Here is a 57,257-nt window from a genome sequence, read left to right as displayed (position 1 = left end):
AGGTCGGGGGGTCTGGGCCGGTCGGGGGGTCTGGGCAGGTCCGGGTGCCTGGCGCGATCCGTAGGGAGGCTGCTGGCGGGGGAGCGGCCCCGCGTCGGCGAGGTCGATCGAGTCGTTGTAGCGGTAGAGCCGGGGAGGCCGGTGGCGCGTCCCCGTCAGGTAGTCGCCGGTCGGGACGACGGCGCCGGAGGCCTCGATGGTCCGCCGGAAGTTCGCCGGGTCGAGCGGCCGGCCGAGCACGGCCTCGTGCACTTCGCGCAGCTGCGCCAGCGTGAAGCGCTCGCCGAGGAAGGCGTGGGCGATGCGGGAGTACTCCATCTTCGTGCGCAGCCGCCAGAGCGCGTACTCGACGATGACGTTGTGGTCGAAGGCCAGCCGGGGGAGGTCGTCGGCGGCGAACCAGCCGACGTTCTCGCCCGCGGTCGCCTGCTCGGCTTCCGCGCTGCCGACCAGTGCCCAGTAGACGATCGACACGACTCGCTCGACGCTGTCGGCGGCGTCGGGGGAGCGCACGGCGTCGCCGAACGTGTACAGCTGCTCCAGGTACCTCGGAGTCAGCCCGGTCGTGTCGCCCAGCGTCCGGGCGGCCGCGTAGGCCAGGTCTTCGCCGACTCGGAGCGGACCGCCCGGGAGCGCCCAGCATCCTTCGTACGGGTCGCGGATGCGGCGCACGAGCGGCAGCCAGACCTGGGGCTCGCCGCCGGTCTGCTCGTCCGAGCGCAGCGCGAAGATGACCGTCGACACGGCGAGCATCGCGCTCGCGTGTTCGTGTGCGGCCATCTCCGGCCTCCCGTCCGACTAAAGGTCATCGTGACCATAAGTTGTCGGCCATCTTAGTGTCACTCTGACCCGAACACCAAACCGGCCGCGTCGCACGCGGGCGCGCGCGGAGAGGGCGAGGATGCGGATATGCTGGCCGGGTCAACTGAATACCGGGCCAATCAGGTCGATGCGGGAGAGCCGCGCCCCGTGCGCGGCACCGAAGGAGCAATCCTCCCCGACAATCTCTCAGGTACGTGTACCGCATCGGACTGGCCACTCTGAAAAGCAGGGTCGCCGGCAGGCGCCCCTCGCCCACGGTGAAAGCCGCCGCACGCTCGCGCGGGCGCGGTGAAACTCTCAGGCCGGATGACAGAGGGGGAGTTCTTCACACGGGAGCGCGCTGCGCTTCCCGTCATCCCTCCGGCACGGCCGGCGAACGGAGAACTCATGAGCTCGCAGGACAGTCAGACCAACGCAACGGAGCGCACCTCGCCCCTCCATGACGCCCACACGGCGGCGGGCGCGTCCTTCACCGACTTCGCAGGCTGGCAGATGCCGGTGCGCTACTCCAGCGATCTCGCGGAGCACCACGCCGTCCGCACAGCGGCGGGCCTGTTCGACCTGTCGCACATGGGCGAGATCGTGCTCATCGGCCTGGAGGCCGGGCAGGCGCTCGACTACGCCCTCGCCGGCAAGCTGTCGTCGCTCGCGCTCGACCAGGCGAAGTACAGCATGCTGCTGTCGCGCTCGGGCGGCATCCTCGACGATCTCGTCGTCTACCGCACCGGCGACGACCGCTACATGGTCGTCGCGAACGCGTCCAACCGGGAGGCCGTGGCCGAGGAGCTGCGCGACCGCACGGCCCCGTTCGACGTGGAGGTCTACGACGAGAGCGACGACATCGCGCTGATCGCCGTGCAAGGCCCCGCCTCGCTGAGCATCCTGCTGGCCACCCCCGGCTTCCACCTCGAGGGCGACGACTTCGCGCAGCGCGTCACGGAGCTGAAGTACTACTGGAGCGTCCCCGCCGAGTTCGAGACGCATCCGGTGCTGGTCGCCCGCACCGGGTACACCGGCGAGGACGGCTTCGAGCTCTACACGGCGCCCGACAACGCCCGCGCGCTCTGGGACGCCCTGATGGAGGCCGGCGCCGCGCAGGGGCTGGTGCCCGCCGGGCTCGCCAGCCGCGACACGCTCCGGCTCGAGGCGGGGATGCCGCTCTACGGCCACGAGCTCGGCCGCGACACGATGCCCGCCCAGGCCGGCCTCGGTCGCGTGGTCAACCTCGCCAAAGACAGCGACTTCGTCGGCCGCGCCGCCAGCGAAGAGGGTCCCGACGCCGAGGCCCGCGTGCTCGTCGGGCTGATGGGCCAGGGCAAGCGCGCCGCGCGGGCCGGCTACCCGGTGCTCGCCCCCGCCGCGGACGGCGCGGCCGAGGCGGTCGGTGTCGTGACCTCCGGCGCCCTCTCGCCCACGATCGGCGTCCCGATCGCCATGGCGTATGTCTCCCCGCGATTCGCGCGCCCCGGCACCGAGCTTCACGTCGACGTGCGCGGCACCACGCTTCCGTTCACCGTCACCGCCCTCCCCTTCTACAGCAGAAAGAAGCACTGACCATGGCCGCAGAGCAGGACCTCAAGTACACCGCAGAGCACGAGTGGCTCCTGGTCGACGGCGACACCGCGACCGTCGGCATCACGAGCTACGCCGCCGAGAAGCTGGGCGACGTGGTCTTCGTCGAGCTGCCCGCGGAGGGCAGCGACGTCGCGGTCGGCCGCGTGGTCGGCGAGATCGAGTCGACCAAGTCGGTCGGCGAGCTCTTCGCCCCGGTCGACGGCACCGTCGCCGAGGCCAACCAGGCCGTCGTCGACGCGCCGGAGCTGGTCAACAGCGACCCGTTCGGCGAGGGCTGGCTCATCAAGGTGACCTTCAACGCCCTCCCCGACGGTCTCCTCTCCTACGACGAGTACAAGGCCCTCACGGGCGAGTAAGGCTTCCGCGACACATGAGCGACCTGTTCCAGACGCGCCACATCGGCACCGACGGGGACGCGCAGCAGTCGATGCTGTCGGTCCTCGGCTACGAATCCGTGGAGGCGCTCGTCTCCGCCGCAGTGCCGGACTCCATCCGCGTGGACGCCGATCGCGTGTCCACGCTGCCCGCCCCGATCGGGGAGCGCGCCGCCCTGCGCGAGCTGCGCGCGCTCGCCGCGCGCAACACGGTGAACCGCAGCCTGATCGGCCTCGGCTACTACGGCACCATCACGCCGGCCGTGATCAAGCGCAACGTGCTCGAGAACCCGGGTTGGTACACCGCGTACACGCCGTACCAGCCGGAGATCTCGCAGGGCCGCCTGGAGGCGCTCATCAACTTCCAGACGATGGTCTCCGACCTCACCGGTCTGGACACCGCCAACGCCTCGATGCTCGACGAGGGCACCGCCGTCGTCGAGGGGATGCTGCTGGCGCGTCGCGCCTCGAAGGCCGCGGGCTCGACCTTCGTGGTCGACGCGGACACGTTCCCGCAGACGTTGGCGCTGCTGCGCAACCGCGCGGAGGCCGTCGGCATCGAGCTCGTCGTGCTCGACCTCGCCTCGACGCCCGCCGACGCACCGGAGCTGCACGCGGCGTTCGGTCTGTTCGTGCAGTACCCCGGCGCCTCCGGCCGGGTCTGGGACCCGTCCGCCGTGATCGCCGCGGCCAAGGCCGCGGGCGCGGTCGTCGTGGCAGCCGCCGACCTGCTCGCCCTCACGCAGCTGACCTCGCCGGGCGAGCTCGGCGCCGACGTCGCCGTCGGCACCAGCCAGCGGTTCGGCGTGCCGATGGGCTTCGGCGGCCCGCACGCGGGCTACATGGCCGTGCGGAAGGGCCTGGAGCGGCAGCTCCCCGGCCGCCTGGTGGGCGTCTCGCAGGACGCGATCGGCAAGCCGGCATATCGGCTCACCCTGCAGACGCGTGAGCAGCACATCCGCCGCGAAAAGGCTACTTCCAACATCTGCACCGCCCAGGTGCTGCTCGCGGTGATGGCTGCGATGTACGCGGTCTACCACGGCCCGACAGGTCTCCGGGCGATCGGTCGGCACGTGCACCTGTCCGCCGTCGCCGTCGCCGGGGCGCTCCGCGCGGCCGGTGTCGAGGTCCGATCGCGGTCCTACTTCGACACGCTCGTGGTCGAGGTGGACGACGCGGCGACGGTGGTCGAGCGTGCGCACGAGCGCGGCCTCCTGCTGCACGCGATCGACTCCGGTCTCGTCTCGCTGAGCCTCGACGAGGAGTCGGCTGCCGACCTGCGCGACGGCGTCTTCCCGCTCGCCGACCTGATCGTGGCGCTCGGCGGCACCGTCGACGGCGAGCCCGCGCTGGAGGTCGGCTCCGAGCCGTCCTTCGAGCCCGCGCTCGCCCGCACGTCCGACTTCCTCACGCACCCGGTGTTCTCCACGCATCACTCCGAGACGGCGCTGATGCGGTACCTCCGCCAGCTGCAGGACCGCGACTATGCACTCGACCGCGGCATGATCCCGCTGGGCTCCTGCACGATGAAGCTCAACGCCGCCACCGAGATGGAGGCCGTCACCTGGCCGGAGTTCGCGGCCCTCCACCCGTTCGCGCCCGCGGCCGACGTCGCGGGCTCGTTGGAGCTGATCGACCAGCTCGAGGGCTGGCTTGCCGACGTCACCGGCTACGACACCGTCTCCCTGCAGCCGAACGCGGGCAGCCAGGGCGAGCTCGCCGGCCTCCTCGCGATCCGCGGCTACCACCGCTCGCGCGGCGACGATCAGCGCACGGTGTGCCTCATCCCGCAGTCGGCGCACGGCACGAACGCCGCGTCGGCGGTCCTCGCCGGGATGAGCGTCGTGGTCGTCGCGACCGATGAGCTCGGCAACGTCGACCTGGACGACCTGCGCGCGAAGATCGCGGCGAACGCCGACACGCTCGCCGCCCTGATGATCACCTACCCATCGACGCACGGTGTCTACGAGCACGAGGTGGTCGCCATCACCGCGGCCGTGCACGAGGCCGGTGGCCAGGTCTACGTCGACGGCGCCAACCTCAACGCCCTGCTGGGCTACGCCCGGTTCGGCGACTTCGGCGGCGACGTCAGCCACCTCAACCTGCACAAGACGTTCTGCATCCCGCACGGCGGGGGCGGCCCCGGGGTCGGTCCGGTGGCCGCGAAGGCTCACCTCGCGCCGTTCCTGCCCGGGCACCCGCTCGCGCAGGACGCGACGCACGTGCTCGCCGGCTCCGCGGAGCGGATCGTCCATGGCGGCGGCCCGGTCTCCGCGGCGCCGTACGGCAGCCCGAGCATTCTCCCGATCAGCTGGGCCTACGTCCGCATGATGGGCGCCACGGGTCTCACCGACGCCACCGGTGCCGCCGTGCTCGCGGCGAACTACGTCGCCGCCCGGCTGCGGGAGCACTTCCCCGTGCTCTACGCGGGTGACGACGGTCTGGTCGCGCACGAGTGCATCCTCGACGTCCGCCCGCTCACCGAGCGCACGGGCGTCACGGTCGACGACGTCGCCAAGCGCTTGATCGACTTCGGCTTCCACGCCCCGACGATGTCGTTCCCGGTGGCCGGCACGCTCATGGTCGAGCCGACCGAGAGCGAGGACCTCGCTGAGCTCGACCGCTTCGTGACGGCCATGATCGCCATCAAGGCGGAGGCCGACGCCGTGGCGGCAGGGGAGTGGCCGGCCGACGACAACCCGCTGCGGGGCGCCCCGCACACCGCGGAGTCCGTCGTGTCGTCGACCTGGGATCACGCCTACTCGCGCGAGCAGGCCGTCTACCCCGTGCCGGCCCTGGTGCGGAACAAGTACTGGCCTCCGGTGCGGCGCATCGACCAGGCCTACGGCGACCGCAACCTGTTCTGCGCCTGCCCGCCTCCCGAGGCCTTCGCGTAGGTCTCCCGCGGCCCCCAGGGCCTCTGAACCGCCTCCGGTCATTCCGATCGGAGGCGGTTCCTGTTTCGGGAGGCGTCCCTCAGCTCTCGGGGTTGGCCACTCAAAGTGGACCCCGCTGCCACTCAGTTGCCAGTTAGGGGTCAATGCTAGGTGGGACATTCCAGAGCCTGACCCGGTCGGGAATGCATCCCCCTTTCCCACCTGCCTCTGAGGAGCGTCATGAACCCGCAGCCCGAAACCCAGACCCGCTCGATCTCCCGGCGAACCATCGTCGGCGCGGCCGCCTGGACCACCCCTGCGATCATCCTGTCGGTCGCCTCGCCCGCTCACGCCGTTTCGACTCCGGGGAACCCGGTGACGCCGACCATCGAGTTCCTCTCGACGCCCCCCGCGGTCCGCTCCGGCGAAACCTTCAGCGATGTCGTGATCTCCGTGACGTCGAACGGTGCAACCCCGGTACCGGCCGGGACCCTCATCTCGGTCAGTGTCAGCCCTCTGAAGTTCTCGGACGGATCGGAGTACCAGGAGTTTGCTGCGTCCGGCACCCTCGAGAGCGTCAGTATCTCCGGCATCAGCAGCGCCGGCGTGGCCGGAGGCATAGCGGTGCCGGTGGTCGCCCGATACTCGACCACCATCGCACACGCGTTCCTGAACGTCGACGAGGTCAGGGCTGGTGGAGTCTACGCGTGGGGTTACAACTACTCGGGTGAGGTCGGCGATGGTCGACTGGGCACCCGTACCGTGCCGAGCCGTTGGCTGGGGAACGAGAAGTACACCGCGATCACCGGCGCCCACGGCACGTTCCACGCCATCACCACGAGCGGAACGATCTTCGCAACCGGGTACAACGCCTACGGCGTCCTCGCCGACAACGGCACGGCGAATTCGGGCACCAAGGGTCCGCAGGGCCCCGCCAAGACCATCGACGGGCGCACGTTCCTCGCTAGCCGCTTCGGCCAGGCGAACTCCTGTCTCGACTCGACGATCTTTACTTTCGACGCCGATGGCCGCCTCCACGGCGTCGGCAACAACCCCGGCGGCAACTTCTCGATCAACGACGGAAGCACCGCAGGGACGCAGAAGGGCTACAACGGCTACATTCCGGTGGGAACGGAGATCCTCGCCCGCAACCCGGGCAAGACCATCGTCTCGGTCAGCGATGCCGGCTGGTGGCGCGCGCTCTACCTCCTGAGCGACGGAACCGTCTGGAACGCGGGATCGAACCAGCGGCGTGCAATGGGGAACAACGGTTCGGAGAACCAGCAGTACCTCGCGGCGCAGACGATCACGGCGAGCGGTGCGCCCCTGACGAACATCGTCGAGGCCCACGCCACCCAGGACTCCTCGGTCTACCTGGACGGCGAGGGCAACCTGTGGGGCGCGGGGAAGAACACCTACGGTCAGCTCCCCGGCCTCGGCGCGAAGGGTGCAGTCGCCGGGGTGGCCGTGCCGCTGACGCGGCCCGAGGGCAAGCGCGTGGTGAAGATCTGGGTCAACGCCTCCGACCTGGAGTCGGTGTTCGCCAAGACGGAGGACGGCGTGATCTACATGGCCGGCAACAACACGACCGGCTACGGGAGCATCGGAACGAACAAGCCGAGTGTGAACGTGTGGACCCGGGTCATCGTTCCGGACGGCAAGACGATCAAGCACATCGAGTTCGGCGGCGAAGGCGGCCTCTATCTGATGACCGACGGTACGGTGTACTTCGCCGGACAGAACGACACCGGTGGCCCCGGCACGGGCGTGACCGCGGGCAACACCGTGACCATGACCCAGGTCCCGCTCCCCGGCCCCGCGGTCGACATCGCGGGAACGTACATGGACAGCTATGCGGTGATCGTCGAAGACTGACCCGCGACACGTCGTACCGGCCCCACTCGCCTCGCGCGGGCGGGGCCGTGCCGTTCACGCGAAGATGTGGGGCCAGAGCGCGACGGCGAGGGGGTAGCCGACGAACGAGACGATGTCGATGACGACGTGTGCGACTACGAGCGGCATCACCCGCCCCCAGCGGGTGTAGCACCAGCCGAAGACCACCCCCATGATCGCGTTGCCGACGAACGGGCCGAAGCCCTGGTAGAGGTGGTAGCTGCCGCGCAGCACGGCCGCCGAGAGGATGATCGTCCACTTCGACCAACCCAGCTGGCGCAGACGGGTGAAGAGGTAGCCGACGACGATCACCTCCTCCTGCAGGCCGGCGCGGAGCGCGGCGAAGACGAGGATCGGCACCGTCCACCAGTACGTGTCGAGCGGTGAGGCCTGCACCTGCACGGTCAGCCCGAGCACCCGGCCGAGCGCGTAGAAGAGGATGCCGGGGATGCCGATGGCCAGGAAGAGCAGCACTCCGCCGCCGAGGTCCCGTCCCGGCCTGCTCAGGTCGAAGCCGATCCGGCGGAACCCACTGCGCCCGGGCTGCCAGAGGAGGAAGATCACCAGCGCGACCGCGAACAGCGGGAACGCGTTGCCGAGGAACTGGTAGACGAAGTCGAAGACCTGCCGGCTCGACTGGGACGGGTTCACCTGCGCCGTCTGGTCGGCCAGCGGAGTGCTCTGCGTGGAACGATCGATGATCGAGACGATCGAATACACCGCGGACTGGCCGAGCGAGAGGCCGAGGACGATCGCGACCTCCCACCAGAGGCGGGGGCGACCGCTGCGCTCGACGGGGACTTCGCCGCTCCAGGTGGCGGTGGCGCCACCCGCTGGGGCGGCTGCGGCGGGCTCACTGCTCATATGTGCATCCTGCCAGGCCCCGAGCGCGCGCGGCGACACGTTGTACATTCGTGAATTCCACCCCGTGAATGCGCGATGCGCGCGATTTCTTGCGTTTCACGCTCGCGGATCACCGTTTTCAGGGGTGTCGCGCAACGATCCGCCGACTGAGTTACCACTGTGTAACGTTTTCGAGCCTCATTTTGCATTCCCACTCAACGGTACCTAGGTTGTTCTTATCCCGCGGGGTTCGGGTGCTCTCGCATGCCCGTGCCGTCGCACACTTCGCACAGGAGGAACATTGCACATCAAGGGAAGAAAGGTCAGGTACGCGGTCAGCGCCGTCGCCGTCGCCGGCGTTGCCGCGCTCGCGCTGTCGGCCTGCACCACGTCCGGCAGCACGGGCACCTCGTCCGCAGCCAAGGGCGGCACCGTGACGGTCGCTGTCGTGAACGACTTCACCTCGTTCAACTCGCAGACCCCGCAGGGCAACCTGGACACCAACGGCCAGGTCGGCTACCTCGACGGGTCGTACGGTACTGGCTTCCAGTACATCGACAACAACTACAAGATCGTTCACGACGACAAGTTCGGCAAGTTCGAGAAGATCTCGGACAGCCCGCTGACCGTCAAGTACACCCTGAACAAGAACGACAAGTGGTCCGATGGACAGCCTGTCACCGCTGACGACATGATCCTCGGCTGGGCCATCGCCTCCGGTTACTACGACTCGGCGAAGTTCGACGACCAGGGCAACGTGACCAGCGGCACCCAGTACTTCTCCATTGCGGGTTCGACGGCGGGCATCGACTCGACCGCCTTCCCGACCGTGGGCGACAACAACACGTCGATCACCTTGAAGTACTCCACGCCGTACGTGGACTGGGAGCTCGTCAACCCGATCGCGCAGCCCGCGCACATCGTGGCCAAGAAGGCGGGCCTCTCGTCGGCCGCCGACCTGACCAAGCTGCTGAAGACGCTGCCGAAGGGCAACCCGGACGCGCCTGTCGCCCCCAACGCGACCCTGAAGAAGGCCGCCGACTTCGTCAACACCGGCTACGACGTGACCGCGTTCCCGACCGACAAGGACCTGCTGGTCTCCTCCGGCCCGTTCGTCGTCTCGTCGTGGACCCCCGGCCAGTCGCTCACGATGACGCAGAACAAGTACTACGACGGCGGGCTCAAGCCGAGCGTGGACAAGATCGTGTTCCGCATCATCCCGGACGCCAACGCCCAGGTCACCGCTCTCCAGAACGGTGAGGTCGACATCATCAACCCGCAGGCCTCGGCTGACACGCTCAATGCTCTCAAGCAGACGACCGCGAAGGTCCTGACCGGCGACCAGGCGTCGTACGACCACCTCGACCTGAACTTCGGTTCGCAGGTCTTCGCCGACCCGAAGGTCCGCGAGGCGTTCCTCAAGACGATCCCGCGTCAGCAGATCCTCGACTCGATCGTCACCCCGGTGAACCCGAAGGCCAAGGTCCTCAACTCGCAGATCTGGCTGCCGAACCAGCAGCCCGAGTACGGCGACTCCGTGAAGAACAACGGTTCGAGCAACTTCGACAAGGTCGACATCGAGGGCGCCAAGGCGCTCCTCGCCGGTGCGACCCCGACCGTTCGAATCCTGTACAACACGAACAACCCGAACCGTGTCGACGAGTTCCAGGCGATCTCGACGTCCGCCGCCAAGGCCGGCTTCAAGGTCGTCGACGCCGGTTCGCCCGACTGGAGCAAGCTCCTCCCGGGTGGCAACTACGACGCGTCGCTCTTCGGCTGGATCAGCCCGGGTGCCGGCACCTCGCAGATCCCGCAGCTGTTCACCACCAACGGCGGCGGTAACTACAACCGCTTCTCCGCGGCGAACGACGATGCTCTGGCCACCCAGACGACGCTCGACACCAGCAAGCTCGTCTCGCTCGAGAAGAACATCGACAAGACCGCGTTCTCGCAGTTCTACGGCCTGCCGCTGTTCCAGCTGCCCGGCGTGTTCGGTGTCAACGCCCGCGTCGACGGCGTGAAGTACATGGGCAACCAGAACGGCCCGTTCTGGAACTTCTGGGAGTGGACCGTCAAGTCCTCGACCGCGAAGTAACGCTCGACAGTGAGAGTGCCCGGGGGACCCCCGGGCACTCTCCTGCGACGGGGCGTCGGCTTCGAGTCGACGCCCCGTTATCATGTAGTCGGCGGTCGTAACCCGATCGTTACCTCGAATTCGCGCCAGGCGAGCCCCCGCTCCGCCGCCCAACCCGTTTCACGGCGCGCCCTGTCAGTAAAGGTTTTGAACCTATGGCGAGTTTCATCCTGAGACGCCTTCTTGTCTCAGTGCTCATCATCGTCGCCGCTTCGTTCCTGATGTACATGCTGGTCGCGTACAGCGCCGACCCGCTGGCGGATCTGCGAAGCAGCAACAGCCCGAATAAGACGCAGCTCATCAATGCGCGCATCCAGCTCCTCCAGCTCGACATCGCCCCGCCGCTGCGGTGGCTCCTCTGGCTGGGAGGCGCGGCCAAGTGCCTCATCCCGTTCGCCAACTCGTGCGACCTGGGATCGACCATCTCGAACGCGAAGGTGGTGGACATCCTCCCGCAGGCGCTCACCTCCACCGTTCAGCTGGTCACCGTCGCGCTCATCCTCGCGATCCTCCTCGGTGTCACCATCGGCATCGTGACCGCCCTGCGGCAGTACAGCGGACTCGACAACGTCGTCACGTTCCTCAGCTTCTTCCTGTACTCGCTCCCGGCGTTCCTCGTGGCGGTCCTCCTCAAGGAGTTCGTCGCCATCGGCTTCAACAACTTCCTGGCGACTCCGGCGATCCCCTGGTGGGTCGCCATCCTGATCGGAGTTGTCGCCGGGCTCATCTGGCAGTCGCTCATCGGCGGCGACATGCGTCGCCGAGGCATCACCTTCGGTGTGTCCGGCGTGGCGACGGCGGGCGTGCTGCTGCTGATGAGCGCGACCAACTGGTTCCTGCACCCCGGCCTCGGCCCGGTGGTGATGATCGTCCTGGTCGCCGGCACCGTGATCGGCGCGACCGCGCTGACCGCGGGACTGCAGAACCGACGCGCGCTCATCTCCGCTGGCATCGCCGGAGCGATCTCGCTGGTGTGCTACTTCGGGTTGCAGTGGCTGTTCAACATCTCGACCCCTGCGACGATCGCGATCCTCGCGATCATCGCGGTCCTCGTCAGCCTCGCGATCGGCTGGTTCGTGGGAGGGTACGACCGCGGCCAGAACATGCGCGTCGCGGTGCTCGTGACCATCGTGTCGGGCTTCCTGATCCTCGTCGACCGCTTCATGCAGGCCTGGCCGACGTACTTCCAGGAGACCAACGGCCGTCCGATCGCCACCGTCGGGTCGTCCACGCCCGGTCTGACCGGCGACATGTGGGTGACCGGGCTCGACACCTTCACGCACTTGGCGCTGCCGACGGTGGCCCTGCTGCTGATCTCGTTCGCGTCGTACACGCGCTACTCGCGCGCCGGCATGCTGGAGGTGCTCGGCCAGGACTTCATCCGCACCGCGCGCGCCAAGGGCCTCCCGGAGCGGACGGTCGTCGTCCGTCACGCGTTCCGCAACATGCTCATCCCGATCACCACCCTCGTCGCCTTCGATGTCGGCGCGCTGCTCGGTGGTGCGATCATCACCGAGAAGGTGTTCGCGATCCCGGGCATGGGGTCCCTGTTCAATGCGGGGCTTCAGCGCGGTGACCTGAACCCCGTGATGGCGTACTTCCTCGTCATCGCAGTCATGGCGATCCTGTTCAACTTCCTCGCCGACTTGTCCTACGCCGCACTCGACCCGAGAGTGAGGGTCCGCTGATGTCCACGACCGAACCGATGATCGCCGACGAGCTCCGGGAGCCGAGTTCCCCGCCCGTCAGCCAGGGAAAGCTCATCTGGAAGCGTTTCCTCTCCAACAAGGTCGCCGTCGGCAGTGCGATCCTGTTCATCCTGATCCTGCTGTTCTCGATCTCCGCGATCGGCATCGGCCCGATCCACGGCTGGTGGAAGTACAACTACGTCGAGCTGAACGACCAGGTCGCCCAGGGCTCGCCGAGCCCGGAGCACCCGTTCGGGCAGGACCGCATCGGCAAGGACTACTTCGCCCTCACGATGCGCGGCATCCAGAACTCGATTCTGGTGATGGTCGTGCTCGGGCTGATCGCGAGCGTCGTCGGCGTCGTCGTCGGAGCCATCGCGGGGTATTTCCGCGGCGTGGTCGACGCGATCCTGATGCGCATCACCGACGTCTTCATCGTGATCCCTGCACTGGTGATCGGCTCCGTCGTCGGTCACATGTTCGGCGGCCTGGGAGCGTTCTTCCTCGCCCTGATGCTGGGCTTCTTCTCGTGGATGGGTATCGCGCGCCTGGTGCGCGGCGAGTTCCTGTCGCTGCGCGAGCGGGAGTTCGTGGAGGCGGCCCGCGTGGCGGGCGCGTCCGACACGCGCATCATCTTCAAGCACATCCTGCCGAACGCCATCGGCGTCGTCATCGTGTCCTCGACGCTGATCATGGCCTCTGCCATCCTGCTCGAGACCGCGCTGTCGTTCCTCGGCTACGGGATCCGTCCGCCGGACGTCTCGCTCGGCCTGCTGATCAGCTCGAACGAGTCGGCGTTCCAGACCCGTCCGTGGCTGTTCTGGTGGCCGGGTGCGTTCATCGTGACGCTCGCGCTGCTGGTCAACTTCGTCGGCGACGGCCTGCGCGACGCGTTCGACCCGCGCCACCGCCGGTTCAACCTCCGCAAGATGCGCGAGGAGGAGCCGGAGCCCGGTGAGGACGGCCAGTCGGGACCCCGTACGGGCGCGGCCCTCGCGGAGGACGTGCTGTGACATCCGCCCGCGCTGCGCTGCTGGCGGCCTCCGGCTCTGCGGAGTCAGGCCGCCAGCAGCGCGGCGAGCGCGCCGGCGGCGAGTACGACGAGCACCGCCAGCGACGCGAAGTGCCAGCGGACCGTCACGGGCGTCTCGTCCGCCAGCCCGCTGTCGACGGCCCCGCTCTGCTGGAGCTGAGCCCAGCGGCGGCGCACGACCTCGGCAGCGGCGCCCGATTCGGTGGACAGCAGGTCGCCCGGGCGGCGCACGCTGTCCGCGACGGCGGGCTTGCCGACGCGTCCCGCGGTCTCCTGGCGAGTGGCGCGCAGCGTGCGCGCCGTGCCGGGAGCGGGAGCGGACCAGACCGGGAACTTGCGGCCGGGCGTGTACAGCGTGAGCGCGTACTTGGTGTCCACGTGGATGAGCGCCTGCCACGGGATTCGGACGGTGCGCGTGACGTTGACCACCTCGATGCCGTCGTCGGCCACCGTGAGGCTCGGGCGCCAGAGCAGCGCCCAGCCCACGAAGGCGAACAGCGCGCACGGCACGACGTAGAGCAGGCGCGCATCGTGCACGCTCACCAGAAGGCCGACGATCAGGGCCGCAGCGGCCGCCCAGATCAGCACGGCAAGAACCCGGTTGAACCGGGACACGAAAACCTCGCGCTCGGCGGGGGAGACGTAGGGCATGGCTCCATGCTCTCATCCCGCACCGTCTCCGCCTCGCCCGAGCGCGCCCCCGAAAGGAACCACGAATCATGACCGAGAACACCACCGGTGGGGCCGGGGTCGTCGTCGGCGCCCCCGTGCTGGAGGTCACCGACCTGTCCGTCGACTTCGGCGTCGACAACGTCTGGGTGCCCGCGGCCAAGAAGCTGAACTACTCGATCAAGGCGGGCGAGGTGCTCGCCATCGTCGGCGAGTCCGGCTCGGGCAAGAGCGCGAGCTCGATGGCGATCCTCGACCTCCTGCCGCAGAACTCCCGCGTCCAGGGGTCGATCAAGCTCGAGGGGCGGGAGCTCACCGGGCTCAGCCCGCAGCAGATGCGCCGCGTGCGCGGACGCCAGGTCGCAGTCATCTTCCAGGAGCCGATGACGGCGCTGAACCCGGTCTACACGGTCGGCTTCCAGATCGTCGAGACGCTGCGCATCCACTTCGGGATGTCGCCGCACGAGGCGAAGGAGCGTGCGCTCGAGCTGCTCGACATGGTCGAGCTGCCCGATCCCGTCAAGGCGTTCAACTCGTATCCGCACCAGCTCTCGGGCGGCCAGCGCCAGCGTGCCATGATCGCGCAGTCGATCTCGTGCGACCCGAAGCTTCTCATCGCCGACGAGCCGACGACCGCACTCGACGTGACCGTTCAGGCCGAGATCCTGGAGCTCATCCGCAGCCTCCGCGACCGCCTCGACAGCGCGATCCTGCTCATCACCCACGACATGGGCGTCGTCGCCGACCTGGCAGACAACATCGTGGTGATGCGCAAGGGCGACATCGTCGAGGCCGGCACGGTCAAGGATGTCTTCGACGCTCCGCAGCACCCGTACACGATCGCCCTCCTCGAGGCTGTGCCGCACCTGGGTCAGCGCGAGGACGAGGAGATCGACACGACCGCCGCCCTCGCAGCCGGCACGGAGAACCCCGACGAGGAGTACGCCGAGCGCATTCGCGTGAACGAGCGCATCGCCGCCGCCGAGCACGAGAAGGCGGAGATGGACAAGCGGAAGGTCGTGGTCGACTTCGAGAAGGTCGCCATCGAGTACCCGAAGCACGGCCGCGTGCCGGCCTTCCGGGCTGCGACCGACATCGACCTCACGATCCACGAGGGCGAGGTCGTCGGCCTGGTGGGCGAGTCGGGTTCCGGCAAGACCACGCTCGGCCGCGCCGCGATCGGCCTGCTGCCCATCCACTCGGGCAAGCTGGTCGTCGCCGGCCAGGACATCAGCAACGCGGGCCGCGACGAGATCCGCAAGCTGCACCGCAACGTCGGCATCGTGTTCCAGGACCCGTCGTCGTCGCTGAACCCGCGCCTGCAGATCGCCGACTCCATCGGCGAGCCGCTGCGGCTGGCGAAGGGCCTCAAGGGGCAGCAACTCGCGAACGAGGTCGACCGCCTGCTCGACAGCGTCGAGCTGCCCCGCGCATACCGCAGCCGGTTCCCGCACGAGCTCTCCGGAGGCCAGAAGCAGCGCGTCGGCATCGCCCGCGCGCTGTCGCTGAAGCCGCAGGTGCTGATCGCCGATGAGCCGACGAGCGCGCTCGACGTCTCGGTGCAGGCGCGCGTTCTGGAGCTGATGCAGCAGCTCCAGAAGGAGATGAACTTCGCGTGCCTCTTCATCACGCACGACCTCGCGGTCATCGACGTGCTGGCCGACCGGATCGCCGTCATGCACCACGGCAACCTCGTCGAGGTCGGGACGCGCGACGAGATCCTGCGCTACCCGAAGGAGGCGTACACCCAGCGCCTGCTCGCCGCAGTGCCGCTGCCCGACCCGGAGCAGCAGCGCGCCCGCCGGGCTCTGCGCCTCGAACTGCTGGCCGCCGGCTCCGACGAGGTCGTTCCGGTCAACGAGGGCCTGCCGCAGGAGCCGGAGCCGCCGGTGGCCCAGGGGCTGTAGGCCGACCACCGACGAACGCCCTCCGTTCCGTGAACAGCTGCGGAACGGAGGGCGTTTCGCGTGGCGACAGGCACGCGCTCCCACTGGGATAGAATGGACCGTTCCCCATTTCTTTCTGACGAGAGTCGAGCCCTCACGCATGTCCGAGAACGCCGTCGCCCACCGCGCCGATCTGCGCAACGTCGCGATCGTCGCCCACGTCGACCACGGCAAGACCACGCTGGTCGACGCCATGCTGCGGCAGACCAACTCGTTCGGCGACCACGAGCACGTCGAAGAGCGCGCCATGGACTCCAACGAGCTGGAGCGCGAGAAGGGCATCACGATCCTCGCCAAGAACACGGCGATCTCGTACAAGGGCAAGCACGCACCGAACGGCCCGATCACGATCAACGTCATCGACACCCCCGGCCACGCCGACTTCGGCGGAGAGGTGGAGCGCGGCCTGTCCATGGTCGACGGCGTCGTGCTCCTGGTGGACGCCTCGGAGGGGCCGCTGCCGCAGACCCGCTTCGTGCTCCGCAAGGCGCTGGAGGCCAAGCTGCCGGTGATCCTCGCCGTCAACAAGACCGACCGCGGCGACGCCCGCATCGGCGAGGTCGTCGAGGAGAGCCAGGACCTCCTGCTCGGCCTCGCGAGCGACCTGGCCGACGACGTGCCCGACCTCGACCTCGACGCGGTTCTCGACGTGCCGGTCGTCTACGCGTCCGGTCGTGCCGGCGCCGCCAGCCGCAACCGTCCGGCCAACGGCGAGCTGCCGGACAACGACGACCTCGAGCCGCTCTTCGAGGCGATCCTCGAGCACATCCCGGCTCCGACGTACGACCCGTCCGCACCGCTGCAGGCGCACGTCACCAACCTCGACGCGTCGCCGTTCCTCGGCCGCCTCGCCCTGCTCCGCATCTTCAACGGCACCCTCAAGAAGGGCCAGACGGTCGCCTGGGTGCGCCACGACGGCGACGTGCACAACGTGCGCGTGACCGAGCTGCTGATGACCAAGGCGCTCGACCGCTATCCGGCCGAGTCGGCCGGCCCCGGCGACATCGTCGCGGTCGCGGGCTTCTCCGACATCATGATCGGCGACACCCTGGCCGACCCGGACGACGTGCGCGCCCTGCCGGCCATCCACGTCGACGACCCCGCGATCTCGATGACGATCGGTACCAACACCTCGCCGCTCGTCGGCAAGGTGAAGGGCCACAAGCTGACCGCGCGCATGGTCAAGGACCGCCTCGACCGCGAGCTGATCGGTAACGTCTCGCTGCGCGTGCTCGACATCGGCCGGCCCGACGCCTGGGAGGTGCAGGGCCGCGGCGAGCTCGCGCTCGCCATCCTGGTCGAGCAGATGCGCCGCGAGGGCTACGAGCTGACCGTCGGCAAGCCGCAGGTGGTGACCCGCAAGGTCGACGGCCGCACGCAGGAGCCGTTCGAGCACCTGACGATCGACGCCCCGGAGGAGTACCTCGGCGCCATCACGCAGCTGCTCGCCGCTCGCAAGGGCCGCATGGAGAACATGGCGAACCACGGCACGGGCTGGGTCCGCATGGAGTTCATCGTCCCGTCGCGCGGTCTCATCGGTTTCCGCACCGAGTTCCTCACCACCACGCGCGGCACGGGTATCGCGAACGCGATCTCGCACGGCTACGACGACTGGGCCGGGCAGATCGTGACCCGCAGCAACGGCTCCATCGTGGCCGACCGCGCCGGCGTCGTCACGCCGTTCGCGATCATCGCGCTGCAGGAGCGCATGTCGTTCTTCGTGAACCCCACCGAGGAGGTCTACGAGGGCATGGTCATCGGCGAGAACTCGCGCGCCGACGACATGGACGTGAACATCACCAAGGAGAAGAAGCTCACCAACATGCGCTCCTCCACGGCCGACACGTTCGAGTCGATGACGCCGTCACGTCAGCTGACGCTCGAGGAGTGCCTGGAGTTCGCCCGCGAGGACGAGTGCGTCGAGGTCACCCCGGAGGCCGTGCGCATCCGCAAGGTCGAGCTCGACGCGACCGCCCGCGGCCGCGCGGCTGCCCGTCTGAAGCGCCAGGACGCCTGAGCGCGCCACTCCGCTTCGGCGCATAATCGACACATGAGACGTTCGCGCCTTCTCGCGATCCCGGTCGCGGCCCTCCTCGTGCTGGGGGTCGCGCCGGCGCTCGCGGGCTGCAGCTTCCAGACGGCCGTGAAAGACGTCACCGGAGGCAACGTCGACCTCGGCGGCGACAAGGTCCCCGCCGACTTCCCGACGTCGGTCCCGCTGTACAAGGGCGCCATCGTGTTCGGCGCGGGTGTCGGCAGCGGCCACGGCAAGGTCTGGAACGTGACGGTCAAGGTCTCCGGCGCCGACGCCTACAAAGACATCGAGAAGCAGCTCACCGACGCGGGATTCAGCGGCCAGTTCGGCGCGCAGGCTCCCGACGGCGGAGGCACCGGCACCTTCGCGAACGACCAGTACGGCGTGCTCGTGGTGGTCACCGGTGCCGGCAGCAACGGCTGGGTCGCCAACTACTCGGTGTCGCGCGCGGCGGTGGAGACGCCGACCCCGTCGGCGACACCGTAGCGCTCAGGCGAACAGCCCCGCCCCCACGTACGACCCTTCGCGCGCGCCCGGCGGAACGGCGAAGACCGCAGAGCCGACGTGCTTGAGGTACTCGTTGAGTGCGTCGTTCTTGGCCAGGCGGGTCTGGATCGGAATGAACTGCTTACGCGGATCCCGCTGGAACGCGATGAAGAACAGGCCGGCATTCAGGCGCCCCAGGTCGTCGTTGCCGTCGACGAAGTTGTAGCCGCGGCGCAGCAGCTGTGCTCCGTCGTTCATCGTCGGGTGCGCGAGTCGCACGTGCGAGTCGGGGTCGATCTTCGTGCCGCCGCCCGCGGAGAGTGCGAGGAAGTTCGGGTCGGTGAACTCGGAGCCTCCCGAAAGCGGTGCACCCTCGCCCTTGTCGCGACCGATGATGCGTTCCTGCTCGCCCAGCTGCTGCCGGTCCCAGGTCTCGATGATCATGCGGATCTTGCGCGCCACCAGATACGAGCCGCCGTGCATCCACGCCGACCCGTCCGACGCGGCCGCCCACACCTGGTCGTCGACCACCGTGGAGTCCTCCGCCTTGATGTTCGCCGTCCCGTCCTTGAAGCCGAACAGGTTGCGCGGGGTCGTCTGGCTGCGCGAGGTGGAGGACGTGCGACCGAAGCCCAGCTGCGACCAGCGGATGGCGGCGCGCCCGAAGGCGATGCGTGACAGGTTGCGGATGGCGTGCACGGCGACCTGAGGATCCTCGCTGCACGCTTGGACGCACAGGTCGCCGCCGGTGAGCGAATCGATCAGGGCGTCGCCTCGGAAGCGCGGAAGGTCGACCAGCGCGGCCGGTCGCCGGTCCGCGATCCCGAACCGGTCGGTGCCGTCGGCCGCGGTGAACAGCGACGGGCCGAAGCCGAACGTCAGGGTGAGACCGCCGGGCGGGAGGTCGAGAGCCTCGCCGGTGTCGTCGGGCGGCGCGTCGGACGGACCGGATGCCGGCCCGTACTTCCCGGCCGGGCGACCCTGCGTCATCCGCGCGGCGGCGACGGTCCAATCGCGCAGCAGCTCGATGAGACCCTCGCGGTCGAGACCGGCTGCGACGTCGAAGGCCGCGAAGTGGAGGCGGTCCTGCGCCGGAGTGGTGATCCCGGCTTGGTTGGCACCGTAGAACGGGTAGGTCGTGTCGGTGGGCGAGCTCGCGACCGCGTGGCCCACGGCTGCTCCCGCTCCGAACCCGACCACCCCCGCGCCGACCGCGGCTCCGGCGAGCCCGAGCATTCCACGCCGGGACAGCCCGGACCGCCCGGCGCGCGCAGCGCTCTCGGGCTGGACGGCGGGATCCGGGTGGCCGGCGTCCGTGCTCTGCTCGGTCATCCCTCTCCTACTTGACCAGGATCGAGGTGAGCTGGCTGAGCGGCTCGCTCAGGGCGTTGACGGAGTCGGAGAGCTCCTTGACCTGCGCCGTGGTGAGCTCGGTGTAGTTCACGTAGCCGTCGCCGGACGCGTACTGCGCGAGCAGCTTGTCGATCGTCGCGAACTCGCTGTCGAGCTTCTTCGCGGCGCTGGTGCCGGCGCTGCCCTTCTGCAGCAGGATCGCCCGGACGTTGCCGTACGCGACTTCTGCACCCTCTACGTTCGCCTTGAAGTCCCAGAGGTCGGTGTGCGAGAAGATCTCCTCCTCGCCGGTGATCTTGCTGCGCGAGACCTCCTCCATCAGCCCGCTCGCGCCGTTGGAGATCTGGTCGAGGGTCAGCGTGAAGTCCTTGGCGTAGACGAGGTCGTAGAGCCTCTGCGTGTCGGCCACGAGCTGCTCGCCGAGGGCGGCGCGGCCGGCCGCGTCCGACGGGGTGAACCCGGCGGGCGCCCAGAGGTCCTTCTCGATGCGGTGCCAGCCCGTCCAGGCCTGGCCCTGTTCGAGGTCGGCCTCGCGCAGGTCGAGCGCGGGGTCGATGTCGCCGAACTGCTCGGCCGTCGGCTCGATGCGCTCGTAGAACGCTCGGGTCGCCGGATACTGGGCGCGTGCCGCGGCGTCGTCGCCGGCCTCGTAGGCGGCCGCGAAGGTCTTCGTAGCGGCCAGCAGCTGACCGGCCTGGTCCTTCACGTAGCTGACGTAGTTGGTCACGGCCTGGGCGACCTGCTTGCTCTCGCTGGCGGTCTTGGTGTCGGCGGCGCCCTTGGTCACCGTGAACTTCGCGAGCGACGTCGGGCTGCCGACCATCCCCTTCTTGCAGGCGGTGAAGTAGCTGCCCTCGGCCAGCTGCACCACGTAGTTGACGGTGGTGCCCGGCCCGATGTTCTCCTTCTCGGCCGCGATGCGCAGCTTGTCCTGAGCGAGCACCTCGAACTCGTTGACGTCGGAGCCGGAGTTGGTCACCTGGAACGTGATCGGGCCGGCAGGCGCGGTGTCGGTCTTCACCGTGCAGGAGCTGTCGGTGAGCGTGACCTGGATCGCCTCGGCCTCGGCGGAGGCCGTGTTGGGCACGCAGCCGGTGAGGGCGAGCGCCAGGGCTGCGGTGCCGGCGAGGAGGCCGGCGGTCGTGCCGAGGTGGCGGGGTCGAGGCATGGGGATGCTGTGCTTTCTGCTCTGGTGGGGGAGGGAAGAGTGCGGGGCGGGACAGTCAGGAGGCGACAGGCGCGTGCGGCACGGGCGCGCCCGCGGGTTTCGCGGCCACCCGGCCGGCGGACCGGTGCTGCCGCACGTAGAAGAACGTGACGACGGCGATGTAGCCGACCCAGGCGATCACCTGGAACCAGGTGGGCGACGGGTTGAAATTGAGGATGCCGGCGAGCGCGGTCCCGTACCAACTCGACGACGGGATGACGGCGCTGATGTCGTACGCGTGGATGTTCGCGCCGGGGAGGACGCCGGCCTCCTGCAGGTCGCCGATGCCGTATGCGAACACGCCGCCGGCGACGAGGATCAGGAAGGCGCCGGTCCAGGTGAAGAACGACCCGAGGTTGATGCGCACCATCCCGCGGTAGAGCAGGAAGCCCAGCACCGCTGCGGTGACGAGGCCGAGCACCGCGCCGATGACGGGCTCCCAGCCGCCGCCGATGCTGGCGACCGTCGCCCAGACGAACAGCGCCGTCTCGATGCCCTCGCGCCCGACGCTCAGCATCGCCAGGATGACGACGCCCCAGCCGGCGCCGACGAGCACCGAGTCGAGCCGGTGCTGGAGCGTGGACTTCATGCTGCGGGCGGTCTTGCCCATCCAGAAGATCATCCAGGTGACGAAGCCGACCGCGATGAGCGACAGCGTGCCGCCGACGATCTCCTGCGCCTCGAAGCTCAGCCCGTAGGGGCCCCACGTCAGCAGTGCGCCGATCCCGAGCGGGACGACCAGGGCGATGCCCACGCCGATCCAGAGTTTCGAGAGGACGTCGCGCCGCCCGACCTTCACCACGTAGGCGACCAGGATGGTGACGATGAGCGCCATTTCGAGGCCTTCGCGGAGGCCGATCAGGTAGTTCGCGAGCACAGGGGACCTTCGAATAGAAGCGGGGGATGTTGGTAAGGCTAACCTTACCCGCTCGACTCTAGATCACCTTCGGCGACCCTGTCCAGCCGGGGTGCGGGTGCGTCCCGCTAGGATTCGAGGATGCTCAGCAGGATCGTCAACGGCGTGCTCATGGTGGTCGTCGGTGCCATCGTCGGGTGCATCGGCACGGTCGCCCACCAGCTCACCGTGACCTGGGGGGTGACGGTCCCGCTCGGACTGATCGGCTCCCTCCTCTGCTACACGGCCCTGCTCGTCGGGTTGCGCCTCCTCGGCGACTCGCGGTGGCCGGCGCTCTGCGCGGCGCTCGGTTCGATCGCCGCCATCCTGTTGTTCACGCAGCAGAGCCCGGGGGGCTCCGTCCTGATCCCGAACAATCTGCTGGGGCAGATCTGGCTCGTCGCGCCCATCCTCATCGCCGCGCTCGTCGTGGCGTGGCCCGACGTGCGCGGTCGCCGCGGCAGGGCCGCCGCGGCAGCGCGGACGTCCTAAGCTAGAGGGGAAGCGTCCCGTTTCGCGAAGGGAATCCGAACAACAGTGACCTACGTCATCGCCCTCCCGTGTGTCGATGTGAAAGACCGGGCCTGCATCGACGAATGCCCCGTCGACTGCATCTACGAAGGCGAACGGTCGCTGTACATCCACCCCGACGAATGCGTCGACTGCGGAGCGTGCGAGCCGGTGTGCCCGGTGGAGGCCATCTACTACGAAGACGACCTCCCCGAGGAGTGGGCCGACTACTACAAGGCCAACGTGGAGTTCTTCGACGACATCGGGTCGCCCGGCGGCGCGGCCAAGGTCGGCGTCATCGCCAAGGACCACCCGATCATCGCAGCACTGCCCCCGCAGGCGCACTGACGTGGCCCTCGGCGAGCTTCCCGACTACCCCTGGGATTTGATGGCGCCGTACGTGGCGCGCGCAGGGAGGGCGGAGCCCTTCGGCGACACCACCGGAGTCGTCGACCTCTCGATCGGATCGCCCGTCGACCCGACGCCTGAGCTGATCCGTCGGGCGCTCGCCGACGCGACGGACGCGCACGCGTACCCGCAGACCGTCGGCACCCCCGCGCTCCGGGAGGCGATCGTCGCCTGGTTCGAGCGGCGCCGCGGCGTCCCCGGCCTCGCGACGCAGAACGTGCTGCCCACGATCGGCTCCAAGGAGCTGGTCGCCTTCCTCCCGTTCTTCCTCGGGCTGGGGGAGGGCGACGCCGTCGTCCACCCGCGAGCGGCCTACCCCACCTACGCGATCGGCGCGGCGCTGGCCGGCGCGCAGTCCGTCGCTGCCGACCACCCTGCCGACTGGCCGGCGAACACGCGCCTGGTGTGGCTCAACAGCCCGGGAAACCCCGACGGCCGGGTGCTGTCTGCCGTCGAGCTCGCGGCCGCCGTCTCCCGCGCCCGCGAGCTGGGCGCCGTGGTCGCGAGTGACGAGTGCTACGCCGAGCTCGGCTGGGAGGGCCCGTGGCGCGACGAGCCGATCCCGAGTGTGCTCGACCCGCGCGTCACCGGCGACGACCGCACGGGCGTCCTCGCCGTCTACTCGCTGAGCAAGCAGTCCAATCTCGCCGGCTACCGCGCCGCGTTCATCGCGGGCGACCCGGCGCTCATCGCGCGACTCACCACGGTGCGCAAGCACGCCGGGCTGATGCTGCCGTCGCCTCTGCAGGCTGCGATGGTCGCCGCGCTCGGCGATGACGCGCACGTCGCGGCGCAGCGCGAGCGCTACCGCGCGCGGCGCGACCTCCTCGTTCCCGCGCTGGAGGCCGCCGGCTTCCGCATCGACCGCAGCGAGGCGGGCCTCTACCTGTGGGCGACTGAAGGGCGCGACGCCTGGGAGAGCATCGGCCGACTCGCCGACCTCGGTATCGTCGCCGGCCCCGGCGTCTTCTACGGGGAGCACTTCCCGCAGCACGTGCGGCTCTCGCTCACGGCGACGGACGAGCGCATCGCGGCCGCGGCCTCCCGGTTGCGAGCGTTTGGAGAGACTCTCTAACCATCGGCCGGCTCCTTTGCGCGATGCGACAGTTGCCGCACGGGTTGGCTAGGCTGTACCAGCACGGCTTCTCAGCGGCGCTGACACGAACGGCGCGCGAAGCATCCCGAAAACCCCACCAGGAGGCGTTGTGAGCGGACTCGGCACCGAGCAGGCTGGCACCGATCGGGCCGGCGCTGCCCAGGCACAGGCTCAGCAGCGCGGCGCCGCCGGCGAGGCGACGGTCGCAGAACTGCGCTATCCGGGCGGAGTCGCCGAGTTCCCGATCCTGCAGAGCACGCAGGGCGCGTCGAGCATCGACCTCTCCAGCCTGACGAAGCAGACCGGGCTCACCAGCCTCGACTACGGTTTCGTCAACACGGCGGCGACCCGGTCGGCCATCACCTACATCGACGGGGATGCCGGGATCCTGCGCTATCGCGGGTATCCCATCGAGCAGGTCGCCGCGCACTCGACCTTCCTCGAGGTGGCGTGGCTGCTCATCCACGGAGAGCTGCCGACGCCGGCCGAGCTCGCCGACTTCGACGAGCGCATCCGCCGTCACACCCTGCTGCACGAAGACCTCCGCCGCTTCTTCGACGCCCTGCCGCACGACGCGCACCCGATGTCGGTGCTGTCCAGCGCGGTCTCGGCGCTGTCGACCTTCTACCAGGACTCGCTCAGCGTGCACGATCCGGAGCAGGTCGAGCTTTCGACCGTCCGCCTGCTCGCCAAGCTGCCCGTGATCGCGGCCTACGCGCACAAGAAGAGCATCGGCCAGGCCTTCCTGTACCCGGACAACTCGCTGAGCTTCGTGGACAACTTCCTGCGGCTCAACTTCGGCACGATGGCCGAGCCGTACGAGGTGGACCCGGTGCTGTCGCGCGCGCTGGAGCGACTGCTCATCCTGCACGAGGACCACGAGCAGAACGCCTCGACGTCGACGGTCCGGCTCGTCGGATCCACGCAGGCCAACCTCTTCGCCTCCGTCTCGGCCGGCATCAACGCCCTCTATGGACCGCTCCACGGCGGCGCCAACGAGGCCGTGCTGCAGATGCTCGCGGGCATCCGCGACTCCGGCGAGAGCGTGCAGAAGTTCGTCGAGCGCGTCAAGAACAAGGAGTCCGGCGTCAAGCTGATGGGCTTCGGCCACCGCGTCTACAAGAACTTCGACCCGCGCGCCAAGCTGGTCAAGCAGTCCGCCGACGAGGTGCTCGCCGCGCTCGGCGTGCACGATCCGCTGCTCGACATCGCCAAGGAGCTCGAGGAGGTCGCGCTCGCCGACCAGTACTTCGTCGACCGCCGGCTCTACCCGAACGTCGACTTCTACACCGGCGTGATCTACAAGGCGATGGGCTTCCCGACGCGGATGTTCACCGTGCTGTTCGCGATCGGGCGTCTCCCGGGCTGGATCGCGCACTGGCGCGAGATGACGCAGGACCCGAGCACCAAGATCGGCCGCCCACAGCAGCTCTACGTCGGCGACGCCGAGCGCAGCTGGCCCGCCGGCCGCTGATCCTCCACCCGAAGGGCACGTCGTTGTCCCTTTCGCGCGCCGAAAGGGACAACGACGTGCCCTTCGGCGTCTGCGTCACGGGGTGAGGGTGAGGGATTGGGTGGCGGCGGTCTTCACCGCGCGCGGTGAGAACGGCCAGGGCCGGGTCGCGCCGGTCGCCCAGAGCGGTGCCTGATCGGCGTAGTGCGGGTCGAAGGCGTGCCCGGACGCGCCGGTCAGATTGATCCAGGTGCTGCGGTCGAAGTCGGCGAGGTCGACGACCATCCGCATCGACGGCACCCGGTCGACCTGGTAGCCGACGGAGGTGTCCCAGCCGGTTGCGTCCACGATGCTCGACCCGCCACCGACCGGATACGGCCCGCGGTTGAACAGCCACTCGATCGGCGCGACGCCCGACGAGCCGAACGACGCGTTGGTCAGCTCGAGCGTGTGCAGACTGTCCCACCGCCAGTTCTTCGGGTCGCCGCCGAGCGAGCTCGTCGCCTCCGACCAGGCCCGGTCGGCGGCGTAGGCGAACATCTCGTCGCGGTCGGATGCGCCCAGCTTGCTGTCGGCCCACCATGCCGAGTCCGGGTGCTGGGCCAGTGCGTCGACGACGGCGAACCAGCGGTCGCCTCCCGTCGGCGGTGCCGATGCCGGGAGCTTGCGCCCGAACGCATCGGCGAGGAGGTTCTTCCAGAACACCGCGAAGTACGCCGCTTCAGCGCTGTCGCCGTCGTCGTGGTAGTCCCAGCCCCGCAGCAGCGCCGCCCCGCGCGCCGCCCCGGAGGCCGGGTCCGCCTTCGCGCCGACCGCGAGCAGGATCGGCACGAGGGCGGCCGCGTTCGCATCGTAGGTGTCGGCCTGGATGGCCGACATCTCCTTCGGGGTCAGCTTCGTGCCGTGGGCGAGGAGCTTCTGCAGTCGGAGCTCGATCTGGTTGGCCCGGTAGCCGTAGTCCCAGTCCCGGGTGATCATCGCGGGGAATCCCGGGCCGACGGCCGCGTTGTTCGCGGTCACGATGTAACCGCTCGGTGGGTTGAGGACGCTCGGCAGCTGGTCGTACGGGACGGTGCCCACCCAGCCGTACTGGCTGGTCCAGCCGGGGACGGGCAGTGTGCCGTCGCCGCTCGCGCGCACCGGGATCAGCCCGGGCGCCTGGTAGCCGATGTTGCCGTCCACGTCGGCGTAGAGCAGGTTCTGCGACGGCACCTGGAAGGAGGCCGCCGCGGCGCGGAAGCTGGCCCAGTCGTGGGCCGTGTCGAACGCGAAGATCGCGTTCGCCGTCGGTCCGGGCGTGAGCGCTGTCCACTCCAGCGACAGCTGGAACTGCTGCGCGGGCACGCCGAGCTTGCCTGCCTGGTCTTTCGCGATGGCGGCGTAGCCGTCGCTGAGGTCGGTGACGATCGGGCCGTGGCGCGTCGACCGCACCGTGATCCGCACGTTCGGACCGCCCGCGACGGTGATCGTCTCGTGCCGGATGGTCAGCGGGACCTGCTGGCCGTCGTACTCGTAGGTGTTGCCGGTGACCTTCTCGACGTAGAGGTCGGCGACGTCCGGCCCGAGGTTGGTGAACCCCCAGGCGATCCGGGAGTTGTGGCCGATGATGACTCCCGGGAGACCGGAGAAGCTGAACCCGGCGACGTCGAACGGGCAGTCCGGCCCCACCGTCGCGCAGTGCAGGCCGACCTGATACCAGACCGACGGCATCACCGCCCCGAGGTGCGGGTCGTTGGCGAGCAGCGGTTTGCCGGTCGCCGTGTGCGCGCCGGAGACGACCCAGGAGTTGGAGCCGATGTCGTCGCCGGCCGGCCCCATGAGCTGTGGGAGGGCGGCCAGGCTCGATGCGACCTGTTCGAGCCGGTCGCGGTAGTCGTTCGCCGGGACGGCGGCGAGCGCTGCGGTCGCCTCGGCGTCGGCCGCCGCCGAGGCGGACGCCGGAGTCGAGCCGGCGGGTTGGGCGTCCGGGCTCACCGTGCCGGGCGAGCCTCCGCCCAGGTCGGTGATGGTCGGGTGCTGCGCGTAGTCGTACCCGGGATGGAGCTCGGCGACCTGCGCGGGTGTCAGTTTCGTGGCCAGTAGCGCGCGGTCGATCTCGTCCTCCAGGTTGGAGCGGAGGTCCCAGGCCATCGCCTTGAGCCAGGCGATCGAGTCGGCCGGCGTCCACTTCTCCGGGCGATAGCCGGGATTCTGGATGCCGAGGATCGCGTACTCCAGTGACAGCTCCGCGCCGGAGTGCGTGGCGAGGTAGGCGTTCACGCCGTCCGCGTAGTCCTGGTAGTAGCGCAGGGAGGTCTTGTCGAGCAGCTTCACCTCCTGCTCCGCGACCCGGCGCCAGCCGAGCGTGCGGATGAAGGTGTCCGTGGGGATCTGGCTCGCACCGAACAGTTCCGAGAGTCGCCCGGCGGTGACGTGACGGCGGAAGTCCATCTCCCAGAACCGGTCCTGCGCGTGCACGTAGCCCTGGGCGCGGAACAGGTCGTCCGACGTCTGCGCGGTGAGCTGCGGGACGCCGGACGGGTCGCGCACGACCGTGACCGGCGCCGTGAGCCCGGGGAGCTTCAGGCTGCCCGAGGTCTGCGGGAACGAGCGCATGACCGTCCAGATGCCGAGTCCTCCCGCGAGGAGGGCCAGCACGAGCAGGACGGCGAGCGTGACTCCCAGCGTCCGGAGCACGCGATGGTGCAGCCTCAGCCGGGGAGTGTCGTCGCCCACCAAAGCTCCTCACGTCCAGTCCGTCGCGCTTCCTGGGACTCTAACCCACCCCGGTGACGACACGGAGGGGCGCAACGGGTCAGCGCGACGTGAGTGCTGCCCAGGCCATCCGCTCGAGCACGGGGCGCACGGAGGCGTCCGGGGTGTGCGACGTGCCGGCGCGCGCGGAGTGCGGCGTGGAGTTGATGAGCCCGAACGTCGCCTGGACCCGCACCCGCAGTTCGTCGGCGCCGACGGAGGGGTGGAGCTCGCCGAGCACGCGCATCCACAGTTCGATGTAGCGGCGCTGCAGAGTGCGTACGGCACGGCGCTCCTCGGGGGCGAGGGCGTCGAGGTCGCGATCCTGCACCCGGATCGTGTCGGCTTCCGTCAGTGCGAAGTCGACGTGGAAGGCGATCAACCCGCGGAGTGCGCCGGCGGGGTCCGCCGCCTGTCGCTCCACGGCGGCGCCGCCGTCGAGGAGGTTCTCGCTGACGCCGACGAGGAGCGCGCCGAGCACGGCCTGCTTGGAGGCGAAGTGCCGGTACACCGCCGGGCCGCTGACGCCTGCCGCTGATCCCAGGTCTTCGATCGACACCCCGTTGAAGCCGCGCTCGGCGAACATCCCGGCTGCTGCGGCGAGCAGGGCGGCGCGACGGTCGGCCTTGGCCTGGCTGCGCTGCGTGGGGCGCGCCAGCGGGTCTGCCGGAACGGTTTCGGTCATGGCTTTCGCTTTCGCACGGTTCCCCGTGGCGGGGCTGGACAATCGGGTTAATGAACACTAACCTAAATTCGAGTTAGCGACCACTAACTCATGTCGACGATGACGCAGGAGCACCATGACGCTGAGCACGGTTTCGAGCGCGACCCGGGGGGCCGCGTCGGCCACCGAACGGAACGACGCCGAACAGCGAGCCCTCGTGGCCGAGCTGCACGAGCGCCTGCGCGTCGCAGCGTCCGGCGGGCCGGAACGTGCGCGGGAACGCCACGTCGCCCGCGGCAAGCTCCTGCCGCGCGACCGCATCGACGCACTGCTCGACGAGGGCAGTCCGTTCCTCGAGATCGCGCCGCTCGCCGCGACGGGGATGTACGGCGACGAGAGCCCCGCCGCCGGCCTCATCGCCGGGATCGGCGTCGTCGAAGGCCGGCACGTGATGATCGTGTGCAACGACGCAACGGTGAAGGGCGGCACCTACTATCCGATGACGGTCAAGAAGCACCTGCGCGCGCAGGAGATCGCCTTCGAGAACCGGCTCCCGTGCATCTACCTCGTCGACTCGGGCGGGGCGTTCCTGCCGATGCAGGACGAGGTCTTCCCCGACCGCGACCACTTCGGCCGGATCTTCTACAACCAGTCCCGGCTGTCCGCCGCGAAGATCCCGCAGATCGCCGCCGTGCTCGGCTCGTGCACCGCGGGCGGCGCGTACGTCCCCGCCATGAGCGACGAGACGGTGATCGTGCGCAACCAGGGCACCATCTTCCTCGGCGGACCTCCGTTGGTGAAGGCGGCGATCGGCGAGGTGGTGACCGCGGAGGAGCTGGGCGGCGGCGAGCTGCACGCCCGGACCTCCGGAGTCGTCGACCACCTGGCCGAGGACGACGAGCACGCCCTCGCCATCGTCCGCGAGATCGTCGCCACGCTGCCGCAGCCGGCGGCTCCCGTGTGGGACGTACTCGCCACGCGGGCGCCGCTCGGCGACGCCGAGGAGCTCTACAGCGTCGTCCCCGTCGACGTGCAGGCGCCGTACGACGCGCACGAGGTGATCGTGCGCCTGGTGGACGCCGGCGCGTTCAGCGAGTTCAAGCCCGACTACGGCACGACCCTTGTCACCGGTTTCGCCCACCTCCACGGGCACCCGATCGGGATCGTCGCCAACAACGGCGTACTGTTCAGCGAATCCGCCCTCAAGGGTGCGCACTTCATCGAGCTGTGCGACCAGCGCGGCATCCCGCTGCTGTTCCTGCAGAACATCTCCGGGTTCATGGTCGGGCGCGACTACGAGGCCGGCGGCATCGCCAAGAACGGCGCCAAGATGGTCACCGCGGTCGCGACCACCCGGGTGCCGAAGCTCACGGTCGTGATCGGCGGCTCGTTCGGCGCAGGCAACTACTCGATGTGCGGCCGCGCCTACTCGCCGCGCTTCCTCTGGATGTGGCCGGCCTCCCGGATCTCGGTGATGGGCGGCCAGCAGGCGGCGAGCGTGCTCGCGACCGTCAAACGCGACCAGCTCGAGGCCAGCGGGGAGGACTGGAGCGCGGAGGACGAGGCGGCGTTCCGAGCGCCGATCGCCGCGCAGTACGAAGACCAGGGCAACCCGTACTACTCCACGGCGCGACTCTGGGACGACGGCGTCATCGACCCGGCGCAGACGCGCACCGTCCTCGGCCTCGCCCTCGACGTGTGCTCCAGAGCACCCCTGCCCGACACGGCCTTCGGCCTCTTCCGGATGTGATGGCGATGACCGACACCACTCGACCCTCGGCGACAGCCGGCGTGCCGTTCCCCGCCGTGCTTGTCGCCAACCGCGGCGAGATCGCCTGCCGCGTCATCCGCACGCTGAACCGCCTCGGCATCCGCTCGATCGCGGTCTTCAGCGACGCCGACCGCGACGCCCCGCACGTCCGCCTCGCCGACGCGGCGGTGCGGATCGGGCCGGCGCCCGCGCGCGACAGTTACCTCTCGGTCGCCGCCATCGTCGACGCCGCTCGGCGCAGCGGCGCGGCGGCGGTGCACCCCGGCTACGGTTTCCTCTCCGAGAACGCGGCGCTCGCCGAAGCGTGCGAGGCGGCCGGGATCGTGTTCGTCGGTCCCGGCGTGCACGCTCTCGAGGTGATGGGCGACAAGATCTCGGCCAAGAACGAGGTCGCGCGTTCCGGAGTCCCGACCATCCCCGGCATCGCGGAGCCCGGCCTGACCGACGACGAGCTGATCGCCGCTGCGGAGCGCGTGGGCTACCCGGTGCTGGTGAAGCCCTCGGCGGGCGGCGGAGGCAAGGGCATGCAGGCGGTCCACGATCCCGCTGCGCTTCCGGAGGCGCTGCGCGCTGCCCGCAGAGTCGCCGCGTCCGCCTTCGGCGACGACACCCTCTTCCTGGAGCGCCTGGTCTCGTCGCCGCGGCACATCGAGGTGCAGGTGCTCGCCGACCGCCACGGCGCGGTCGTGCACCTGGGGGAGCGCGAGTGCTCGCTCCAGCGCCGGCACCAGAAGGTGGTCGAGGAGGCTCCGTCGCCGCTGCTGGACGCCGAGACCCGCGCGCGGATCGGCGAGGCCGCCTGTCGCGTCGCGGCCGGTGTCGGCTACACCGGCGCAGGGACCGTGGAATTCCTCGTCTCGGCGGAGCGGCCGGGCGAGTTCTTCTTCATGGAGATGAACACCCGGCTCCAGGTGGAGCATCCCGTCACCGAGCTGGTGACCGGGGTCGACCTGGTCGAGTGGCAGTTGCGGGTGGCGGCGGGCGAACCGCTCGGCTTCGGCCAGGAGGATGTGCGCTTCGTCGGCCACGCCGTCGAGGCCCGGGTCTACGCCGAGAACCCGGAGCGTGAGTTCCTGCCGGGAGACGGCACCGTGATCGCGCTGCGCGAGCCGTCGGGCGACGGCGTCCGCGTCGACAGCGGCCTGGTCACCGGCACGCGCGTCGTGACCGACTACGACCCGATGCTCGCCAAGGTGATCGCCTGGGCGCCCGATCGTGCAGGCGCTCTGGCCCGCCTCGACCGAGCGCTCGCCGACACGTCCGTGCTCGGCGTCGTGAACAACATCGCCTGGCTGCGCGAGCTCCTCGCCGACGACGACGTGCTGGCCGGGACGATGGACACCACCCTCATCGACCGGCGGTTCTCCGAGCAGAGCTCGATCCCGGCCTCCACAGCCGAGCTCGTGACCGCGGCTCTGCTGGCCCATCGCGAGCGGGAGGCCTCGACGCCCCCGGGAGTCGGCGCGCTGTGGGGAGCCCCGAGCGGCTGGCGCATCGGGTCGCCGCGGGCGGTGCGGTACGACCTGGACGGCACGACCGTCGACCTGATCGACGACCGGGTCACCGTGCGCAGAGCCGACGGCGCGGTGTCGGAGCACCGCGCGCGGATCACCCTGCACGCCGGTGGCGCCGGGGAACCGGAGAGCGTCGTCCTCGACCTCGACGGAGTGGTCACACGCTTCGACACCGCTCGCGAGGGAGCGACCGTCTGGCTCGCGTCGGCCGGCCGCTCGCGGGCGCTGCGCCTGCGCTCCCCGGCCGAGCGCGTGGCGGCCGACCTGGCCGCGCGGGAACGCGGAGAGGTCGCCGCGCACCCCGAGGTCCGGTCGCCCATGCCCGGAACCGTGGTCGCCGTCCCCGTCGTCTCCGGTGCGCCGGTCGCGGCCGGCGACACGGTCGCCGTGGTGGAGGCCATGAAGATGGAGCACCGGCTCGTCGCCCCGATCGCCGGGACCGTGACGGTGTCGGTCGCGCCGGGCGACCTCGTCAAACTCGACCAGCTCGTCGCGGTCGTCGACGTGCCCCCGTTGTCGGACCAGGCAGCGACCGCCACGACCTCGGAATCCGACCCGCCCACCCCGGCGGGCGCCACAGAGCCGACACGATCGGCCACCTCATCCCGCGGCGAACCCGCCGCGGCAGGGATCGTCACCACAACAGACAGGAACCTCCCATGACCATGCAGCTGTCCCGCCCGGCCGACATCGACGTCGCCGGCTTCGAGCTCACCGACGAGCAGCGCCGCCTCCGCGACGACGTGCGCGAGTTCGCCGACACCGTCGTCGCGCCGGCAGCCTACGAGTACGACACCAAGCGCAGCCTCCCCTACGACATCATCGCCGAGATGGGCCGGATGGGTCTCTTCGGCCTCCCGTTCCCCATGGAGTACGGCGGCCAGGGCAAGGACTACCTGTCGCTGTGCCTCGCGGTCGAGCAGCTCGGCCGGGTCGACCAGTCCATCGGCGTCACGCTGGAGGCCGGCGTCGGGCTGGGCGCGATGCCGATCTTCCGCAACGGCACGGAGGAGCAGAAGCAGCAGTGGCTGCCCATGCTGGCCAGGGGCGAGGCGCTCGCCGGGTTCGGTCTGACAGAGGCCGAGGCCGGGTCGGACGCGTCCGGCACCAAGACCACGGCAGTGCTGCGCGACGGCGAGTGGGTGATCAACGGCACCAAGCAGTTCATCACCAACTCCGGCTCCGAGATCACGCGGCTGGTGACGATCACCGCCGTGACGGGGGAGGACCGCCGTGCCGACGGCTCGGTCAAGAAGGAGCTGTCGGCGATCATCGTCCCGACCGGGACGCCCGGCTTCACAGCGGAGCCGGTCTACGACAAGGTCGGCTGGCACACCTCCGACACCCACCCGCTCACGCTGACCGACGTGCGTGTCCCCGAGGCGAACCTCCTGGGTGAGCGCGGCCGCGGCTACGCGAACTTCCTCACGACGCTCGACGAGGGCCGGGTGGCGTTCGCCGCGCTCTGCACCGGAGCGGCGCAGGGCTGCCTGGAGGAGGCCCTCCGCTACGCGAAGAGCCGCAACGTCTTCGGGCGCCCGATCGGCTCCAACCAGTACATCGCCTTCAAGATCGCGCGCATGCAGGCCCGGGTGCACGCGGCGCGGCTGGCCTACTACGACGCCGCCTTCAAACTGATGGCCGGAGCGCCCTTCAAGCTGGAGGCCTCCATCGCCAAGCTGGTCGGCAGCGAGGCCGCCATGGACAACGCGCGCGACGCGACCCAGATCTTCGGCGGCTACGGCTTCCTCAACGAGAACCCCGTCGCCCGGCACTACCGCGACTCGAAGATCCTCGAGATCGGCGAGGGTACCTCCGAAGTCCAGCTCATGATCATCTCCCGCGCCCTCGGCTTCGAGGCCTGACCGTGTCCACAGCCCGCGAGCACAGGAAATCTGTTCCTTTCCTGCGTGATCTGCGACAGTTCTCCTGTGCTTGCCGGCGAGCTGAGAGGAGTCTCTGGTGATCGACAAGACGGTGGGGAGCGCGGCGGAGGCGGTGGCCGACATTCCGAGCGGCAGCAGTCTCGCCGTGGGCGGCTTCGGGCTGTGCGGCATCCCGAGCGCGCTCATCCAGGCGCTGCTGGAGGCCGGGACCACCGACCTCGAAGTGGTCAGCAACAACTGCGGTGTGGACGACTGGGGGCTCGGGCTGCTGCTCGCCCAGCGGCGGATCCGCAAGATGATCAGCTCGTACGTCGGCGAGAACAAGGAGTTCGCGAGGCAGTTCCTCTCCGGTGAGCTGGAAGTGGAGCTGACCCCGCAGGGGACGCTCGCCGAGAAGCTGCGCGCGGGCGGAGCCGGCATCCCGGCGTTCTACACCCCCGCCGGCGTCGGCACGCAGATCGCGCTCGGCGGCCTCCCGCGGCGCTACAACGCCGACGGCTCGATCGCCGTCGCCAGTGAGCCGAAGGAGGTGCGCGAGTTCGACGGGGCGTCGTACGTGCTGGAGCGGTCGCTGCGTCCCGACTTCGCGCTCGTGCACGCGGCGAAGGGAGACCGGCACGGCAACCTCGTCTTCCACGCCGCGGCCATGAACTTCAACCCGCTCGCCGCGATGGCGGGCGGCATCACGATCGCCGAGGTGGAGGAGCTGGTCGAGCCGGGCGAACTCGACCCGGGAGCGGTTCACCTGCCGGGGATCTTCGTCCAGCGGGTGGTGCACGCGCCCGACGTCGAGAAGCGGATCGAACGGCGCACCGTCGCCGCCGCTCCGGAAGGGAGCACCCGATGAGCCTCACCCGCACCGAGCTCGCCGCGCGGGTCGCGCGCGAGCTGGAGAACGGCCAGTACGTGAACCTCGGCATCGGCATGCCGACGCTCATCCCGAACTACATCCCCGCGGGCGTGGAGGTCATCCTGCACTCCGAGAACGGCGTGCTCGGCGTGGGGCCGTACCCGGCAGACGCCGACGTGGACCCCGACCTGATCAACGCGGGCAAGGAGACCGTCACCGTCGAGCGGGGTGCCGCGTTCTTCGACTCGTCGCTGTCGTTCGGCATGGTCCGCGGCGGTCACGTGGACGTCGCGGTGCTCGGCGCGATGGAGGTCTCGGCGTCCGGCGACCTGGCCAACTGGATGATCCCCGGCAAGATGGTCAAGGGCATGGGCGGAGCGATGGATCTGGTCTTCGGCGCTAAGCGGCTCATCGTGATGATGGAGCACGTCGACAGGGAGGGCCGGCCCAAGATCCTGACCGAGTGCACCCTGCCGCTGACCGGCACCGGCTGCGTCGACCGGATCATCACCGACCTCGCCGTCATCGACGTGACCGCGGACGGGCTCGTCCTGCGCGAGACCGCGCCCGGGGTCACCGTCGAGGAGGTCGTCGCGGCGACGGGCGCTCCGCTCGCGGTGGAGTTGCAGGAGGCGGCGCGGTGAAGGAGATCGAGCAGCGAGGGCTCTACTACGAGGAGTTCGAACTGGAGGCCCGCTACCTCCACCGCCCTGGACGCACCGCGACGGAGGCGGACAACGTCTTGTTCACCACGCTCACGATGAACACGCAGGCCCTGCACCTCGATGCGGCCTGGTCGGCGCGCCAGCCGTTCGGCACGCGCCTCATGAACTCGATGTGGACCCTCGCGACGATCGTCGGGGCGTCGGTCGCCCAGCTCACGCAGGGCACGATCGTCGCGAATCTCGGGTTCTCGGAGGTCGCGTTCCCGCACCCGCTCTACCACGGCGACACGCTCTACTCGGAGACGACGGTCACGGCCAAACGGTTGTCGGCCTCCCGGCCGGGGCAGGGGATCGTCACGCTCGAGCACACCGGACGCAACCAGGACGGCGTGGTCGTCACCACGGCGACCCGCCAGGTCATGGTGTGGTGCAGGGACGCCCACCTCGGGGCGGCGGACGCATGACGGCGGCCCCGCCCGCGGTCTTCCCGTGGGGGCCGGCGCTGCTGTTCTGCCCGGCGGATCGCCCCGACCGCTACGCCAAGGCGCTGGAGCGCGCCGACGCGGTCATCCTCGACCTCGAGGACGCGGTCGACCCCTCTCGCCGCGGTGTCGCCCGGGAGGCGATCGTCGCCTCCGACCTCGACCCTGCTCGGGTGATCGTCCGGGTCAACTCGTCGGGAACCGACGATCAGGCGGCGGATCTCGCCGCGATCGATCGCACTCCGTACCGCGCGGTGATGCTCCCCAAGGCCGAGGGCGTCGGCGACCTCGCGGCGTTGGGCGGACTCGAGATGATCGCACTGTGCGAGACGGCTGCCGGCGTCCGCGCCGCGGGAGAGCTCGCCTCCGCGGACGGCGTCGTTGCGCTGATGTGGGGCGCGGAGGATCTGGTCGCCTCCCTCGGCGGAACCTCCAGCCGGCACGCCGACGGCCGCTATCGCGACGTCGCGATGCACGCGCGCTCGGAGGTGCTGCTCGCCGCCGGAGCCGCCGGCAGATCGGCGATCGACACCGTGCATCTGGACATCGCGGACCTGGCCGGGCTGGCCGTGGAGGCCGAGGACGCCGCGGCCGTCGGATTCGCCGCGACGGCGTGCATCCACCCCTCGCAGGTGGAGACCGTGCGGCAGGCGTATCTGCCGACCGACGAGCAGATTCAGGAGGCCGTCGAACTGCTGGCGGCAGCCGACGCGGCGGGCGGGGGAGTGTTCCGGCATCGCGGCCGGATGGTCGACGGACCGGTCGTCGCACACGCCAGGGCGGTCCTCCGCCGGGCGTCCCCGACGCTGTGATGAAACTGTGATGAACGATTATGGCGCCGTTCACCGGTTTGGTCGTGTGGTGTCGGCGGCATGCCGTACTCTGCCCTTAACGTTCCAGAGCAGAGCATGCTCGAATCGATTCGAGTGCGCGGATCGATTCGCGTGTGATCCGCCGCGGGAACGGTGGAAAGGGGGATGAGATGCCACAGCTCCTTCCCCTGCGCCTTCTCGAAACCGTGGGGCTGCGTGCGCCGGCCGGCGCCACGCGGTCCGCGTCCGACGATGACGACGCACCCGCTCTGCCGACGCCGTCGGTGACGGCCCCGGCATCGACCGCACCGCGCGCGTCCGTGCCGGGCGACAGCTTCGTCGAACCCTCGACAGACACCGGCGGCCCCCTCGACATCGACACCCGCCTCGAGCGCACCGCGCCGCTCTCGATCATCGCTCCGCGCCGCATCGGCGAAAGCGACCTCGCGGTCTACCCGCTGTCGCTCGGCGCCAGCGTCTTCGGCTGGACGGCTGACGGCGACACCTCGCTCGCCATCCTCGACCGCTTCGCGGCGCTCGGCGGCAACTTCATCGACACGGCGGACAGCTACGTCGGCGGCCGCAGCGAGGTCCTGATCGGCAAGTGGCTGCGCGAGCGCGGCAACCGCGACGACGTCGTCGTCGCCACCAAGGTGGGCCGCCACCACGAGAACCCGGGCCTCGGATCGGTCAGCATCGTGCGTGCCGTCGAGGCCTCCCTCGAGCGTCTGCAGACCGACCGCATCGACCTGCTCTACTTCCACGACGACGACCCCGAGGTGCCGCTCGAAGACAGCCTGGCGACCGCCGAGTGGCTCATCGAGTCGGGCAAGGTCCGTTACCTCGCGGCCTCCAACTTCAGTGCAGACCGGCTGATCGAGGCGCGCATCATGGCGTCGTCCGGTCTGCCCAAGTTCGTGGCGATCCAGACCCAGTACAACCTGATGCACCGCGCCGAGTTCGAGAGCGCGCTGCGCATCGTGGCGGCGGCGCAGGGCCTCGCCGTGATGCCGTACTATGCACTGGCCAACGGCTTCCTCACCGGCAAGTACCGCTCCAAGTCCGACCTGAGCGCCGACGCGCGCAGCGTCCGGGCCTCGGCCTACGTCAACCGCAAGGGGCTGCGCGTGCTGGCCGTTCTCGACCGCATCGCCGCCGAGCATGGCGTCTCGCCGGCGAGCGTGTCCATCGCCTGGCTGCTCGCCAAGCGCACCATCGTCGCCCCGGTCGCCAGCGCGAGCCGCCCCGAGCAGGTCGACGGCCTGATGGCCGCCGCTGGAATCCGCCTCACCCGAGCCCAAATGCTCGAACTGGACCGCGTCTCCGAGTAGCCCGCGTCGCCACCGGAGGAGATTCGGCCCCAAAGGCTCCGGAACTCCTCCGTTGACCGCCGACCCCGGGCGTGTCGCGGGCGATCTCCTCCGTTGGCGACAAGCGCGGCTAACGGAGGAGTCGCGACGTCGTGGCACCCCGAAACGCAGTGAACGGAGGAGATCCGGCTCGGGATGGGCCGGATCTCCTCCGTTAGCCACGTGAGGGCCGCTCGCTGCCTCGGCCTACGCCTCCGACAGGATGCGGTCGAGCGCGCGGTGCAGGGCGGCGCCGGCGGCGATCGGGTCGCCCACGTAGCCGCCGGCCAGTGCGCCGTCGCGCGCCAGGATCAGATCGTCCGCCGCGTCGCCCGGCCGGGGATGCCCGATCTGGCGGAACAGCTCCTCGATGTGCTTGGCGTACCAGTCGCGGTGCGCGGTCACCGCGACCCGCACGGGGTGGCTCTCGTCGGCGAACTGGGCGGCGGCGTTGATGAAGGGGTCACCGCGGAAACCGGGCTGGATCGCCTCGGCGTTGATGGAGTCGACCAGGGCGCGCGCGATGGCCTTCGGGTCGCCCAGCTCGCGCTCCTGGTCGGCGAACCAGTCGCGCACCTGCCGGTCACGGCCCTCGACGTAGGCGATGATGAGCAGATCCTTGGAGCGGAAATGCTTGTAGAACGTCGCCTTGGTGACGCGGGCTCCTGCGATGATCCGGTCGACGCCGACGGTGTGGATGCCCTCCTGATAGAAGAGCTCGTCCGCTGTGGCGAGGATCTTGATCTTCGACGGCGCGGGCGGCCGGATGGTCGCTCGGGCACTTACGACCATCCGGTCGTCTCCTCTCAACACGGAGGCATTGCCTCCACTCTGGTGGTGCGAGACCCACCCGACCGGTCCTAGGGGGGACGACCGGTCAGGGTGGTGTCATCAGTATAGCAGTAGACAGACCAGTCTGTTTGTCCTCATATTCTCGATCTCCGCTTTCGGAGGGCCGCTGGCGTAGGGTGGTGGGGATGAACAGCGCAGTCGACCTCCCGCTCGGTTTGGCCGATCTCGCATTCGCGGCCTCGGGTGACGCGCTGGTCCGCCGCACGATTCTCCCGAACGGCGTGCGGATCCTCAGCGAACACGTGCCCGGTTCCCGCAGCGCCACGCTGGGCTACTGGGTCGCCGTCGGCTCCCGAGACGAGACCGAGGCCGTGCCGGGCAGCCTCGGCTCCACGCACTTCCTCGAGCACCTGCTCTTCAAGGGCACGGGCACGCGCACCGCGCTCGACATCGCCGTCTCGTTCGACTCCGTCGGCGGCGAGCACAACGCCATGACGGCCAAGGAGTACACCTGCTACTACGCCAAAGTGCAGGATCGCGACCTCCCGATGGCCGTCGAGGTCATCGGCGACATGCTCACGTCGTCGGTGCTCGACCCGACCGAGTTCGAGAACGAGCGCGGGGTCATCCTCGAAGAGCTCTCGATGGCGGAGGACGATCCCGCCGACGTGGCCAACGACCGCCTCTTCACCGCCGTACTCGGTGATCATCCGCTCGGCCGCCCGATCGGGGGCCGGCCGGAGACGATCCGCGCCGCGACGCGCGATGCCGTCTGGAGTCACTACCGGGCCAATTACCGTCCGCGCGATCTGGTCATCACCGCCGCGGGAGCCGTCGACCACGACATCCTCGTCGCCGGAGTGCAGCGTGCGCTGGATGCCGCCGGCTGGGACCGCGACGAGGAGGCGGCGCCCGTCGACCGTCGCTCGACGATCGCCGCCACCGTGCAACGCTCTGCGGGCGTCGTCACGGTGCAGCGTCCCATCGAGCAGGCCAACATCATCATCGGCCTGCCGGGGATCGTGGCGACCGACGAGCGCAGGACGACGATGAGCGTGCTCAACTCGATCCTCGGCGGCGGCATGTCGAGCAGGCTGTTCCAGGAGGTGCGCGAGAAGCGCGGCCTGGCGTATGCGGTCTACTCGTTCTCGGGTTCGTATTCCGACGCGGGCGTGTACGGCCTGTTCGCCGGCTGCGCCCCGGCGAAGGCCCGCCAGGTCGCCGAGCTGATGCTCGCCGAGCTGCACCGCCTCGCCGACGGCGGGGTCACGCCGGAGGAGCTCCGGCGCGCGGTGGGTCAGCTGTCGGGTGGCGCTGCGCTCGCCCTCGAAGACTCCGACACCCGGATGTCACGTCTCGGCCGGGCGGAGATCAGCCTGGGCGAGTTCGCGGACCTCGACGAGAGCCTTCGTCGGCTGCACCTCGTCACGGCCGACGGCGTGCAGGAGCTCGCCCGCGACCTGGCCGAGCGCCCGGTCTCCGTCTCTGCGGTCGGAGGCGTCGACGACGACGTCTTCGCCGGCCTGGTCTCCTGACCCGGCCGTCCCTCCCGTTCCATCGAAAGGTCTGTCCGGTGCCTCATTACCTCTACCTCGTGCGTCACGGCGAGCAACAGGATGCCGAGCACGGTCTCCCCGACGGTCCGCTCTCGCCGCGCGGCAAGCGTCAGGCCCAGCTCGTCGCCGACCGGCTGAGCGGGGTTCCGTTCACGGGGATGTACCACTCCCCGCTGGTGCGCGCGGAGCAGACGGCATCCATCATCGCCGAGCGCATGCCGTCGCTCGATCCGGAGCCGTCGAGCCTGCTGTTCGACTGCATCCCGTCGGGGCCGACCCCCGACATGCCGAAGGCGTTCGACTCGTTCTTCGGCTCCGTGACCGAGGCCGAGATCGAGGCGGGTCGCGCCCAGATGGAGGATGCCGTCCACGAGTTCCTGACGCCCGCGATGGGCGACAGGCACGACCTCCTCGTCACGCACAACTTCGTCATCGGCTGGTTCGTGCGGCACGTCTTCGACGCCCCGGCGTGGCGCTGGCTCGGGCTGAACCAGGCCAACTGCGGCCTCACGATCATCCGGGTGCGGTCGGCGAAGCCTCCGGTGCTCGTGGTCCACAACGACCTCGGCCACCTGCCGGTGGAGCTCCGCACGGGTCTGCCCGAGCTGCAGCCGGTGTAGTCGGACGGCGCCCCCGCGGGGCCGATTGCTCAGCGGGGCCGAATACTCAGCGGGGTCGAATACTCAGCGGAGCCGCTTGCGGAACCAGTCCGTCGCGTTCGGGTTCTCGTTGTAGGGCTGGATGCTCTCGTAGCCGTGCGAGCGGTAGAGGTTGCCTGCGGCCTCCAGGCTCACGTTCGTGTCGAGGACGACCTCGGTGGCGCCGAAGCCGCGGGCGCGGTGCTCGAGTTCGGCCAGGATCGCGCGGCCGATGCCCTGGCCGCGGTGCGCGGGAGCCACCCAGAGATGCTTGATCTCGTAGCGGACGATCTGCTCGCCGTCCTCGGTGTCGGAGAGCGGCACGCTCAGCTCGCGGACACCCCCGCAGCCGGCCTCGCCGTCATCGTACGCGAGCAGGAACACCCCGGCCGGCGGGACGAATTGGCCGGGGTCGGGGAACGTCGTGCGATACGCGCCCTGGGAGGCGGGAAAGGTCTCGGCCCGCTCGGCGAAGTAGTCGGCCAGCATCCGGTGGGCGGTCGCATCGGTGACAGAGACATCGGCAAAGGACACCATCGACCCAGCGTAACCGCGCCGTCCGCCCGTGGCGGTGCGCGGCGGTAGTGTGGTCGGGTGACTGTTCGCGTGGCCGTCGCCGGGGCGACCGGCAAGCTGGGATCCGTGGCGGTGCGTCTCATCGAGGCGGCCGACGACCTGGAGCTCGTGGCGGCTCTCGACTCGCGGTCGCCTCTCGACGCGATGCTCGGGGCCGACGTGCTCGTGGACATGACCCTCCCGCAAGTGAGCCCGGGGATCGTGGCGTTCGCCGTCGACAACGGTCTCAAGGTGCTGATCGGCACCTCCGGCTGGTCCGCCGACCGCATCCTCGAGCTGGAGCGCCGCGTCGCGGAGCACGAGGGCAGCGGAGCGGTCGTCATCCCGAACTTCTCGCTGGGTTCGGCGCTGGGCACGGCCTTCGCGACCGTCGCTGCGCGCTTCTTCGACTCCATCGAGATCATCGAGGCGCACGGAGCAGGCAAAGTCGACTCGCCCTCCGGTACGGCCGTCCGCACCGCGGAGCTCATCGGGGCCGCGCGGCTGCAGCGCGGGCCGGTCGACGCGCCGCACACCGACCAGCGGGCGCGCGGACAGCAGGTGGCGAGCGTGCCGATCCACAGCCTCCGGATGCGCGGCGTCGTCGCCGAGCAGCAGGTGATCTTCGGCGGTGCGGGGGAGACCCTCACCATCCGGCACGACACGGTCGGCTCTGAGGCGTACGAGGCGGGCATCCTGCTGGCGCTGCGTGCGGCGGCGCAGACGTCGGGGGTGGTGGTCGGCCTCGACAAGCTGATCGACCTCGGCATCGCGGAGCCGGACGGGGAACCGCCGCGCCCGACCGTTCGCGAGGTGTGAGCGGTACCGATGCGCAACCGTCTCGCAGCGCTGCTGATGGCGCTGCTTCTCCTGGTCTATCTCGTGCTGGTCGCTCAGCGCGCCGTGCTGCTGATCGCGTCGGGTTCGGGCGTCGGGATCGCGATGGGCATCGCGCTGTTCGTGCTGCCGCTCATCGCGGCCTGGGCGATCGGTCGTGAGCTGCTGTTCGGCGCCCGAACCGAGAAGCTCGTGAAACTGATGGCGGCCGAGGGCACGCTCCCCGTCGACGACCTCCCGCATCGGGCCAGTGGTCGCCCGCTGCGCGACGCGGCCGACGCCGTATTTCCCCAGTACAAGGCCGAGGTGGAGGCCGCGCCCGAGAGCTGGCGCGCCTGGTTCCGGTTGGGGCTCGCCTACGACGCGAGCGGTGACCGCCGACGCGCACGTGAAGCCTTGCGTCAGGCCATCCGGCTCTACCAGGGCGAGCAGCGGGCGGGCCGCGCTGCGCAGTAGGCGCGCAGGCTCCGAGGAGACCGCGGCTCAGGCGGCGGAGACCAGCTGCGCCATCGCATCCTGTACGGTCGCGTCCCGGAAGACGAACCCGTCGTCGAGAAGGCGCTGCGGCAGCACGCGCTGGTCGGCGAGCAGCAGTTCGCGACCCGCTTCGCCGAGCCCGAGCGAGACGGCGGCCCGCGGCAACGGGAGGCCGTAGGGCCGGTGCACCGCAGCGGTCAGCGCGCGCAGCACGTCCGCTGCCGTCGCCGGCTCGGGGCCGACGACGTTGACCGGGCCGGATAACGTCGAGGTGAGCAGGTGTGCGATCGCGGCCGCTTCGTCGCGCAGGCTGACCCAGGGCCAGTGCTGGCGCCCTCCGGCGATCGGGCCGACGAGCCCTGCTCTGGCGAGCGGCAGGAGCGGGGCCATCGCACCTCCGCGACCGATGACGACGCCGGTGCGCACCGTGACGACGCGGGTCGACTGCGGTGCGAGGTGCGCCGCCCTCTCCCAGGCGTCGACGACGTCCGAGAGGAAGCCGGTGCCCTTCGCCGAGCTCTCGGTGAGGGTCTGACCCGGACGGTCGCCGTAGTAGCCGACCGCAGAGCCGCTGACGAACACGGTAGGAGGGGAGCTCGTCTGTCGCATGCCGTCGGCCAGCGTTCCCGTCGCCTCCAGCCGGGACGCGAGGATCCGTCTGCGATGGGCGGGCGTCCAGGGCAGGCGGTTGAGCGACGCGCCGGCGAGGTTCACGACCGCATCGGCTTCGTCGAGCAGGCCGATGTCGATTATCCGCGCCGACGGCGCCCACGTGCGCTCATCCTGGCTCCGCGGCTCGCGCCGCACCAGGCGGAGGACGTCGTGGCCCTCCGCCCGGAGCCGGCGCACCAGCTCGGTGCCGATCAGGCCGGACGCACCGGCGACGAGCACCCGCATCGGTCAGGCCAGGACGGCTTCGATCGTGATCGGGATGCCGACCAGCGCCCGCGAGACCGGGCAGGTGCGCTTCGCCTCGTCGGCGAGGCGCTCGAAGTCGTCCTCGGTGAGCCCCGGCACTGTCGCCTCGACGCGGAGGTGGCTGCCGGTGATGCCCTGGGCAGGGTCGAACGTGACCGCGGCGGTGGTGCGGATGCTCTGCGGCGGGGTGCCGAAGGCGGCGAGGACGTTCGAGAACGCCATCGAGAAACACGCTGAGTGAGCGGCGCCGAGCAGCTCCTCCGGAGTGGAGGTCTCCGCCCCGCCCTCCGAGCGGGCCTTCCAGTTCACCGCGAGCGTCGCGGCGCCGGACGAATCGAGCGAGACCGTGCCGGAGCCCGACTTCAGATCACCGGTCCAGACGGTGGTGGATTCGCTGGTTACTGCCATGAGACCTCATTCTCCTTCTGCCGGCGCGCGCAGTGGCCCACAGTGGGGCGGCGGCGGTGCGACCAGACTACTGTCGGGCTCCGACAGGTCGAGGGCCGCTCGGGGGATTCCCGGTTTCGCGCAGGGTCAGGCCGGCGCCGCGGACTTCCGGATCACGCCGGCCCGCACCAGCAGGAGGTAGATCTGGCAGCCCAGGCAGTAGCCGAACACCGCATTGAGGAAGGCCGCGACGAAGGCGAGGGCGGCCGCCACCGGCAGGGCCGCCGGCACTCCGAACGCGAACACCACGAGACCGAGACCGGTGACCACCAGCCCGACTCCCTGTGCGAAGGTGGGCGGTGCGGGGTCTTCGAGCTCGGTCGGCGGAGCCAGCCGCGGCCGCACCGCGACGCGGTACAGCGCGCCGTAGGGGTGGCGCCGCACGCCGGCGAACGCGCCCCACGCGAAGAGCAGGGCGATGACCAGGAGCAACACGGCCGCGGCCGTCGTCGCGCCGATCAGGGCGAGGAAAAGGTCCGCCAGCAGCAGCACGGCGGTGATGCCGGCGCCGAATCGCGGCGAGCGCGGATCGATTCCGGCGCGCTTGTCGGCGCTGGGCGCTCCGGGGGCGGCTGACTGGTCCGGGTTCACTGACATGGTCACTCCGTGAGGATGCGGTCGAGGGCGCTGCGGACCTCGGCGGGGCGCGCGGGGCCGGAGATGCGGCCCTGGACGCGCCCTGCGCCGTCGACCAGCAGCGTGGTCGGGGTTTGGAGGACGGCGAACCTCCCGGCGAGCTCGGGGCGCACGGTGAGGTCGACATCCAGGTGCTCGACTCCGTCGCGGTCGGCCGCGATAGCGTCCAGCACCCGTGCCGTCGCGGGGCACTGCGCGCAGAACTCGGTGGAGAACTGCACGAGCGTGGCGCGCGAGCCGAGCCGCACGGCGCCGAGCTCGTCCGCCGTCAGCAGTGCATCGCCGCGGGAGGCGCGCAGTCGGCCGGAGCGCGCCTTCCACACCAGTCCCAGCCCCGTCGCCAGTGCGACGAGCGCGAGCACAGTGAGGAGAGCGGCCGCAGCGGTCATAGTAGAGGCGAGGTTACGCGCGCTCGCGCGAGCGGCGCAGTCATTGTGACCGAAGATGACGACGCCGCTGCGCCCGGAGGGAGATAGGGGCCGGGAGAGGAGGCGGGGAGTGGAGGCGGACGTGCCCGCACGGGGAGGCGGTGGCCCGGCCCGACCCGATAGCCTTGGTGGCATGGCTGCTCCCCAGAACCCCTTCGGCCAGGTGCTCGTCGCCCTGGTCACGCCCTTCACCGCCGACGGCGAGGTCGACTGGGCCGGCGTGGAGAAGCACATCGACGACGTGATCGTCGCGGGAGCCGACGGGATCGTCGTCACCGGCACGACAGGGGAGACGTCCACGCTGACCGACCCCGAGAAGCTGCGACTGGTCGAGGTCGGCAAGTCGGTCGCAGGCGGCCGGGCCAAGATCATCACCGGTGGCGGCTCGAACGAGACCGCCCACGCCATCCAGCTCTACAAGCAGAGCGAGAAGGCGGGCGCCGACGGCGTGATGATCGTCACGCCGTATTACAACAAGCCCACACAGGCGGGCGTGCTGACGCACTTCCGCATGATCGCGGACTCCACCGACCTCCCGGTCATCCTCTACGACATCCCCGGTCGCACCGGCATCCCGATCAAGTACGAGACCATCCTGCGCATCGCCAAGCACCCCAACGTGCTGGCGATCAAAGACGCAAAGGGTGACTTCAGCGAGGTCAGCCGCGTGCTCAACCAGACCGACCTGATGTACTTCTCCGGCGACGACGCCAACGTGCTCCCGCACCTGGCCATCGGCGCGACGGGCCTCATCGGTGTCACCGCCAACATCGCCGCCACACCGTACCGGCAGATCGTCGACGCGGTGAACGCGGGCGACCTGGCCACGGCGACCGCGGCCCACCAGAAGCTGGAGCCGCTGGTCCGCGCGGTGATGACCCACGTGCCCGGCACGGTCGCGGCCAAGTACATCCTGCACGGATTGGGCCGCATCTCGAGCCCGCGGGTGCGACTCCCGCTCGTCGGACCGGAGGAGTGGGAGGCCGCTCAGATCGAAGACGAGCTCGACCTCGTCCGCGACATCCCCGGTGTCGACTTCACCAACTTCCGGCCCGATCGCAACGCCGCTGCCGGCGGAGCGCTCCCCAAGATCGCCGGGACCACACGCTAGGGCCGCACGAGCGGCCGGATCCACCCCGGGCACGCGCCCGGACGCACGTCAATAACTGAAATTGGAGGGCAGATGCCCAACCTCGTCTCCGATCCGCCTGCACTCGAACCGGGAACGCTCCGGATCATCCCGACCGGCGGCCTCGGTGAGATCGGCCGCAACATGACCGTCTTCGAATACGAAGGCAAACTCCTGATCGTCGACTGCGGCGTCCTCTTCCCCGAGCAGGACCAGCCGGGCGTCGACTTGATCCTCCCCGACTTCGCGCCGGTCCGCGATCGCTTGGACGACGTGCTCGGCGTCGTGCTGACCCACGGCCACGAAGACCACATCGGCGCGGTTCCCTACCTGCTCAAGCTGCGCGCGGACATCCCGCTGATCGGCTCCGGTCTGACGCTGGCGCTGGTGGAGGCCAAGCTCAAGGAGCACCGCATCCAGCCGTACACGCTCACGGTGAAGGAGGGCCGTACGGAGCAGCTCGGCCCGTTCGAGCTGGAGTTCGTCGCGGTCAACCACTCCATTCCCGACGCGCTCGCCGTCGCCATCACGACGCCGGCGGGCACCGTGCTGCACACGGGCGACTTCAAGATGGACCAGCTGCCGCTCGACGACCGGATCACCGACCTCCGGGCGTTCGCGCGCCTGGGCGAGAAGGGGGTCGACCTGTTCATGGCCGACTCCACCAACGCCGACGTCCCCGGCTTCACCCCGCTCGAGCGGTCCATCGGGCCGGTGCTCGACACGGTGATCGCGCGCGCACCCCGTCGCGTCATCGTCGCGAGCTTCTCCAGCCACGTCCACCGCGTGCAGCAGGTCCTCGACGCCGCGGCGGCCAACGGTCGGCGGGTCGCACTGCTCGGCCGCTCGATGGTGCGCAACATGACCATCGCCGCCGAGCTCGGCTACCTCAAGGTGCCGGAGGGCGTGCTCATCGACTACAAGAAGGCCGCCGACCTCCCGGACGACGAGATCGTCTACATGTCGACGGGTTCGCAGGGTGAGCCGATGGCTGTCCTGGCGCGGATGGCCAACCTCGACCACCAGATCGAGGTCGGGCACGGCGACACCGTGATCCTGGCCTCCAGCCTGATCCCCGGCAACGAGAACGCGGTGTATCGCGTGATCGACGGGCTCACGAAGCTCGGCGCCAACGTCGTGCACAAGGGCAACGCCAAGGTGCACGTCTCCGGCCACGCCGCGGCGGGCGAGCTGCTCTACTGCTACAACATCCTCAAGCCCAAGAACGCGATGCCGGTGCACGGCGAGTACCGCCACCTCGTCGCCAACGCGCGACTGGCGATGGACACGGGCGTGCCGGAGGAGAACACGATCATCGCCGAGGACGGCTCGGTGATCGACCTCCGCGACGGCGTCGCCCGCGTCGTCGGCCAGCTCGACCTGGGCTTCGTCTACGTCGACGGGTCGAGCGTGGGCGAGATCACCGACGCCGACCTGAAGGACCGCCGGATCCTGGGCGAGGAGGGCTTCATCTCGATCATCGTGGTCGTGGAGGCCGCCAGCGGCAGGATCGTCACCGGTCCGGAGATCCACGCCCGCGGTTTTGCGGAGGACGACGCGGTGTTCGACGACGTCAAGCCCAAGATCGCGGCCGCGCTCGCCGATGCCGCCCACAACGGCGTCCGCGACTCGCACGCGCTGTCGCAGGTCGTGCGCCGCACCGTCGGCCGCTGGGTCAACACCAGCTACCGGCGCCGCCCGATGATCGTCCCGCTCGTCATCGAGGCCTGAACCTCGCGCGTAGCATGTAAGATTGAATCCGCGTGCGCCGGGGGTCGGCGCTGTGAACGAAAGGCAGCATGTGGGGGTCATGCGACGGTGGGTCTTCCCTGTCATCCGTATCGTCCTGGTCGCGGCGATCGCCGTGGCGCTGGTGAAGCTGGCGTTCTTCCCGAGCGGGGAGTCGCAGGCCGCGGATCCGGCCACGCCGACCGGTGAGCTGACCGATCCGGTCACCACCGTGGCGACCGGGACGATCGTGAACGATGTGACGGTGACCGGCTCGGTCGTCGCCGACGACGCCGTCTCCGTGCGGGCGGCTGCCGCCGGCACTGTCAACAAGATCCAGGCGACGGCCGGTCAGCAGGTCGAAGCCGGGGCCGTGCTCTTCGACATCAAGGTCGAGACGCCGCGAGACCCCGTGACCGAGACGGGTCCGGACGGCTCTCCGGTCGTCACCGAGCGCAAACCGCTCGTCCGCTACGTGGAGGTCACGGCGCCGATCGCGGGAGTGCTGAGCGGCCTTACGGTGCTCGCCGGTCAGACCGTCGCGATCGGCGACGCTGTCGGCTCGGTCGCGCCCCCGTCGTTCTCGGTCTCCGCCACGCTGCCTGCCGAGCAGCAGTACCGGCTGATCCACCGGCCGACGGAGGGGACAGTGACCGTCACGGGCGGCCCTGCGCCGTTCGTGTGCACGGGGCTGAGCATCACGACACCCCCGGCGACCGCCGCAGAGGCGGCCCCGAATTCGCCCTCCGCCCCGGGCGGCGGTGGCGGTGGAGGCGGCGGCGGTGGTGGCTCGACGACGACCGTCCGCTGCGCGGTCCCCGCCGAGGTCACGGTCTTCGCCGGTCTGAAGGCGGATGTCACGATCTCCGCCGGCCGCGCGGAGAACGTCCTCACGGTGCCCACCACAGCCGTCAAGGGCTCCGCCGAGAAGGGAATCGTCTACGTCCCGGACGCGAAGGGCGGGAGCCCGGCCGAGGTGGCGGTCACGCTCGGCCTCACGGACGGCACCTCCGTGGAGGTCACGTCCGGTCTGAAAGAGGGCGACTCCGTCCTGCAGTTCGTCCCGGGCGCCGCCACTCCGCGCGGCGGTTGCGTGCCGAGCGGCGGCGGCGGGATGATCTGCTCCGACCCCGGGCCGGCCGGCTCGTGACGACACTTCTCCGGCTGAGCGGGGTGACGAAGACCGTCCGGGTTCCGGACGCCGAACCGCTCACTATCCTGCACGGCGTCGACCTCGTGGTCGATCTCGGAGAGCGTGTCTCCGTCGTCGGCCGTTCGGGCTCCGGCAAGTCGACGCTGCTCAACATCCTCGGCCTCCTCGACGCCCCGAGCAGCGGGGTGTTCGAGTTCGAGGGGGTGCCGGTCGAGCGCATCGGCGGTCGCGCGCGTGACCTGCGCCGCGGCGCCGACATCGGCTTCGTCTTCCAGCAGTTCAACCTGTTGCCTGGTCGCACCGCGCTCGAGAACGTCATGACACCGTTGCTCTACGCGAGCGGCCGCACGTTCTGGAAGCGCAAGGCGATCGCCTCAGAGATGCTGGACAGGGTCGGGCTGGGCCACCGTCTCGACTCCGCGCCGGAGGTGCTCTCGGGAGGTGAGCAGCAGCGCGTCGCCATCGCCCGGTCGCTCGTGCGCGGGCCCCGTCTGATCCTGGCCGACGAGCCGACCGGCGCGCTCGACGTGGAGACCGGATCGAGCGTCATCGACCTCCTCGAGTCCGTCGCCGCCGAGAACGGAGCCGCGCTGGTCGTCATCACCCACGACCCGGCCGTCGCCGCGCGCTCGGTGGTGGGCTACCGGCTCGACGCGGGCCGGCTGAGCCCCGTCTCGGCAGGGGTGCCCGCGTGAACGCGCTCGCCGCGGTCTGGGGCGCGGTCGTCGAGGCCTGGCAGGAACTCCGCATCCATCGCACCCGGGTGCTGCTCTCGCTGATCGGCGTCGGGGTCGCCGTCTGTGCGCTCAGCTCGGTCGTCGGGCTCGCGAACATCGCCGAGCAGGGTATGCGCGAGAACAGCGAGCGCTACGGGGGCCGCCCTGCGCTTCTCATGGTCCAGCCGATGGGTGACAGGGTGAGCGAGGAGCGCGTGGACGCGGCCTGGGCCACGGTCCTGAAGCGCCACGACATCCGCTATTCGTCGAAGGTCGGCACCGTTTCGCTTCCCGTGCAGTTCCGTGACGGCGTGACGTCGGTGATGGCGCAGACCGTCGATCCGCCGTACGCGACCATGCACCGCACGGTCGTCCAGCAGGGGCGGTGGTTCAGCGAAACCGACGCGCAGCTGCTCGCGCCGCCGGTCATCGTGAACGAGGCGTTCTGGCGTCGGCTCGGGTCGCCCCCGCTCACGACACATCCGACGGCTGTCGTCCTGAACGGTGAGAAGAAGGTCACCGCCGTGGTCATCGGCGTCATGAAGACCCCCGAAGCGCCGGAGGACGCGACGGCGATCATCCTGAACTCGGGCGTCGACCGTCTGACCGCAGGCAGGAGCACCGACTTCGGAGCCCCCACGCGCGAGGCCTGGGTGCCGCCCGAGCTCGCGGCACCGCTGACCACCGCTCTCACCGCCGAGTTCGAGGGGGCGCTGGGCGCCGACGCCGTCAGCGTCAACCGCAACGACTATCTCGCCCACCAAGACGTCGATCCACTGCTCTACTTCAAGCTGGTGGTCGGCGGGGTCGCCGTCCTGATCCTTCTGCTTGGTGCGCTCGGACTCGTCAACATCGCCCTGGTGACCGTGCGGCACCGCATCCGCGAGATCGGAGTTCGGCGCAGCTTCGGCGCGACGAGCGCTCGCGTGTTCTTCGCCGTCATGATGGAGAGCGTCGTCGCGACCGTCGTCGCGGGGGCCGCCGGCGTCGCGCTCTCCGTGCTGATCGTGAAGAATCCGTGGGTGGAGGAGCTGCTCGGACGCGGGATGATCGCGGACATGCCCCCGTTCCCGGTCGAAGCCGCGGTGCTCGGACTGGTCGCCGCCGCGGCCGTCGGGGCGCTCGCCGGGTTGCTCCCCGCACTCGTCGCCGTGCGCGTCAAGGTGATCGACGCGATTCGGTATTGAGTCCCCGTGCGGGCGTAACCCGCCGGAAACACGCGCACGAGTAACGTGCAGCCATGAGCGCGTTCCGCATCCGATCGGCGAACGGCGATGACGCGCGCATCCTCGCCGACATGCTGGTGGAGGCCGCGAACGGCAATTCGCCGCGGGTGCGGCCGCGCGTCGCGGTTCTCGAGGACCCGCACGTGATGCGCTACATCGCCGGCTGGAAACGGCCGGGCGATTTCGGGTGCATCGCCGAGGACGCACACGGAGCCGCGGTCGGGGCTTGCTGGGCGCGGCTGTTCCCGGCCAACGCCCCGGGGAGCGGGTTCGTCGCGGTCGGCGTTCCCGAGCTCACTCTCGGTGTGAACCCGCAGTGGCGGGCGCAGGGGGTCGGGCGTGCACTGCTCCAGGAGCTCGGGCGGGTTGCGGCCGCCAGCGGTGCCGCGCGGCTGAGCCTGAGCGTCGACCGCAGGAACTTCGCCCAGCGCCTGTATGTGAGCGAGGGCTACGTGACCGTCGAGTCGCGGCTGACCGCCGACACGATGGTGCGCGCGGTTCGCTGAGCCGTTCCTCCACAGACCGCGCCCACGCGCGATTTTCCCCATTCCAGGCGCGTGCGACGGCCCCATGCCGGGGGTCGGAAGTACCGTGGAGCCTATGGCTACGAGCACCAAGTCGACCTCGCGTTCCCGGAACTCCGGGCGCGACGGCTCGAGCGCGCGCAAGCCGGCCTCCAAGACCGCTGCCCAGAAGACGGTCGCCTACCCGGCCACGGCCGACCCGCAGAGCCCGCTCGTGCGCGCCTGGATGGGGCTGGCGCACCTCACCGGCGGTCTCTTCCGAGCCCTCGGGCCCGAGAAGCTCGCCAAAGAGGAGCGCCGCGACGGCTTCCCGTTCTTCCTCGTCCTGCTGGCGATCGCCGGCGCCGTGGTCGAGTGGTTCCTGATCAACGACAAGATCGCGCGCATGCTCGATGCGTACACCTTCGGCATGCTCTTCGGACGCGTCTCGTTCGCGCTCCCCGTCGTGATGGTGGTCTTCGCGGCGTGGCTGTTCCGGCATCCCTCGTCGGTCCACGACAACACGCGCATCGGCATCGGTCTCGGGCTGCTGCTCCTGATGGTGTCGGGGCTCTGCCACCTGTTCAGCCATCACCCGTCGCCGAGCGACGGCATGGCCTCGCTCGCGCAGGCGGGCGGCGTGCTGGGCTGGCTGATCGCGGCCCCGTTGTCGTGGTTGATCACGCCCGTCGGCGCCGGCGCCGTGATCATCGTGCTGCTCATCCTCAGCCTGTTCATCATCACCAAGACTCCGCCCAACAAGCTGCCGTCGCGCATCCGCGAGCTCTACTCCTACCTGTTCGGCGCCCAGCTGCCCACCGACGAGGAGCGACAGGAGGCCAGGGAGGCCGCCAAAGAGGCGAAGACCAAGCAGGTCGAGCTCGACGGTATCGACGACGAGGGCGACACGCACGAGACCAACCTGCCGTGGTGGCGACGCAACAAGTCGCAGCGCGAAGAGGACCCCGACTACGAGGCGCCTGCCGACCTCACCGAGGTCTTCGGCACGCCGGCACGCGGCAAGGGCGAGTTCGCCACGCCGCTGGAGCCCGACCCGGCGAGCGACCACTACAACACCGAGGTGTTGGGCGAGCTCGCCAACGCCGAGACGGCCCTGCAGGCGTTCACGGGCGAGGCGCCGCCGACCGCCGCGGCCGTCCCGACCGCTCCGGCGGTCCTGCCCGGCTTCCAGGCCGGCGCCGACGACTTCGACGAGACAGTCGCTGTGGACGACTCCCCACAGCCGACCGCGCCGTACAATCTCCCGTCGGCCTCGATGCTCGCCGCAGGCACTCCGGCCAAGGTCCGCTCCAGCGCCAATGAAGAGATCGTCGCGGCGATCACCGAGGTGCTCACGCAGTTCGGCGTGGACGCCAAAGTGACCGGCTACTCCCGCGGCCCGACGGTGACCCAGTACGAGATCGAACTCGGCCCGGGCGTCAAGGTGGAGCGGGTCACCGCGCTGAGCAAGAACCTCTCGTACGCCGTGGCCAGCAACGAGGTCCGTATCCTCTCGCCGATCCCCGGCAAGAGCGCGATCGGCGTCGAGATCCCCAACAGCGACCGCGAGATCGTCTCGCTCGGCGACATCCTCCGGTCCCCGGCCGCGGCCAAGAGCACCCATCCGATGACCATCGGCGTCGGCAAAGACGTGGGCGGCGGCTTCGTCGTCGCCAACCTGGCCAAGATGCCCCACCTCCTGGTGGCGGGCTCCACCGGCTCGGGAAAGTCCAGCTTCGTCAACTCGATGATCACCAGCCTGCTGATGCGCGCCAAGCCGTCCGAGGTGCGCATGGTCCTGATCGACCCGAAGCGCGTCGAGCTCACGATCTACGGCGGTGTCCCGCATCTCATCACGCCCATCATCACGAATCCCAAGAAGGCCGCGGAGGCCCTCCAGTGGGTCGTGAAAGAGATGGACATGCGGTATGACGATCTCGCGAGCTTCGGCTTCCGCCACATCGACGACTTCAACAAGGCCGTTGTCAACAACGAGATCGTGCTTCCGGAGGGCAGCGAGCGCAAGCTCAAGCCGTACCCGTACCTGCTCGTCGTCGTCGACGAGCTGGCCGACCTGATGATGGTGGCGCCGCGCGACGTCGAGGACTCGATCGTCCGGATCACCCAGCTGGCGCGTGCCTCCGGCATCCACCTCGTGCTGGCGACGCAGCGCCCGTCGGTGGATGTCGTCACCGGGCTCATCAAGGCCAACGTCCCGTCGCGGCTGGCATTCGCGGTCACGAGCGTCACCGACTCCCGCGTCATCCTCGACCAGCCGGGCGCCGACAAACTCATCGGGCAGGGCGACGGGCTGTTCCTGCCGATGGGCGCCTCCAAGGCGCTGCGTGTGCAGGGCGCCTGGGTCAACGAGGACGAGATCCAGAAGGTCGTCGACCACGTGACCCGCCAGGCACGGCCGGAGTATCGGCAGGACGTCACCGCCAGCGCCGAGAAGAAGCAGATCGACTCCGACATCGGCGACGACCTCGAGCTCCTCCTGGCGGCCGCAGAGCTCGTCGTCTCGTCGCAGTTCGGCTCGACGTCGATGCTGCAGCGCAAGCTGCGCGTGGGCTTCGCCAAGGCGGGTCGACTGATGGATCTGCTGGAGTCGCGCGAGATCGTCGGCCCATCCGAGGGCTCGAAGGCACGTGATGTCCTCGCGACGGCCGAGCAGCTGCCGCAGGTCCTCGCGCGGCTGCGCGGGGAGGAGCCGCCGGCGCGGCCCGCCGCGCCAGCCGCTGCTCCCGGGGTGGCCGCGGGCGCGGACGACGCAGGGGACCGCTACGGAGCCGACCCTGTCGCGGAGATGACCGAGGGCTATCCTGAGGTGGACGGCGACTCGGACGAGGACGCCTGGCAGCTGACCGGCAGGGAGTGACCGCGATGTCGGTACCCGACGCGCCCCCGCCTGCCGCGGCGGGCGGAGGCGCGAAACGCGCGAGCAACTGGAACGTGCCCAATCTCATCACCGTGGTGCGCATCCTCCTGGCGCCGATCTTCGTCTGGATGCTGCTGGCCGACGGCGGTTCCGACGGCCCGTTGCGCTGGACGGCCGCCGTGCTGTTCGTGATCGCCATCGCGACCGACGGCGTGGACGGCGCCATCGCCCGCCGCAACAATCTGGTGACCGATCTCGGCAAGCTGCTCGACCCCATCGCCGACAAGGTCCTCACCGGGGGAGCCCTGGTGTCGCTGTCGATCCTGGGCGAGCTGCCGTGGTGGGTCACCATCGTGATCCTGGTGCGCGAGATCGGGATCACCGTCTACCGCTTCGTGGTCATCCGTCAGGGCGTGATCGCCGCGTCGCGCGGCGGCAAGATCAAGACCATCGTCCAGTCGGTGGCGATCTCGTTCGCGCTCTTCCCGCTGTGGACGATCTTCGGCGACTGGATCTTCTGGGTGAACGGCATCCTGATGACCGCCGCCGTGATCCTGACGGTGGTGACCGGGTTCGACTATCTCTGGCAGGCATACCGAGGAAGAAGGGCGAAGCGTGTCGGGGCCTGACGACGTCGCGGCGGCGGACCTCACCTTCCGCGTCGTCCGCGCTCTGGCCGAGCGCGGCCTGACGCTGGCCACGGCCGAGTCGCTCACCGGGGGCGGCCTCACGGCCGAACTCACGCGGGTTCCCGGCGCGTCGGCCGTCGTGGTCGGCGGCGCGATCGTCTACGCGACGGAACTCAAGAACACCCTGCTCGGGGTGGACGCCGACCTGCTCGCGCGACAAGGCCCCGTGCACCCGGAGGTCGCCTGCCAGCTCGCCGCCGGCGCCAGGACGCGCCTGGCCGTCGACGGCCGCGCGGCGGACATCGGCGTCTCAACGACCGGCGTCGCGGGCCCCGACCCCCAAGGAGGCCGAGCGGTCGGGACCGTCTACGTGGGCGTCGCGTCTGCGGACGGGGTCAGAGCCGTCGAGCTGAGCCTCTCCGGCGACCGGCAGGCCATCCGAGCCCAGACGGTCGCGCAGGCGGTGCGCGAGCTCGCCGTGGAACTCGGGATCGCGGGCAGCTGACCCCGTCCGGAGGCGTGATCCGCACCTCGCGGAGCCCAGGGAATAGCTCGTGTTGCAGTCTCGTTACAGGTGATTGCATTCACAACAAAAGCCCAGTCGTCGCGGATATCGTGACTGACATGGATGCTGTACAGTTGGCATCCATTCGATTCGTCGGCAGGGTAGAAGAAGGAGGCTCCGAAATGATTCTTGTACGTCAGGAAATCGGCGACGTGCTCAGGGACTTCCGCCTGCAGAAGGGCCGCACACTGCGCCAGGTCGCGAGCAAGGCGAGTGTCGCCCTCGGTTATCTCAGTGAGGTCGAGCGAGGCCAGAAAGAGGCTTCGAGCGAGATCCTCGCGTCGGTGGCCGACGCGCTCGAGACGCCGGTCTCGGTGATCATGCGCGAGGTCGGGGACCGCATCGCGGTGCTCGAGGGCCTCGAGCCCGTCATCCCCGACACCATCCCGGACGACTTCGTTTCCGCGCTCGACGCGAACCTCGTCGCCCGCTGATCGACCAACGACATTCCCGAGGGCGCCCCGCACGATGCGGGGCGTCACTCGTTTAAGGTGAATCCATGAAGCTCAGCGAGTTCCAGCGTGCCGTCCTCGACGAGTTCGGCTCCGGCTACGGGCAGGCGCTGCTGACCGACCTCGTCCTCGCCGAGCTGGGCGGGCGCACGGCGCAGGAGGCGCTCAGCGCCGGCATTCCGCCGCGCGAGGTGTGGATCGCGCTGTGCCGGGAGACCGGGGTGCCGCAGTCGCACTGGTACGGAGCAGGCAAGCCGGCGCCCAAGCGCTGACGCTCCGCGTCTCCCGCGGGCCGGCTCGCGCTGCGACACGCCGGTTCGAATCGCTCGAAGATATGTTCGGATCTGAGTAAACTCCTTCACAGCGGCAATCGAAAACGAGTTGTCCACGAATCCCACGGTCGGCGCCCGGAGTGTCGGCGGTCGACCATACAGTCGAACTCGTAGCGAAGCCCACGAAGGAGAACCGAAATGCCATCACCCGCAGACCGCGAGAAGGCTCTCGAAACCGCACTCGCCCAGATCGATCGTCAGTTCGGCAAGGGCTCGGTCATGCGACTGGGCAGCGACGAACGCGCCCCCGTCGAGGTCGTCCCTACCGGGTCGATCGCCCTCGATGTCGCACTGGGCATCGGCGGCCTGCCGCGTGGCCGCATCGTCGAGATCTACGGTCCGGAGTCCTCCGGTAAGACCACGCTGACGCTCCACGCCATCGCCAACGCCCAGCGGGCCGGCGGCATCGCGGCCTTCATCGACGCCGAGCACGCGCTCGACCCCGAGTACGCCCGCAAGCTCGGCGTCGACATCGACGCTCTCCTCGTGTCGCAGCCCGATACCGGTGAGCAGGCGCTCGAGATCGCCGACATGCTGGTCCGCTCCGGCTCCATCGACCTGATCGTGATCGACTCCGTCGCCGCGCTCGTGCCCCGCGCCGAGATCGAGTGTGGACAGGGTAACTCGCACGTCGTCCTCC

General features: G+C 69.7%; 52 protein-coding genes and 1 riboswitch (1 of these 53 running past the window's edge). Of the genes, 38 read left to right on the top strand and 14 right to left on the bottom strand.

Annotated elements, in window-relative coordinates; all coding sequences use genetic code 11:
• Nucleotides 1–780, bottom strand: the 5' portion of a protein-coding gene (locus tag JNB50_RS14360) for an NUDIX domain-containing protein (RefSeq protein ID WP_208040840.1). Its footprint begins 48 nt before the window's first position; 780 of the gene's 828 nt are visible here — the first part of the coding sequence; it begins with the start codon at nt 778–780; its stop codon lies beyond the left edge, outside the window.
• Between the two features lie 162 nt (nt 781–942).
• A riboswitch (glycine riboswitch) is annotated at nt 943–1,034 on the top strand.
• Nucleotides 1,035–1,209: 175 nt separating this feature from the next.
• Between JNB50_RS14360 and gcvT the strand changes: the two genes are divergently transcribed.
• From gcvT to JNB50_RS14340, 4 genes are all read left to right on the top strand, one after another.
• Nucleotides 1,210–2,376 (top strand): glycine cleavage system aminomethyltransferase GcvT, encoded by a 1,167-nt coding sequence (gene gcvT / locus JNB50_RS14355; RefSeq protein WP_208040839.1) that lies wholly within the window; start codon nt 1,210–1,212, stop codon nt 2,374–2,376.
• A 2-nt stretch (nt 2,377–2,378) separates the two neighbouring features.
• Nucleotides 2,379–2,753 carry a glycine cleavage system protein GcvH gene (gene gcvH, locus JNB50_RS14350; protein ID WP_208040838.1) on the top strand — a complete coding sequence of 125 codons (375 nt, stop codon included), beginning with the start codon at nt 2,379–2,381 and terminating at the stop codon, nt 2,751–2,753.
• 14 nt (nt 2,754–2,767) lie between these two features.
• On the top strand, nt 2,768–5,668 hold the full coding sequence (gene gcvP / locus JNB50_RS14345; RefSeq protein ID WP_208040837.1) for an aminomethyl-transferring glycine dehydrogenase: 2,901 nt from the start codon (nt 2,768–2,770) through the stop codon (nt 5,666–5,668).
• A gap of 219 nt (nt 5,669–5,887) precedes the next feature.
• Nucleotides 5,888–7,522 (top strand): hypothetical protein, encoded by a 1,635-nt coding sequence (locus JNB50_RS14340; RefSeq protein ID WP_208040836.1) that lies wholly within the window; start codon nt 5,888–5,890, stop codon nt 7,520–7,522.
• A 54-nt stretch (nt 7,523–7,576) separates the two neighbouring features.
• Here the strand turns inward: JNB50_RS14340 and JNB50_RS14335 are convergent, their stop codons facing one another.
• Nucleotides 7,577–8,404 (bottom strand): CPBP family intramembrane glutamic endopeptidase, encoded by an 828-nt coding sequence (locus JNB50_RS14335; protein ID WP_208040835.1) that lies wholly within the window; start codon nt 8,402–8,404, stop codon nt 7,577–7,579.
• Nucleotides 8,405–8,684: 280 nt separating this feature from the next.
• On the opposite strand from JNB50_RS14335, the gene JNB50_RS14330 reads away from it, so the two are divergent.
• The 3 genes from JNB50_RS14330 (at nt 8,685) to JNB50_RS14320 (ending at nt 13,218) form a co-directional block, all read left to right on the top strand.
• A complete protein-coding gene (locus JNB50_RS14330) occupies nt 8,685–10,478 on the top strand; it encodes an ABC transporter family substrate-binding protein (protein ID WP_208040834.1) in 1,794 nt (597 codons plus the stop codon).
• 194 nt (nt 10,479–10,672) lie between these two features.
• A complete protein-coding gene (locus tag JNB50_RS14325; protein ID WP_208040833.1) occupies nt 10,673–12,205 on the top strand; it encodes an ABC transporter permease in 1,533 nt (510 codons plus the stop codon).
• Complete coding sequence (locus JNB50_RS14320) at nt 12,205–13,218, top strand: ABC transporter permease (protein WP_208040832.1); 1,014 nt, start codon at nt 12,205–12,207, stop codon at nt 13,216–13,218. Before JNB50_RS14325 ends, JNB50_RS14320 begins: the two co-directional genes overlap by 1 nt.
• Before the next feature lie 44 nt (nt 13,219–13,262).
• Here the strand turns inward: JNB50_RS14320 and JNB50_RS14315 are convergent, their stop codons facing one another.
• Nucleotides 13,263–13,889, bottom strand: coding sequence for a PH domain-containing protein (locus JNB50_RS14315; protein ID WP_208040831.1), 627 nt, complete (start codon nt 13,887–13,889; stop codon nt 13,263–13,265).
• A gap of 68 nt (nt 13,890–13,957) precedes the next feature.
• On the opposite strand from JNB50_RS14315, the gene JNB50_RS14310 reads away from it, so the two are divergent.
• The 3 genes from JNB50_RS14310 to JNB50_RS14300 all read left to right on the top strand — a co-directional run bounded on the left by JNB50_RS14310 (nt 13,958) and on the right by JNB50_RS14300 (nt 18,374).
• Nucleotides 13,958–15,814 carry an ABC transporter ATP-binding protein gene (locus tag JNB50_RS14310; RefSeq protein ID WP_208040830.1) on the top strand — a complete coding sequence of 619 codons (1,857 nt, stop codon included), beginning with the start codon at nt 13,958–13,960 and terminating at the stop codon, nt 15,812–15,814.
• 139 nt (nt 15,815–15,953) lie between these two features.
• Entirely contained in the window at nt 15,954–17,870 is a 1,917-nt protein-coding gene (typA, locus tag JNB50_RS14305) for a translational GTPase TypA (RefSeq protein WP_208040829.1), read from the top strand.
• A 33-nt stretch (nt 17,871–17,903) separates the two neighbouring features.
• The gene (locus JNB50_RS14300) at nt 17,904–18,374 is read left to right on the top strand and encodes a hypothetical protein (RefSeq protein WP_208040828.1); all 471 of its coding nucleotides are present in this window, start codon (nt 17,904–17,906) and stop codon (nt 18,372–18,374) included.
• A 3-nt stretch (nt 18,375–18,377) separates the two neighbouring features.
• Here JNB50_RS14300 and efeB read toward each other — a convergent pair whose 3' ends face one another.
• From efeB to efeU, 3 genes are read right to left on the bottom strand one after another with little or no spacing between them, the layout of a single operon-like run.
• Nucleotides 18,378–19,706: an iron uptake transporter deferrochelatase/peroxidase subunit gene (efeB, locus tag JNB50_RS14295; RefSeq protein WP_208040827.1), complete on the bottom strand. Its 1,329-nt coding sequence runs from the start codon at nt 19,704–19,706 to the stop codon at nt 18,378–18,380.
• A gap of 7 nt (nt 19,707–19,713) precedes the next feature.
• On the bottom strand, nt 19,714–20,895 hold the full coding sequence (gene efeO, locus JNB50_RS14290) for an iron uptake system protein EfeO (RefSeq protein ID WP_208040826.1): 1,182 nt from the start codon (nt 20,893–20,895) through the stop codon (nt 19,714–19,716).
• Between the two features lie 55 nt (nt 20,896–20,950).
• Nucleotides 20,951–21,811, bottom strand: a complete 861-nt coding sequence (efeU, locus tag JNB50_RS14285) for an iron uptake transporter permease EfeU (protein ID WP_208040825.1) — start codon at nt 21,809–21,811, stop codon at nt 20,951–20,953.
• Between the two features lie 120 nt (nt 21,812–21,931).
• Here efeU and JNB50_RS14280 point away from each other — a divergent pair, with 120 nt between their 5' ends.
• The 4 genes from JNB50_RS14280 (at nt 21,932) to JNB50_RS14265 (ending at nt 25,317) form a co-directional block, all read left to right on the top strand.
• A complete protein-coding gene (locus JNB50_RS14280; RefSeq protein ID WP_208040824.1) occupies nt 21,932–22,321 on the top strand; it encodes a hypothetical protein in 390 nt (129 codons plus the stop codon).
• 45 nt (nt 22,322–22,366) lie between these two features.
• A complete protein-coding gene (fdxA, locus tag JNB50_RS14275; protein ID WP_011186402.1) occupies nt 22,367–22,687 on the top strand; it encodes a ferredoxin in 321 nt (106 codons plus the stop codon).
• 1 nt (nt 22,688) lies between these two features.
• A complete protein-coding gene (dapC, locus tag JNB50_RS14270; RefSeq protein WP_208040823.1) occupies nt 22,689–23,822 on the top strand; it encodes a succinyldiaminopimelate transaminase in 1,134 nt (377 codons plus the stop codon).
• 232 nt (nt 23,823–24,054) lie between these two features.
• Complete coding sequence (locus JNB50_RS14265) at nt 24,055–25,317, top strand: citrate synthase (RefSeq protein ID WP_208041025.1); 1,263 nt, start codon at nt 24,055–24,057, stop codon at nt 25,315–25,317.
• Nucleotides 25,318–25,392: 75 nt separating this feature from the next.
• Here the strand turns inward: JNB50_RS14265 and JNB50_RS14260 are convergent, their stop codons facing one another.
• Together JNB50_RS14260 and JNB50_RS14255 are read right to left on the bottom strand one after the other, a co-directional pair.
• Complete coding sequence (locus JNB50_RS14260; protein ID WP_208040822.1) at nt 25,393–28,011, bottom strand: penicillin acylase family protein; 2,619 nt, start codon at nt 28,009–28,011, stop codon at nt 25,393–25,395.
• A 79-nt stretch (nt 28,012–28,090) separates the two neighbouring features.
• Nucleotides 28,091–28,714 (bottom strand): TetR/AcrR family transcriptional regulator, encoded by a 624-nt coding sequence (locus JNB50_RS14255; protein WP_279554658.1) that lies wholly within the window; start codon nt 28,712–28,714, stop codon nt 28,091–28,093.
• 115 nt (nt 28,715–28,829) lie between these two features.
• Here JNB50_RS14255 and JNB50_RS14250 point away from each other — a divergent pair, with 115 nt between their 5' ends.
• The 8 genes from JNB50_RS14250 to JNB50_RS14215 all read left to right on the top strand — a co-directional run bounded on the left by JNB50_RS14250 (nt 28,830) and on the right by JNB50_RS14215 (nt 38,004).
• Entirely contained in the window at nt 28,830–30,443 is a 1,614-nt protein-coding gene (locus JNB50_RS14250) for a carboxyl transferase domain-containing protein (RefSeq protein ID WP_208040821.1), read from the top strand.
• Nucleotides 30,444–30,448: 5 nt separating this feature from the next.
• Complete coding sequence (locus JNB50_RS14245; RefSeq protein ID WP_208040820.1) at nt 30,449–32,641, top strand: biotin carboxylase N-terminal domain-containing protein; 2,193 nt, start codon at nt 30,449–30,451, stop codon at nt 32,639–32,641.
• Nucleotides 32,638–33,843, top strand: coding sequence for an acyl-CoA dehydrogenase family protein (locus JNB50_RS14240; protein ID WP_208040819.1), 1,206 nt, complete (start codon nt 32,638–32,640; stop codon nt 33,841–33,843). Before JNB50_RS14245 ends, JNB50_RS14240 begins: the two co-directional genes overlap by 4 nt.
• 97 nt (nt 33,844–33,940) lie before the next feature.
• Nucleotides 33,941–34,711 carry a CoA transferase subunit A gene (locus JNB50_RS14235; protein WP_208040818.1) on the top strand — a complete coding sequence of 257 codons (771 nt, stop codon included), beginning with the start codon at nt 33,941–33,943 and terminating at the stop codon, nt 34,709–34,711.
• Nucleotides 34,708–35,358, top strand: coding sequence for a CoA transferase subunit B (locus JNB50_RS14230; protein ID WP_208040817.1), 651 nt, complete (start codon nt 34,708–34,710; stop codon nt 35,356–35,358). Before JNB50_RS14235 ends, JNB50_RS14230 begins: the two co-directional genes overlap by 4 nt.
• Nucleotides 35,355–35,843 carry a MaoC family dehydratase gene (locus JNB50_RS14225; RefSeq protein WP_208040816.1) on the top strand — a complete coding sequence of 163 codons (489 nt, stop codon included), beginning with the start codon at nt 35,355–35,357 and terminating at the stop codon, nt 35,841–35,843. The genes JNB50_RS14230 and JNB50_RS14225 overlap by 4 nt, the downstream gene beginning before the upstream one ends.
• Nucleotides 35,840–36,673 carry a CoA ester lyase gene (locus tag JNB50_RS14220; protein WP_208040815.1) on the top strand — a complete coding sequence of 278 codons (834 nt, stop codon included), beginning with the start codon at nt 35,840–35,842 and terminating at the stop codon, nt 36,671–36,673. Before JNB50_RS14225 ends, JNB50_RS14220 begins: the two co-directional genes overlap by 4 nt.
• Nucleotides 36,674–36,843: 170 nt before the next feature.
• Nucleotides 36,844–38,004: an aldo/keto reductase gene (locus JNB50_RS14215; RefSeq protein ID WP_208040814.1), complete on the top strand. Its 1,161-nt coding sequence runs from the start codon at nt 36,844–36,846 to the stop codon at nt 38,002–38,004.
• Between the two features lie 225 nt (nt 38,005–38,229).
• Here JNB50_RS14215 and JNB50_RS14210 read toward each other — a convergent pair whose 3' ends face one another.
• The gene (locus JNB50_RS14210; RefSeq protein WP_208040813.1) at nt 38,230–38,814 is read right to left on the bottom strand and encodes a TetR/AcrR family transcriptional regulator; all 585 of its coding nucleotides are present in this window, start codon (nt 38,812–38,814) and stop codon (nt 38,230–38,232) included.
• A gap of 185 nt (nt 38,815–38,999) precedes the next feature.
• Here JNB50_RS14210 and JNB50_RS14205 point away from each other — a divergent pair, with 185 nt between their 5' ends.
• Together JNB50_RS14205 and JNB50_RS14200 are read left to right on the top strand one after the other, a co-directional pair.
• Nucleotides 39,000–40,349 (top strand): pitrilysin family protein, encoded by a 1,350-nt coding sequence (locus tag JNB50_RS14205; RefSeq protein WP_208040812.1) that lies wholly within the window; start codon nt 39,000–39,002, stop codon nt 40,347–40,349.
• 38 nt (nt 40,350–40,387) lie between these two features.
• Nucleotides 40,388–40,990 carry a histidine phosphatase family protein gene (locus tag JNB50_RS14200; protein ID WP_208040811.1) on the top strand — a complete coding sequence of 201 codons (603 nt, stop codon included), beginning with the start codon at nt 40,388–40,390 and terminating at the stop codon, nt 40,988–40,990.
• Between the two features lie 63 nt (nt 40,991–41,053).
• On the opposite strand, the gene JNB50_RS14195 is transcribed toward JNB50_RS14200, so the two are convergent.
• The gene (locus tag JNB50_RS14195; RefSeq protein ID WP_208040810.1) at nt 41,054–41,545 is read right to left on the bottom strand and encodes a GNAT family N-acetyltransferase; all 492 of its coding nucleotides are present in this window, start codon (nt 41,543–41,545) and stop codon (nt 41,054–41,056) included.
• A gap of 57 nt (nt 41,546–41,602) precedes the next feature.
• On the opposite strand from JNB50_RS14195, the gene dapB reads away from it, so the two are divergent.
• Nucleotides 41,603–42,382: a 4-hydroxy-tetrahydrodipicolinate reductase gene (gene dapB / locus JNB50_RS14190; RefSeq protein WP_208040809.1), complete on the top strand. Its 780-nt coding sequence runs from the start codon at nt 41,603–41,605 to the stop codon at nt 42,380–42,382.
• Between the two features lie 9 nt (nt 42,383–42,391).
• The gene (locus JNB50_RS14185; protein ID WP_208040808.1) at nt 42,392–42,856 is read left to right on the top strand and encodes a tetratricopeptide repeat protein; all 465 of its coding nucleotides are present in this window, start codon (nt 42,392–42,394) and stop codon (nt 42,854–42,856) included.
• A 27-nt stretch (nt 42,857–42,883) separates the two neighbouring features.
• Here JNB50_RS14185 and JNB50_RS14180 read toward each other — a convergent pair whose 3' ends face one another.
• From JNB50_RS14180 to JNB50_RS14165, 4 genes are all read right to left on the bottom strand, one after another.
• Nucleotides 42,884–43,774: a TIGR01777 family oxidoreductase gene (locus tag JNB50_RS14180; RefSeq protein WP_208040807.1), complete on the bottom strand. Its 891-nt coding sequence runs from the start codon at nt 43,772–43,774 to the stop codon at nt 42,884–42,886.
• 3 nt (nt 43,775–43,777) lie between these two features.
• Nucleotides 43,778–44,203 (bottom strand): OsmC family peroxiredoxin, encoded by a 426-nt coding sequence (locus JNB50_RS14175; RefSeq protein ID WP_208040806.1) that lies wholly within the window; start codon nt 44,201–44,203, stop codon nt 43,778–43,780.
• A 126-nt stretch (nt 44,204–44,329) separates the two neighbouring features.
• Nucleotides 44,330–44,839 (bottom strand): DUF4395 domain-containing protein, encoded by a 510-nt coding sequence (locus JNB50_RS14170; protein WP_208041023.1) that lies wholly within the window; start codon nt 44,837–44,839, stop codon nt 44,330–44,332.
• 2 nt (nt 44,840–44,841) lie between these two features.
• Nucleotides 44,842–45,267: a thioredoxin family protein gene (locus tag JNB50_RS14165; protein WP_208040805.1), complete on the bottom strand. Its 426-nt coding sequence runs from the start codon at nt 45,265–45,267 to the stop codon at nt 44,842–44,844.
• 172 nt (nt 45,268–45,439) lie between these two features.
• Between JNB50_RS14165 and dapA the strand changes: the two genes are divergently transcribed.
• The 12 genes from dapA to JNB50_RS14105 form a co-directional block, all read left to right on the top strand.
• On the top strand, nt 45,440–46,417 hold the full coding sequence (dapA, locus tag JNB50_RS14160; protein WP_208040804.1) for a 4-hydroxy-tetrahydrodipicolinate synthase: 978 nt from the start codon (nt 45,440–45,442) through the stop codon (nt 46,415–46,417).
• 72 nt (nt 46,418–46,489) lie between these two features.
• Nucleotides 46,490–48,166 (top strand): ribonuclease J, encoded by a 1,677-nt coding sequence (locus JNB50_RS14155; protein WP_208040803.1) that lies wholly within the window; start codon nt 46,490–46,492, stop codon nt 48,164–48,166.
• Between the two features lie 79 nt (nt 48,167–48,245).
• Nucleotides 48,246–49,313 carry an efflux RND transporter periplasmic adaptor subunit gene (locus JNB50_RS14150; RefSeq protein ID WP_208040802.1) on the top strand — a complete coding sequence of 356 codons (1,068 nt, stop codon included), beginning with the start codon at nt 48,246–48,248 and terminating at the stop codon, nt 49,311–49,313.
• Between the two features lie 23 nt (nt 49,314–49,336).
• Nucleotides 49,337–50,011, top strand: coding sequence for an ABC transporter ATP-binding protein (locus JNB50_RS14145; RefSeq protein ID WP_307794726.1), 675 nt, complete (start codon nt 49,337–49,339; stop codon nt 50,009–50,011).
• Nucleotides 50,008–51,219, top strand: coding sequence for an ABC transporter permease (locus tag JNB50_RS14140; RefSeq protein ID WP_208040800.1), 1,212 nt, complete (start codon nt 50,008–50,010; stop codon nt 51,217–51,219). The genes JNB50_RS14145 and JNB50_RS14140 overlap by 4 nt, the downstream gene beginning before the upstream one ends.
• 53 nt (nt 51,220–51,272) lie before the next feature.
• A complete protein-coding gene (locus tag JNB50_RS14135; protein ID WP_208040799.1) occupies nt 51,273–51,764 on the top strand; it encodes a GNAT family N-acetyltransferase in 492 nt (163 codons plus the stop codon).
• A 94-nt stretch (nt 51,765–51,858) separates the two neighbouring features.
• Complete coding sequence (locus JNB50_RS14130) at nt 51,859–54,639, top strand: DNA translocase FtsK (protein WP_208040798.1); 2,781 nt, start codon at nt 51,859–51,861, stop codon at nt 54,637–54,639.
• Between the two features lie 5 nt (nt 54,640–54,644).
• A complete protein-coding gene (pgsA, locus tag JNB50_RS14125; protein ID WP_208040797.1) occupies nt 54,645–55,268 on the top strand; it encodes a CDP-diacylglycerol--glycerol-3-phosphate 3-phosphatidyltransferase in 624 nt (207 codons plus the stop codon).
• Nucleotides 55,255–55,773 carry a CinA family protein gene (locus tag JNB50_RS14120; protein WP_208040796.1) on the top strand — a complete coding sequence of 173 codons (519 nt, stop codon included), beginning with the start codon at nt 55,255–55,257 and terminating at the stop codon, nt 55,771–55,773. The genes pgsA and JNB50_RS14120 overlap by 14 nt, the downstream gene beginning before the upstream one ends.
• Before the next feature lie 182 nt (nt 55,774–55,955).
• Nucleotides 55,956–56,267: a helix-turn-helix domain-containing protein gene (locus tag JNB50_RS14115; protein ID WP_055915450.1), complete on the top strand. Its 312-nt coding sequence runs from the start codon at nt 55,956–55,958 to the stop codon at nt 56,265–56,267.
• Nucleotides 56,268–56,332: 65 nt separating this feature from the next.
• The gene (locus tag JNB50_RS14110; protein ID WP_208040795.1) at nt 56,333–56,557 is read left to right on the top strand and encodes a DUF3046 domain-containing protein; all 225 of its coding nucleotides are present in this window, start codon (nt 56,333–56,335) and stop codon (nt 56,555–56,557) included.
• Between the two features lie 198 nt (nt 56,558–56,755).
• Nucleotides 56,756–57,257, top strand: a 502-nt coding sequence (locus JNB50_RS14105; protein ID WP_279554648.1) for an ATPase domain-containing protein, incomplete at its 3' end; no start/stop codon positions are given.

The organism is Leifsonia sp. TF02-11 (genome assembly GCF_017565305.1).
GTDB lineage: Bacteria > Actinomycetota > Actinomycetes > Actinomycetales > Microbacteriaceae > Leifsonia.
Note: the sequence above shows the minus strand (reverse complement) of the source record. Positions and strands in the feature narration are given on the sequence as shown.

Coding starts and splice junctions, on each gene's coding strand:
- JNB50_RS14195 (WP_208040810.1), bottom strand. CDS start 41,545: ATGGTGTCCTTTGCCGATGTCTCTGTCACCGATGCGACCGCCCACCGG.
- efeO (WP_208040826.1), bottom strand. CDS start 20,895: ATGCCTCGACCCCGCCACCTCGGCACGACCGCCGGCCTCCTCGCCGGC.
- JNB50_RS14155 (WP_208040803.1), top strand. CDS start 46,490: ATGCCCAACCTCGTCTCCGATCCGCCTGCACTCGAACCGGGAACGCTC.
- JNB50_RS14130 (WP_208040798.1), top strand. CDS start 51,859: ATGGCTACGAGCACCAAGTCGACCTCGCGTTCCCGGAACTCCGGGCGC.
- JNB50_RS14240 (WP_208040819.1), top strand. CDS start 32,638: ATGACCATGCAGCTGTCCCGCCCGGCCGACATCGACGTCGCCGGCTTC.
- JNB50_RS14165 (WP_208040805.1), bottom strand. CDS start 45,267: ATGACCGCTGCGGCCGCTCTCCTCACTGTGCTCGCGCTCGTCGCACTG.
- gcvT (WP_208040839.1), top strand. CDS start 1,210: ATGAGCTCGCAGGACAGTCAGACCAACGCAACGGAGCGCACCTCGCCC.
- pgsA (WP_208040797.1), top strand. CDS start 54,645: ATGTCGGTACCCGACGCGCCCCCGCCTGCCGCGGCGGGCGGAGGCGCG.
- JNB50_RS14115 (WP_055915450.1), top strand. CDS start 55,956: ATGATTCTTGTACGTCAGGAAATCGGCGACGTGCTCAGGGACTTCCGC.
- JNB50_RS14170 (WP_208041023.1), bottom strand. CDS start 44,839: ATGTCAGTGAACCCGGACCAGTCAGCCGCCCCCGGAGCGCCCAGCGCC.
- JNB50_RS14250 (WP_208040821.1), top strand. CDS start 28,830: ATGACGCTGAGCACGGTTTCGAGCGCGACCCGGGGGGCCGCGTCGGCC.
- JNB50_RS14320 (WP_208040832.1), top strand. CDS start 12,205: ATGTCCACGACCGAACCGATGATCGCCGACGAGCTCCGGGAGCCGAGT.
- JNB50_RS14185 (WP_208040808.1), top strand. CDS start 42,392: ATGCGCAACCGTCTCGCAGCGCTGCTGATGGCGCTGCTTCTCCTGGTC.
- JNB50_RS14300 (WP_208040828.1), top strand. CDS start 17,904: ATGAGACGTTCGCGCCTTCTCGCGATCCCGGTCGCGGCCCTCCTCGTG.
- JNB50_RS14110 (WP_208040795.1), top strand. CDS start 56,333: ATGAAGCTCAGCGAGTTCCAGCGTGCCGTCCTCGACGAGTTCGGCTCC.
- JNB50_RS14280 (WP_208040824.1), top strand. CDS start 21,932: ATGCTCAGCAGGATCGTCAACGGCGTGCTCATGGTGGTCGTCGGTGCC.
- JNB50_RS14215 (WP_208040814.1), top strand. CDS start 36,844: ATGCCACAGCTCCTTCCCCTGCGCCTTCTCGAAACCGTGGGGCTGCGT.
- gcvH (WP_208040838.1), top strand. CDS start 2,379: ATGGCCGCAGAGCAGGACCTCAAGTACACCGCAGAGCACGAGTGGCTC.
- JNB50_RS14325 (WP_208040833.1), top strand. CDS start 10,673: ATGGCGAGTTTCATCCTGAGACGCCTTCTTGTCTCAGTGCTCATCATC.
- JNB50_RS14335 (WP_208040835.1), bottom strand. CDS start 8,404: ATGAGCAGTGAGCCCGCCGCAGCCGCCCCAGCGGGTGGCGCCACCGCC.
- dapA (WP_208040804.1), top strand. CDS start 45,440: ATGGCTGCTCCCCAGAACCCCTTCGGCCAGGTGCTCGTCGCCCTGGTC.
- JNB50_RS14310 (WP_208040830.1), top strand. CDS start 13,958: ATGACCGAGAACACCACCGGTGGGGCCGGGGTCGTCGTCGGCGCCCCC.
- JNB50_RS14175 (WP_208040806.1), bottom strand. CDS start 44,203: ATGGCAGTAACCAGCGAATCCACCACCGTCTGGACCGGTGATCTGAAG.
- JNB50_RS14245 (WP_208040820.1), top strand. CDS start 30,449: ATGACCGACACCACTCGACCCTCGGCGACAGCCGGCGTGCCGTTCCCC.
- typA (WP_208040829.1), top strand. CDS start 15,954: ATGTCCGAGAACGCCGTCGCCCACCGCGCCGATCTGCGCAACGTCGCG.
- JNB50_RS14220 (WP_208040815.1), top strand. CDS start 35,840: ATGACGGCGGCCCCGCCCGCGGTCTTCCCGTGGGGGCCGGCGCTGCTG.
- JNB50_RS14315 (WP_208040831.1), bottom strand. CDS start 13,889: ATGCCCTACGTCTCCCCCGCCGAGCGCGAGGTTTTCGTGTCCCGGTTC.
- JNB50_RS14230 (WP_208040817.1), top strand. CDS start 34,708: ATGAGCCTCACCCGCACCGAGCTCGCCGCGCGGGTCGCGCGCGAGCTG.
- JNB50_RS14205 (WP_208040812.1), top strand. CDS start 39,000: ATGAACAGCGCAGTCGACCTCCCGCTCGGTTTGGCCGATCTCGCATTC.
- JNB50_RS14150 (WP_208040802.1), top strand. CDS start 48,246: ATGCGACGGTGGGTCTTCCCTGTCATCCGTATCGTCCTGGTCGCGGCG.
- JNB50_RS14210 (WP_208040813.1), bottom strand. CDS start 38,814: ATGGTCGTAAGTGCCCGAGCGACCATCCGGCCGCCCGCGCCGTCGAAG.
- JNB50_RS14180 (WP_208040807.1), bottom strand. CDS start 43,774: ATGCGGGTGCTCGTCGCCGGTGCGTCCGGCCTGATCGGCACCGAGCTG.
- JNB50_RS14135 (WP_208040799.1), top strand. CDS start 51,273: ATGAGCGCGTTCCGCATCCGATCGGCGAACGGCGATGACGCGCGCATC.
- JNB50_RS14255 (WP_279554658.1), bottom strand. CDS start 28,714: ATGACCGAAACCGTTCCGGCAGACCCGCTGGCGCGCCCCACGCAGCGC.
- gcvP (WP_208040837.1), top strand. CDS start 2,768: ATGAGCGACCTGTTCCAGACGCGCCACATCGGCACCGACGGGGACGCG.
- efeB (WP_208040827.1), bottom strand. CDS start 19,706: ATGACCGAGCAGAGCACGGACGCCGGCCACCCGGATCCCGCCGTCCAG.
- JNB50_RS14340 (WP_208040836.1), top strand. CDS start 5,888: ATGAACCCGCAGCCCGAAACCCAGACCCGCTCGATCTCCCGGCGAACC.